The following is a 57671-nucleotide window of genomic DNA, read 5'->3' on the forward strand; positions in this document are numbered from 1 at the left end:
GGGAAATTTTTAAACCCATGCAAGGCTAGTGGGCACCTTTCATTATCTGGAAGATGCCTGGCACCTTTCATTTGGCACCTTTTATTTTTTCTCCTTTGGATCCAAAATCGACCGTAATTCCTGGATATCCTCTGCAGATAAGGAGTCTTCCTGGATAAACTGGACCAACATCGATTTCAGGGTCCCTCCATAAATTCGTTTAACGAAAGATTCTGCCTCCGCATGCTGACATTCATCCTGCGAATAGAGTGGAAAAAAGGTATAAACCCGCTGTTCTTTATTCACACCCACTACATTTTTTTTGACAAGACGATCCAAGAGAGTCCGGACGGTTTTGGGTTTCCAATCCGTCCGCTCCTGCAGGGTGGAAATCACATCATTGGCCGTAATTGGGGATTTCCCCCAAAGGACCGTCATAATTTCCCATTCAGATTCCGAGATATTGGGAATTTTCTTAGACACACAGTTGCACCTCCTTTTGATAAAGCTGTTTTCGTAAAGATGATTGTTAAAATCGTAAAGTCGATGCTATTTTGTACGTTATAGGAAGTTTACACGCTATTTTCTCAGTAGTAAGAGGGTACTTTGCAGTGAAAAAAAGGGGCATCCAACTAGATTTGGATCCCATAGCCTGTTAGCAAACTTCCTTAATAGATCCCCTTTTCCTCTAAAATAGATAAGGTTATTTCCGCCGCCATTCTTCCGGAGGCATTTTCTTTATTCTGTATATTGGTTGCAAAGAAAAACGTATTTTCATCCATCTCAACATATCCAATGAACCAACCGTTTATTTCATTGCCATTGACGGTGCCTGTCCCCGTTTTTCCAGATAAAATCCCATCACTTTTTTCCTCGAGTAGGATGGCCTCTTTAACGGTTTGGATGTTTTTCTCTTTAAATCCTAACTCATTGGTATACAAATCGGTTAACAATTGTACCTGTTCGATTGGAGAAATCTTTAAAGATGATTCTAGCCAAAATTGACTGATTCCCCCAGACAGATCGGAATTCCCATAATTGATTTCCCTCAGAAAAGAATGGATATCCCCAGCCTGGTTTCTTTTATCTAATTCCTGAAAATACCATGTCACTGAATTTTTCATCGCTGTCCTTACATTTTGTTCCGAATTCCAAGAATCGAAAGGATACAGTGTTCCATCCCATTTTATCGTGGAATTTTCCCTAGATATAAGATTCGACTCTAGTCCAAACAATGCACTATAAATCTTGTATGTAGAATTCGGGGACACTCTCAACGTGCTTTTATTTTTATTATAGATTTGGTATTGATCAGCTTGGAGATCATATAAGACAAAGCTTCCATCATATCCAGTAAAATGCTCATTTAAATCCAAATAAAGAGCATTCTCACCTTTAAAATCATAATGATGTTGATCATTGGCCATGGCTGAAATGAGTGGAACCTGACTAGCAACCAATACTCCTAAAAGGGTAAAAATCACTGTACTTTTCAGCTTCAGTCGTTTTGTTTCTTTTGTGTAAGAAGCAATACGTTTTATGCGACTTTTGAGTTGCTTTTTGGAGCCATTAAATTGATTGGCTAAAGGAACGTTTTTTTGTCGTGACATTTGATCGATAAAATGGATCATCGTCATTCCATATTCCTTATGACAATTCTCATCTAAGGAACTTAACACCGCATGATCACAAGCAATTTCACGATCAAGCCGCATTTTCCGAAAAGCAATCCAAACAAGTGGATTAAACCAGTAAATGATTTGAAAAATGACCATCAGGTAATTCACAGCTATATCTTTCGATTTATAGTGATGAAGTTCATGCAAGAAAATATAGTGGATTTCATCCATCGATAGCCATTCATCAAAATGAACTGGCAACACGACATAACTTTTAAAAAGGCCAAAGGTCATCGGAGAGTTAACAAGCCGTGATTCCCCCAAAACAATCGGTTTCGATAGATTCAATTGCTCTTTGCACTGTTCAAACATAACCTGTATCTCTGTATTTTCTACCGGCTTTGTTGTTCTTTTAATCTTCTTTACTTCAAGCCCTGCCTTTATCGCAAGAACCGTCCATCCGAACATCCCTGCGATCCATATGCAGGCTGTCACGATATTCACATATTCTAAATTAGAACGATCAACCGATATCGAATAATCCTGCATCCAATTCGAGTTTTGAACTTCCTCTGTAATCCTAAACGAAGAACCTGATTCGTTCCCTTGGTTGAAATCCCAAGCAATATAGGAATCTTCAAACGAAAAGAATTGAACGGGAATAAACGGCAGGATTAATGCGATCAACAATAAGAACCATAAATGATATTGCCCTTTTGCCGTTAATTGTTTATGGAAGATTCTCTTGGCCAGGATAATTCCGATAACGGTTAATGAAGACACCATAAAACAAATGATAATATATGTAACCATGTCTCTACCTTTCAACTTTATTCCCTTTTACCGCCTCGGGAAAGTAGAATCTAGAATTTAAACGATACTTTTTCATAAATAAAGCCCTCTCCCCTAAAATTACAAATGTAATATTCAAATCATATCACGCTAGTTTTTGTTTATCAAACTACCCTTTCCCAACTGAAACTATGATTCTTTGCTATTTTATTTCTTTTTTAAAAAGGGTTGACCCGTTTGGATTACAAATGTAGTATTGTATTACACGTGTAATCTATAATCTTAAAAGGTGGTGGTCTATTAAAATTCCGAGGCAGTAGGACCTATTCAGTTAGATGATTTAATAGAAAAGAGGTTATCATTTTGAAGAAATTAATGAATACTAGGTTCAAACTACATAAATTGAAAGGAACTTCCCTTCTAGCATTGTTCCTTTTAATCATGCTGGCCGGTTGTACGAATGCAGCCACTTCTCCTGCATCCCCGTCCAAACCTGAAACCGATAAGGAAGAAGAAACTTCTATAGAAGAGGCATTTACTCAGCTTGAGAACGAGTTTGATGCCCGACTCGGAGTTTATGCAATCGATACTGAAACTGAAAAAAGTATTGCGTATCGAGCAGATGAGCGATTCGCTTTCGCTTCCACTTACAAAGCGCTAGCTGCAGGGGCAATGCTCCAGCAGAAATCTCTGAATGATCTTGACGAAATCATCACTTATTCGAAAGATGACTTAGTCACCTATTCGCCGGTCACAGAGAAATACGTTGATACTGGGATGTCATTGAAAGGGATTGCCGAGGCCGCTATCATGTACAGCGACAATACAGCAGGAAACTTACTATTCAATGAACTGGGGGGCCCTGCAGGATTTGAAAAAATATTAAGAGAGCTGGGTGATAAGGTTACAGAGTCTGATCGTCTTGAACCTGAATTGAACTTAACGGTTCCGGGAGACACTCGTGACACTAGTACACCGAAAGCACTTGCAAAAAGTCTACAAGCATTCGTGGCTAGTGACTTGCTTTCTTCTGAAAAGCGCGAACTCATGACCAACTGGCTAGTTGGGAATACCACTGGAGATTCACTGATCCGTGCTGGCGTACCTGAAGGGTGGATCGTTGGGGATAAAAGTGGGGCAGCAAGTTATGGAACACGAAATGACATTGCCGTCGTTTGGCCACCTAACCGTGAGCCCATTTTCATCGCCATCCTCTCTGACCGCACTACAGAGGACGCAACTTATGACGATGCTTTGATTGCAAAGGCTGCAGAAATCGTCATAAACTCGCTAAAATAATAGACTGAGATGGAAAGATCAAACTGTTAGTTTGGATAGCCTTTCTTTCTTTTTAATTAGGTTATTATACTCAACCAACTATAAAAACCCAGCTATTATTAAAGAATAGCTGGGTTTTTCACCGTACAAGTTTTATAGAAGATACGCCGATTAACTTCTGTTGTTCTAGTAAGGCACCTACTCAAAAATCCGTCCAATGAGGAAAATGCTCTTACGTTCATTTAGTTTGCCCAAAAAGCTTATTCCCCTACCATACCGTCCCCATCACGATCGTCCATATAAGGGTATAACCAATGATCACTCGTAATTGGCATTTTATAACCTGCTTCTTTTGCTTCTTTAATCGTTACCTGTCCATTCCCGTTTGTATCAACACTAGAAATATCATCGTTTGAACTAGTTGAATTAGAAGGCTTACTTTCTGTTAACCCGAGCGATGCGTTTACTTCATCAGGGTTCACATTGTCAAAAGTATCAACGATCACGTTCCCCTTTACCTTGTAGGTATACTGATACCTTGAAGGAATCTGCGTGTCCGTATTCGGATAGGTAATAATGGCTTCAAAATTGGTAGCTCCACCTGCTTTGCGGATCACATCTTCCATATATGCTTGATCCCCATGTCGGTTGAGCGTACTTTCTTGAGGCGTAATATTATACGCATTTGATACCCCTCCGAGAGAATCAGCAATGATATGTCCTTCATCTAAAACAGGACTTTCGACACCAGGAACCTTCGCCTCATCAGAATAGTATCTTCCGGACGATGTTACAGGTTCATTCTTGTCATCTTGTAAAATGATTTCGTCAGCAACGACACGTACTAGTTGCCCGTGTTCATTTGTGAACGCCCAATATTCGCGATCTCCAAAGCCAATGTCCACGACGACGTTAGCTTCACGATACCCAGACAAGTCACCACCATCCACTTCAATCCGTTTGTATCCTGAGAACAAGTCATTATTTGCTTGGGTTGCTGTTTCCTCTACTACTGGTTCATCAACCTTGGTGACAGTATCTTCTTCATTATTCATACTTTCAACAGTAGTTACTTCTTGTGAATCTGTTTCTACATCTGTATTCGCAGTTTCTTCTACGTTGGCACAACCAACCGTAAGGAAGATCGTTAAAAGTAAGATTAAATAGTTCATGTTCTTTTTCATTTTATGGACACTCCTATTATCGTTTCTAACTGTTCTAATAATCTTAGAACTGAATATAGGTTAACACTATTAACCTAATGATAATAGTATATTACAAGATTCTCTTAATTACAGTAGATACTTTGTTCCTTATGCTATGCTCGTTACTATTTTTGTAGTAAAACAAGGAAGAAAATAGAAAAGCTCTAGCCGATTGTTTTAGACTAGAGCGTTTCCATATTTTTATAGGTGCATTTTTATAGGTGCCAGGCACCATCCAAATATCTGGAAGGTGCCTGGCACCCTTCTAGGTCACCCTTCTAACCTTCCGCCACACTAATCTTTTGCAATAAATTGTTACTTAAAAACATAAGCAAGATGGCAATTAAACTTCCGCTAAAGAATGGGATAACGCCCGGGAATTGGAGGAAAAGAAAGCATAGGGCCCCTGTTAAAACCACCATACTACATGTCACTAGCGGACTTACTGCCATTAAAATGAAGGCATTTTTAACAACTTCCTTAATTTTCATATTAAAGTGGACGAATACCGGAAAGATATATAAAAGGGTAAGGATATAGATCACGGTAATCATAACGTATGGAATATAGAGCCATTTAAATGCTGGGACGACTGCTGCCTCAATAACCGTGAAATTAAAATACAACACAAAACCTGCAAATGAAATGATTAAACCTAATAGATTACTTTTTAGAAAGTCCGCTTTATAGGTTTTCCAAAACAATGTAAAAACAGGAACGTCCGTCTCCTTCCTCACCCATTTGCGGACAACAGCAAACATGGCAACTGTTGCAGGAAAGAAACCAAATAAAACTAGACCGGTCAGTGTAAAAAATACCCATAAAAAATTTACATAAGCTAATCGCGTAACCCACTCAGTAAAACCATAAAAGCCCTTCATCAATCCGTTCATTCGATATTCCTCCTTGATGAGACAGTTCATTTATTGTAAAAAAACACCTTACTCTAATCCCTTAAGTGATATCGATGTTCCATTCCTACCTTTTGACTGTTATTCCCTTCAAATTGTTTTGCCAACTCTATATCCTTCTTCGTATTCTCTAAATAATAGGGATACCCAAAAGTCATCTTCACTCTTGCCATAAAATACGGTTTATTGTGAAGACTCCAGTAATATCCTAGACGTTCCCAGTGAGTGGATGCCTGTTTCAATAATGAGATTGCGAGAGTTTTATGTTGCAGATTCCCATTCAAACTGTACCGCTTTAATTCAAGGGCGGCCTGAAATTTACAAAGATAATAACGGCCCAATTCTACCCAGCTTTGCAAATCAAGAAGGGTACACTGAATATGACTAGCATTAAATTCGCCCAACGAGCTACTTAGCTTTGCACACACCACTTGCACTCGATCAGTAGATTGAGTTAAAAGATTGAGAATATCAATTGGAGTCTCTTGAAACTGATCCATACAATCTTTTAGCGTACCATCATCCTCTGCTGCAGCAAACTCGGCAATACTCATCACGCCAACTCCTGGCATCGCCTTTCCATCAACAAAGTCAAGTATCGTTTTAAACCCAGAAACTTGGGAAAGACAGCTTTCAGGATGCCATTGAAAGTCATAATCCAACCAGAAAAGCCGATTGACGGCTGGGATGATTTTAGAAGCATCCTGCAATCCTTCTAAAAATAGTCCAGAATGATCTTGTCCATAAACATCACTTAATAAAAGTTCCCAAACACGATCATCGGTTTCAGGATTGTAAGAGAGCCGTCCCCAGAGCTGGAACTGAAACAGGTGTTTTTCAAAATCATACTCCCATGTTTTATGACCATGATCGATATGCTGAAAATCTTTTCCCCAAAGATAACCATCTGCTCCCCAATAAAACCCTTTCACATGTGGTTTTATCATTCCTTTAACATAGGAACGAATATAATCAGGATCTCCCCACCGGAGTGTGAAGACATCATCATTTCTGACCGTATACAAAACTTGGGTAGTTTCAAGGTCTATGCCTTCCCATGCATTCCATTTCTCTTCAAAACGTGGATTAGGATGAGAATAGCAATGGGCATTGGAATATTTCCAACTAATAAAGAAATCCTCAGGATCAAATTGATGTTGAATCATATCCTTGATTTCTTTCCCTGCATTTTGCATATTAGTCCGATGGATAAAAGAAATTTTACGGCCCGATTCTTTAATTGCCTTTATATAGGTATCAGAAATCCATTGTTCCCTTTCATAGCCTGTACCGTCCATCCATTCACTAGCTGAGGTTCCGATCCCCTTTAGCTCCGGATAAGTGAGTAATACTTGTAAAATCATCTCCCGAAAGTAATCTTTGATTATTTCTGATTGTCCGCGAAAACGGTTCAGTGAAGTTCCTACGCGATGAATCAAGTGATCATACATGTTTCCAAAGTCTCCAACCGTTTCAGGTAATCCTAACCCTCTAGCGACTTCAGGCAACAGTCGAATATTCCAAGTAAACAAATAGACATCGATTCCTCTATTGGCAGCATACTGAAGCAACTCTTTAAAGAACTGAATATTCTTTTGGATTTGTTCATCACGAAATGGATTCGCATCTCGATATTTTTGTGAGACAACCATCAGATGGAATGGATGTTCCGACCATAAACTCAAACAGTTATAACGGTTTTTTGCCAGCATGTCGAGATAGGGTCTCCAAAAATTCATATCCATACAGGTTTTTTCATTTTTAAGGAAAGGGTCCCCTTCATCAAAAGCAGCATAAGGTAAATTAAACTTAATCCCTCTAAGAGGTAATGCTGGTTTTTGCTGAATTTCTTCCCCATCCTTTAAATCCTTTCCTAGTAAAATCCTTTCTGCCCACTCGAAACATCCGTACATCATTCCGCGCGAATGGACTCCTTCTATGATGATGAGTGCTCCGATTCGTTTAATGGAAAAACCATCATTCCCTAAATCACTCATTTCATCTACCTTCCGCACAAGAATCCCTTGAGAGGGATTTAAACAAACTCGGTGCTTTTCATACTGTTCCACATAAAAGATATTCTTTTTTTCGAGACTTTGTTTAAGGCTGTCCGCCCCATACCGGACCATAAGATCACTATGATCATACACAAGCTTCAAGTTTATTCCCCCTCTTACACACACGATGCACTCGATTTTATCGATGACTGTCTCTATATTGGCTAATCGTCATGTCTTCATATTTCAGAAATAATCGGGTAAGGTTTCTCTCTGAATACCCAACAGCCTCAGCAATTTCACTTGCACGGGCATCTGTCTGCAAGCATAAGCTTTTGGCTTTTTCCACTTTTCTCATTAAGACATAATCTTTAAAATTCATCCCCACTTCTTTTTTAAAAAGGCGACTCAAATAGGAAGGAGTTAAATTTACCATTTCCGCACATTGTGTAAGCGTAATATCTTTGGCAATATTTTTATTGATAAATTGACATACCTGTTTAACGGCCAATGTTCCAGACGAAGTTTCGGTTTCTTCGATTAAGGATTCGTATAATGGGAATAAGTACTGTATAAACCATGCATTAATTTCGTCGAGAGTTTTAAGAGACTTTAATTGACTGAAGATATCTTCCTCAAAGATATCCCTTATGCTTTGGCCTTGTTTCTCAAGGGAAAAAATTATCGAAGCAAGCAAAAGATAAAAGCATTGATACGTGCTGTTGTATGATTTAAATAAAGAGATCGATTTAGAAAACTCCTGGAGTGCCAGTTGTGCTTGAGCTAAATCTCCTACTTTTAACGATTCTATGATTCTCGCATCATGGTCTCTAGGATAAAAAAACATTCCTTTTTTCTTTGATTCCTCAAGCTCTTCAATAAACAGCACAGGATCTGCGTCCTTATAAATTCGATATTGGAGAGCAAGTAAGGACTCCTCAAAAGATTGATAGATATCCTTGATTTCTGGATAAATCCTTCCGATTCCAATACTAACATTGGTGAATAAACGTTTATAAAGGGAATCAGTGATGATAAGGGATGTATCATAGAGTTTCTCTTTCATTTCCTCAATAGGCAAGTCTTCCTTATAACGTAATATGACCGCAAGATGATCTTGAATTTTGTTGATATCAGCTGCTTCCAAGGAAGGGTCGTCTTGAAATAACTCATTTAGGATATTTTTGATTGCGATCAAACTAACCTGTTTACCATCATCTTCCACATGATCTTCTGGCATGAAATCAACACCAGTAATGGCCATGACCACATATGGACGTTGGATAGGAATGTTATATTCGTTACACTTTTTATAGAGAAAATGATCCTTAACGTATTTCCCTTCCAAAATCTGTTGAAGAAACCATTCTCTTAAAGTCGGTTCAATTTCTTCTTTGTATTTCCTCAGCTTCTGTTTTTCGTTACTAAGGTTCTGGATCGAATTCTGGATCATCGTAATCTCACTTTTGGGGTTTGTAGAAATGTCCGTTCCGCCTAGAGATTGACTGAAATCCAATAATTGTTTAATCGGATGATAAGCACGCTTTGCATTTATGATGGTAAAAAGAACCCCAATACATAAAATGACAAAGGCAGCTGAAACAATCATCCATCGAAACAAACTTAATTCTTTGATGATAACTGATTCGGGCACCAATGAAATATAGACACGCCCTAGTGTGGACTTTCCGTTATAAAGGTATAAAGTTTTTTCTTGGTTTTTATCCTTTTCATAAAAGACACCAGCATTTGTATGTTCATCAATAATTCGGTTGAGAGCGATTTCATGTTTGTCCATAATAGAAGAAAATGTTTGATCCTCTAAAAATAACCCATTGTTTTGATGGTCCAGAATAAAAGAGGTCTGATGATCATCATTAGGAAAATGATCAAAAAGCACCTTTTCTTTCACTAATATCACAAGTAATCCTTTTGGTTTCCCTGAATCAAGGATTGGCAGTTTTCGAGCAAAAGAGATATACCCCTTTTCGCTTGCAATTGGTAAATTCATCCATGTGGCATTCTGGTTTTCCTCAATAATTTTTTCAATGTCATTTTGATATTTAAAGGCATCATTTGAAATATAGCCATATTCATTCGATAAAACGAAGTTATCCTCAGTGTTATAATAATAGACTTCTTCAATCATATTATTGTTTAACTTTGAGAGTTTTAATTGTTGGAGCAGCTCAAGATGTGCAGATATATTTTCGCTAAACTGTGGGGCGGTAAAAGAATCCCGAATAACTGGATTGGAAGCTAGTTGATGGGATTCTAATTCAATCGATTCAAGAATCCTCTCAACTCGTTCCTTAAACAAAACTAACGAAGCTTCGGAATCACTTTTCATTTGGTCTGTTAAAGATGTAGTGGCGAAATAATAGTAGAGTCCGCCAATTAAGATGACCGAAATAAATGCAGACATACAGCCAATCCAAATTAACCGGTAAAAGTATCGTTTTGGGTTTCTTTCTTCCCTACTAAAATATTTTAAGATGTTGTTCAATCTTTTTTTCACCATATCTCACCACTTTACATGTTTTCCATTCCTTATGGTAAAATTCGACATTTTTATAAGAAACCCCTCCAAATTAACTGAATTTATTAAAAATTAACAATAGTAAGACTCTGGACAAAGGACAATACCACAGTCAGAAGGACTGTGGTATTGGATTCCTAATGTTTTCACACTTTAGGTGTATTTCCTGTACCTTCTATTCATTCCAGATTGCTTTGTAAGATTCGTCGAATTCCTTAAACGCTTGTTTGAATTCCTTTTTATTTCTTAAACCATCAATATATTCCTCAAATTCTTCTACTGACATATCCCCAACAATGGTTTTAACTGCATTGCTTACCCATTCATTTTGGTATCGTGGCCATAAATCTGTCCAAGTGTCGGATTTTACATAAGCGTAAGGATTCACTTTCCCTATTTCTTCAAAGTGAGCCGTTTCCTCTAAAATTCGGTCATTGTATTCTTTTGGTGCATTCTTATCCACGCTTTTCATCCACGTAGTATAGGCTAGAGGCAAAGGCTGCTGAACAGATGTGCCTATTTCAGTCTTGCCTACTTCCGTTGTTACTTTATTTCCTTCTTCATCAAGCGTATAGTGAACACCTTCTTGACCATAGAAGATAAAATCGAAAAACTCAGGCGTATTCGTTTGCTCAAAATAATCCAAGATTCGCTTCACTTTTTGTTCTGATAGCTTAGATGAAAGCATCAAGTTTCCATATACACCAGGCTCCAATTGGACTGCTGGTCCCTTAGGCCCCTTTAGATCAAGGACAATTACTTCTGCATCCGGTTGTGATTTTTTAATAGACTCTTGGAACATCCATGCTCTCCAAATATTTCTGGTATAAGAGGCTGCTCTTCCAGATTCAAACATTTCTTGAGTCTGAGTAGTGCTCATGGTAGCAAATTCTTTTGGCAAAATTCCGCGAGAGTACAGATCCCTAAAATACTTGACTGTTTCTACATATCCAGGATGAAGATTATAATGGATCATCCCACCATCTTCATCATATGCAGGATCCAACGCTCCAAAACCTGCAGCAAATGTCGTGTGAATTCCGTCTCCACCATAGGAATGGACATGACCGATGGTGTCATCTTTTCCATTTCCATCTGGATCTTGTTTGACCATGGCTTCTAAAACATCCGCATACTCCTCTAATGTCGTTGGAACAGGAAGCCCTAAGTTATCTAACCAGTCTTTACGGATCTTCACACCTTGGTCAATACTTGGACGGTTTCTCGGAATTCCATAGATCTTGTCATCAACTTTTGAAAATCTCCAGCCATTGGGACTAGAATGTTCTTTTAAGTTTGGATAATCACTAAAGTCACCTAAGAATTGGCCAACTTCCCAAAATGCGCCATTCTTAATGGCTTTCATTAAATTCGGACTGTTAATATCGGGTGCCCAGATTACATCAGGCAAGGCTCCAGATGATAAAACCAAATCGAATTTTGTATCAAAATCACCGGATGGTACCCATTCAATATCCAATTTCGTGTTTGTTCTTTCTTGGAACTCTGTCCAGAATGCATTATTCATATCTGGAATTTCTTCAAAGAGAGGTAAAATCATTTTTATTTCGAGTGGTTTTGAAGGATCTGCCACATCTTCGTCTGATTCCGAGCTTGTTTCTGAGTTATTGCTGCACCCAACTAATGCTCCCGTTATGATAAGTACGAAAACCATAAACAATGATAGCCACTTTTTATTCGATACTTTCACACCTTTACCCCCTTGATCTTTTTTTGGTTGATTAGCGAATGATACAGAGTGCTATTCCATCACCCCTTTCAGGTGATAAAACCTAAACTATTCTTTTACAGATCCTAGCATAACTCCCTTAGCAAAGTATTTCTGCAAGAAAGGATAGACTACTAGAATTGGAAGCATCGATAAGACAATCGAGGCCATCCGGATGGTTTCTTGCGGCAGGGTTGCTTGTTCTGGTGTGGCACCGGCTTGTCCAACTGCATCTGAGCCAGAATCAATGACAAGCGTCTTGATTAGCATTTGAAGCGTCCACTTAGAAGAATCCGTAAGATAAATTAAGGCATTAAAATACGTATTCCAATGAGCTACAGCAAAGAATAAGGTAAACGTCGCAATCGCTGGCATTGAAAGGGGAATAATAATCCGAAAGAACACCCCTATATCATTACACCCATCGATTCTAGCTGCTTCCTCCAGTTCAGGCGGAAGAGAATCCATGAAGCTTTTTACGACGATTAAACTCCAGGCATTGGTCAAACTAACTAAAATTAACGACCAATGTGAATTGATTAATCCAAGATTTTGGACTAGTAAAAAGTTGGGAACAATTCCCGGATTAAAGACAAGCGTAAAGATAACTGCATAGAAAATGATTTTTCGGCCAGGCAATGTTTTTCTTGTCAATCCATAGGCCATTGTAAACGTAACAACCAGATTCAAAATGGTACCAACAACTGTGATATAAATGGTATTTTTCAGTGCCATTAAAAAGCTATTTGTTGACAAAAGATACGCATAAGATGAGAGTGAAAACTTTTCAGGAATCAAATTAAATTGAAAAGGCACATAAACTTCTGGGTCAGTAAGCGATACACTTACGACATAAAGAAAAGGGACTAAACAAATCATCGAGATCAAAGCGATGGTGGAATAGATGATATAGTCCCCAAAGGTGAGCCGTTTTTTTGTCACAGAGCTCATCAGGCAACCTCCTATTTTTCAGCGTACATTTCTTCTACAAGATTAGGCTATGATTCTACTTACATAAGGCCTTCATTGCCAAATTTCTTGGTCAGCCAATTTGCCCCTAAAATCATGATGAGACCAATAATCCCTTTGAACATCCCTACTGCTACCCCGATACTTGTGTCTCCTCTAAGGATCCCTTGTGTATAGGCATATGTATCAAAGACATCGCCCACTTCCATGACCAACGGATTCAGCATTAAAATAATTTGCTCAAATCCAACATCCATCATGCTCCCTAAACGAAGGATTAACAGAATGATAATGACATGTCGAATCGCAGGCAATGTGATGTGCCAAATTTGTCTCCAACGATTGGCTCCATCCATTACGGCTGCTTCATACAAACTCGGGTTGACTCCTGCAATGGCGGCTAAAAAGATAATTGTGCCCCATCCGGCATCCTTCCAAATGCTTTGAAAGGTAACGATCACCCAAAATAAATTTTCATTTGATAAGAAAGGAAACGTATTTCCAAACCAAGCATTCAATAGTTTATTGATAGCCCCAACGTCTGTCGATAACATGAAGAACGTTAAACCTGCAACGACCACCCATGATAAGAAATGCGGCAGGTAAATGATCGATTGATTAACCCGTTTAAACACTTCATGACGGACTTCATTAAGCAAGAGTGCCAGAATAATCGGTACAGGAAAATAAAGAATCAAACTCAAAAAATTAATAACAAGGGTATTGCGTAACAAGGTATAAAAATAATCATAAGTAAATAGATCAATAAAATGTTTAAATCCAACCCACGGGCTTCCCATGATCCCTAAAAAAGGACTATAGTCTTTAAATGCAATGATCAGGCCCCACATGGGAGCATACTTAAAAATCAGGAAGAACAAAATACCAGGCAACATGAGTAGATAAAAATATCGATGTTTCACAATTTGTTTCCAAAGGGAATGCAACTTCGTTGGTTTTTTGCTTCTGATTGTGATTTCAGTATTTGTATCGAGTACCGTATTTTTCATTTAACCACCCCTTTTTTAATGGATTTGGGTAATATGATAATCTGCTTTTCTTAACCAATCTTGATTGATCTCAACGCCCCAGCCATTTCCTTTTGGAATCTCGACCATTCCATCTCTTACTTCTAATGCTGGATAATATAAGTCTTTTACCCATGGGTTGTCTTCGATACTAAACTCAAGATAGGGTCCCGCATTTTCAATGGCACCTAATAGATGTAAGGTAAAAACTGTTACCATCGACAAGTTGGCTGCATGTGGCGTGCAAGGGATTCCAGCTTCTGCCGCCATTTTTGCAACCCGCAGTGTCCTGGATACTCCACCAAGATAACAAATATCTGGCTGAACAATATCGACTGCCTTCATCCCAATCATCCGTTTCCATTGAGCTAAGCAATGATCTTGTTCTCCTCCGGCCACAGGGATTGTTAGTGCTTTTGCGACTTCAGCAGTCCACTCAATTTCAGGGTACGGACAAGGTTCTTCAAAGTGTGCAACATGATAGTTTTCAAGCATCTTGCCTACCTGTATCGCTTTATCAGGTGTATAGCCACTATTTGCATCGACCATCAATGCCGTATCATCCCCAATGGCACGACGGACTGTCGGCACAATCTCTTCCGTTCTTCCTGGCCAAACATCGACGTTTTTCCCAAAGTTATTGGCAATACGGATTTTAAAGGCTGTAAACCCTTTGGTCTTCATTAATTTCCTTAAACGGTCTGCTTCATCTTGAGGAGAAATATCTCTTTTCATACTAGAGCCATAGGCACGTATGTGCTCATGCTTTCCTCCCAAAAGCTCACAAACACTCTTTCCTTCCAGTTTCCCTTTCAGATCCCATAAGGCTGTATCAATCCCACCAGCAGCTCTACAAATATATGAACCTGGAAATTTATGCTCGGCTTCAATACAGAGGTCCACGATGCCATCGATGTCTAATGGGTGCAACCCAAGAACATGAGGAGCCATTTGTTGATGGAGGACTTTCGCCGTAATGTTCGCATGGTAGGGAGCAACTTGGCCATATCCTTCCTCACCAGAATCAGTCCGTATCCTAACGATGCAAATTTCTTTTGTCGAAAACGTTTCGATACTTTGTATCCTCATTTTTGCCTCCTTTCCGTTCACCCCTAATGTAACCGCTTACTTATTTCTTATTGTCACGTGCTTCCACCCGGCATTCAACCGTCAACTTTTGAAAATCACCAAAAAGTAAAAAGTTGTCCAAGGATGAAAAACGCTACTCTTTAAAAGAATGGTATTTTTAAAGGCTTGAATAGCTTTAGAGTGGCGAAGATCCCCAGTTGAATGTCATTAGTTGTCTGCCCTCAAATTTGGTAATCACCCATTGTTTTTTACTAAGGATGATTGTTTTATAGACATGAGGGAATTTCCCCTCATGTCTATAACGGTTCATTATTTTGCCAACCGGATGGAGAAGTAAGGCTGATTGCATAAATTCTCATCAAAACCTGGACAAAGTCTTCTTTGTTTTTCTTCGTTCTCAAATTCAAAAAAGTAAATCACTGGATACGGACTATCTGTATATGAAGCTGGAATCTCTGCCGAATATAGCTCAGCATCGCGTACCATTTTAATAGATTGATAACTTTCTGCTTGGTTGGCATGACGATAATTTAAATAAACCTGGTATTCAGAAGGAACATCTTGTAGGCTCAAACTGATTTGAACACTTTGGCCTTTTTCAAATGACTCCGGAGCTGTGTGATGATATTCAGGCAACTCCATCTGTTGAGGGAGTAGCCACTTCTTCGCTTTTTCAATTTCTTTGACTGATACATTATTTTTTGCGAGATGGATTTGGTTCTCCATATTACGAATATCTTTTTCAATCCCTAGTAATCGATCCGCCCAATGCCCGCGCATAAATGGAACATATCCAAATGTGATGTTCTCGCTATAGGCATCTTTCGTAGCTTGAATTACTTGCTCCCATGCATTTTTAGCCACGCGATAATATTTAAGTGCTTGTTCTAGCAAACTTGCATCTCCGACTCTTTCAAAAAACTCATAAGCGGTTCCAGCTCTAAATTTATTTGCGAAGAAAAGTCCCAAACCGATTTGTGCTTCAATATCCACTTGCCATCTCTGGAATGCTGGATCCTTCTGGTTGTCCACTTTCCCTTTGGCTTCCTGCAAATGATGCTGTGCTGCCAAAGCTAAATCTTCTAGAAGGGCAGCTGTTTGAACAGGAGAAATCTTGCCTTGTTTCTGATTCTGAACCATATCATCAGCAAATTCATCCACTCGATAAAATAAAGCCGGATCCAATGGACTTACTGCATTAAAAATGGCAGGTTCACGACCATCACAGTGATATTCTGGTTTGTTTTCTTGGTCAATAATAAAGATATTGCTATAGATTTCAGGCCAGTAATTATTGTTGGCTACAGATGGAGAATGGGCAACCGTTAACAATGGCAAAATCCGACTCGCATACTTCAATGATTGTTCGCATGACTCCGCTGCTTCTGAAAATTCACTTCTTAAAAATCGTTGCCATGACTCAGGACTTGCATCCGGGTTATATAATAATCGCCCCCACAGTCGATAACTGTACTGATATTTCTTCCAGTCTTCGGTTCCTAGACGCAAGGTAGGGTCTGCATACGGGTCTCTTCCTGTCGGGGTCTCAGTCGTTTTCCGTGATTTAAAGGAAAGCGGCTCCATGATTTCTACTCCTTTGGCACCTAAAAAGCTGCCTGATCGACCATACCCTGAAGCCATCTCCGGATCGCCCCATAAAAGGACTCGCTGTGTTCCTGGCCAGATGCGGAAGAAAAGATCATAGTTCCGATCTTCTTTTAAGAAATCTGCATAGCCGTATCGGGTGAACCGTCTAGAAGTTGTCGTAATAATCATTTTCCCTGCTTCTGGGGTCGGTTCGATTGGAAGTTCTGTCTCTCTGATGGCAGCTTGATGATACGGCAGTCCCATATGTTCTGCCCAGAATTTTGGGGAAATGGTAAATGGAACACCATTTTCCTCTGCAACTTGAAGGAGTTCATCATCAATCCCCTTAGGATGCAGATCAAGATTAATGGTACGCCCACATGTTGCGACACCTTCTAATACGACTTTCCAAAATAAATGGGCCGGTTCTGGGATTCCACTTTCGTAATGAACCCGTATGGTGACTCCATCGATTTCAGGAACAGACTGTAAGAGTGTTTTCAATGCATCACGGCAGTAGTCTGCATGATTTTCCTCATGTAGTCCCTTAATTTTATAACGAAGGTCAGGGCTTTCCTCCGGCTCATAGGCATGTGTCCATAGTCCAACTTGGAATTCCAACCCTCTTCGATTTGCTTCTTGCCCAATAAAGCGGAGCATCTGTAAATTTTTGTCTCTCTCTTCAGTAGACAAATCTTGAACATTTACTTGGTAACCTGGTACGGACACTAGGAAAGGGTAGGCAAAGCAAAAATAAAAATCTTTAATATCTGGATCATGACCAAGGTCATACCCCATCCCAAGAGCCAAACTGAAACGATTGAAACGTTGGTTCGCTAACTCTGTTAAGTACTCACCCCAAAAATCTTTATCATAAAACCATAATTTATCGGTTTTCTCATTTACAAACAATCGCTTGATACTTCGAACCGGATTGGATGGTGAATCTTCTATTGGTTCTAAGTTCAACAGTGCTTCGACTGGATCATCTGAATGCTTCACGATATCAGATACCTCAAGGAGTGCATACACCAATCCTCGAACATCAGCCCCTACTACCACCAGTGATTTTTCTGTATTGGATCTAATGACAAAGGATTCCGCTTGAACTGGTTGATTTTCTTGATGCAGATTCAAATCTGCAGTGTGAGGTCCTCCTACGATAATAGAAAGCCCTGTTCCGTTTTCGTCCGTATGATGATCAGTGATTTCAACACTTAGCCACTTCTCTTCTAATTTCTCTCTTAATTGCTCCAACGCCCAGTTAACCTGTGCTTGCAAGGCAACATGATCATCTTTCATTCGAATAAGTGTAATTTTTTTTCCTATATTCTTTGTCAAAGATAATTCCTCCTTGTTACTTTTACGGAAAATGTAATCGCCTTCCTTATTTATAACTTTGAGTGAAAAACAACCCTCATTCAATAGACAGCTTTTGTTTTATAGCAACAAAGCAAAAGTTGTCTTGTTGATGGGGTTCTAATTATCTTAGGATTCTTTTATTCAATAAGTTGCTACCATTGTTTAAACCTTACTTAATGGCGAGACGTTTTAATAATGTAAGGGTCATGAGATTTCCTGGGAAAGAGCAAATTTTGGCATTTTTCAACAAAATAATTGCTTCATTATGATTACTTAGCCTTTTAAAACTTCATACCTCCTACCTTAAAACAAGGACTGTCCCTTTATTTTGAAATCAGGCAACTTATGCGTGATATTCAAGCTTGTTAACCACAAAAAAAAACTCCCTAGAACCTTAAAGGTTTAGGGAGTCCTTGCTGCCTGAAAAAGGCTGCTTTTTCATTCTAATTTGATAGAGTTTTGGCCCTAGTTCATTTAATGTGATGGATGCTAGGATAATGAAGATTCCCACCCACTGAAGTGTGGTCACAGTTTCTGACAAAATCATGCTAGCAGATAGGATGGCAATTGGTAACTCGATAGAAGTTAAAATATTGGCGACTCCTCCTGAAACCAACGGGGCGCCCATTGCAAAAAATAATGGCGGAAGAACAGCTCCAAATAGGGAAACACCAATCGCTGTCGTGACCAAATTTGCTTGAAACGGTAAAATCGTTGGGATTTCACGGAAAAATACAAGTAGGACCATAATTAGGGATCCAGTCACCATCAGCGAGCTTCGAACCATTGGATCTACATTGACAGCGACCTTTCCACTGAAGAAAATAAAGCCGGCATACGTAAACGCAGATAGAATACCAAATACAAACCCAATCAAAGGCAAGTCCTGAGACGTTCCAGTTAAGATATTCGAAGCAAAAAACACGCCGATCAAAATAAGAAGAATTGAAACAACCGTAACGGGTGCCGGTTTTACCTTATTAAATACCCATTCTAAAAGAATCCCAATCCACACGAATTGAAACATTAAAATAATTGCCAAGGAAGCCGGCAGATATTGCATTGAACCATAATAAAAAATACTCGTTAATCCGATAAAACAACCGGTCATCATAATCTGCGGAATATTTTTCAGATGAACTCCATCAAAACTAGCCCGTTTTATAAGAGTAATGGACCATAATAGAATAAAAGAAATAACCATTTGAACAATATTGATTTGTCCAAGTGAATAACCATAACCAAAACCCAATTTAGCAAATACAGGCGTAAACCCAAAACAGGCAGCACCGATTAAGATAAAAATAATTCCTTTGTTAACATTCATACTTCTGACCTCCATGATGCTTAAAACATAACCAACTGATTTTAACATATTTATAAAGAAAAAGGGTGCCAGGCACCCTCCAATTATCTGGAAGGTGCCTGGCACCTATCTCTATCCGAGTTGATGATAGCGTTTCTCTGTGCCCTTTCATAGAACTTTTGGAAGATATAATTTAAAACGGCATTCGCTGTGATTAATGCGAAGAACTGGATGGAACTTACTTTTAATTTAAGAAAATTCGCCTTTCTTAATAAATGAATAATAGGAAACGCATAAAGGAAATCTGCAATGAGATTGATCACCGTATATCGAAAGGCTTTCCCCTTTGCTAAATGAAAAACCCAAAGATTTGAAAAGAAGTAGGGACCAAAAGTGAAAAGGAATGCTGTACTCGTCAATCTTTTTTTGCCACCACCGACTTTCATAAGTCCATGCTCTATAAAAAAGAAGATTTCTGCAAGTACAGTTAACGTTGAAAATAAAGTAACCGGTAAATATTTTACAAATGATTTTTTGGGAATAAAAAAAGCAGAAAGCAAGGGCAAAACAACAAAAATTACTCGAATAACATTTTGTGCCATATGGTATGTTCCATCCTTATCATTTTTTTCTAGTTTGGGATTGGAAAGAAATTCTTATACATATGGCAATGCTTCACCAGGAATGAACGAAAAAGGGTGCCAGGCACCATCCAATTGGCACCATCCAATTATCTGGAAGGTGCCTGGCACCTATTAAATAACCTACTCCTTCACCAACTCATATGTATTAAACTCTCCCTCAGGCGCGGTATTAAAATAACTGGTTCCATTCATGTCATATCGCACTGCATAGGTAATCCCCCCACCACCATCGCGAATGCCTTTGATTTGGACGGATCCAGTTGAAGGTACCATGAACTCTTTTGGCTGATGCTGAATCATAAAGGACTCCGAAATGGGCGTACCATCAATCAAAACTTGTACATAGTCGCCATCCTCTGCCGCATAATCCCATACCCAAATTTTCGTCTCATCGGCATCAGAGGAATGGGTGATCGTATAATCCTGCGCCCCAAGATTTTCATCCTCTTGAAGAAGTACGACCCCGGCAGAAATGGATGTTGACACCTGATTTTCAAGGGCATTTTTTGCCGACTCAGATGTATCCACTGTTGCCGTATCCGTAAAGAACATCGCCATCACACCAATGGCGATCGCAAGATACCCTAACCGCTTCATCCCTTTTAATTTTTTCCCGTGAAATACTTGACCCTTATCATTAGGTACTCCATCCTGCGCTTTCCATTGTTCGAGAATCTGTCCTCCATTTCCCTGCTGGACTTCATCATTTCCCAACTCATCTTCAGCCTGATTTTCCTCATAAGCATTCATTTGTGCAGCATGCTTTGATTTTTCTTTCGCACGTTCGATCCGTTTTCGCAAATCCTTTTGATTCTCCCTCATGCTTCCTCACCTTCTTCAAGAACAGGATTCCGATAAAAATAGAAACTCATCCCTAGCCGTCCAAGGACAACAAATACAACCATTAAGATAAAAAATAACGTATGCCTCGTATCACTTCCCGTTTGATAACCAACATTCAGGATGGAGATGGCAATATTTAAAATAATCATGCCTACAAAGAATATTTTCACAAAAGCATACAACCACGGAAAAACACCGTAGATTCTCCGAAGAGGTGGAACCAGTAATGAAAGGCCAATCACAAAGCCACTTAGCCCAATCATCGAAAGGGTTGTATTCGGCCCTGCAAACCCAGAAGTTCGAATGGCACTGACATCCGAAAAGAACATCAATGGGGTAAAAATGAGAATAAGCAGGACCAAGCTCATTGGAAAGATTAAATAAACAAACGCCAACGTACTGCCTAGTATTTTTCGCATCACTTTACACCTCTTCAATATCTTCCGCATGAATCGCCGTGAGGATTTCTTCCGTTAATTGCTTCACCTTACTTAAACGACTTGCTTGGTTATTCAATGATTTCTCATATAAATTGCGAACATAACGACCATTTCCGAAATGATCCATGGAGCTTACATGTTGGAATATCCCCATTAGCTTGTCCTTTGCTTCTTCCGTTAGGACAAAGCCTTTTTCTTCATAAAATTTCTCCGCGATCTCCATTAATTCATTCGGAGAATAATCCGGGAAATCAATGATATGAGGAAATCTTGACCGTAAGCCAGGATTCAAGTTTAAGAAGTGATCCATATCCTCACGATATCCAGCTAAAATGACGACCAGCCGATCACGATGATCATCCATTAGTTTGACAAGGGTATCGATGGCTTCCTTGCCAAAGTCATTCTGGCCACCTTGTGCGAGTGCATAGGCTTCATCGATGAAAAGGACCCCATCCATCGCTTTCATCATCACTTCTTTTGTCTTCATTGCCGTTTGGCCAACATAGCCAGCCACCAAACCAGCGCGATCAGTTTCCACCAATGTATTTGTTTGAATGACACCAAGATTATATAAAACATGGGCCACAATTCTTGCCATCATGGTCTTGCCCGTACCAGGGTTTCCTTGGAAAATCATGTGCATCGTCTGTGTTTCGTCCACTCTCAAGCCAAAGTTTTTCCGCTCTTGTTCCAAACGTAATCGAGCCTGCAAACTACGAATATAATTCTTCACTTCATCCAGACCAATGATGCTAGCTAACTCTGTTTCCAAATCAAAATTCTTCAAGATTCGTTCTGTTGGCTTGATATCCGTCGGTAAAATCACATTTAATTCTTCCACTGGCACATCATTCACTGCAATCCGTACGGATTGATTTCTGGTCACTTCTTCAATGAAATTTCGAACCATTCGACCATTACCAGAATCACCAATCGTTCCCCTATGTTTCTTAGTTATTTCCGCTAATAAAACAGACTCTGCTTCATGAGCAAGGAGAAACCCTTTATAAGAAATTTGTATTTTCGCGATTTCGAATAATTCAGTTGGTGAGTAATCTGGAAAATGAATGCGATGAGGGAAACGAGATTCAAGTCCAGTATTCACCTGTAAAAATTCATCCATTTCCTTTTCATACCCAGCTAAAATGACCACAATATCCTCGCGAAAATCTTCCATTAGCTTCACTAACGTATTGATCGCTTCCATTCCATAGCTTCCACCACTTGTCGCAAGTGCGTAGGCTTCGTCAATAAACAACACCCCACCGAGGGCTGAACGAAAGACTTCCTCGGTTTTCTTTGCTGTTTGTCCTGCATATTGCCCAGTCAAGCCCCCGCTATCCACTTCAACCAGGTGTCCCGATTTTAATAGCTCCATTTCCTTAAACATATTTGCGACAATTCTTGCAATCGTTGTTTTCCCCGTTCCAGGATTCCCGCTAAAGATCATATGCAAAGTTTGCGATGTATCCACCTTTAATCCTGCATTTCGCCGCTTTTCCTGTGCGATTAAGAAATGATATTGGTTACGAACAAAATCTTTCACATGCTCTAGTCCAATTATCGGTGCAAGATTTGCTTCCAAATCAAAGCTAGTTGTTTCATCAAATTTAAAGTCTTCATACGTCAATTCATTTATGTCTGCATCCTGCTCATGAATCAGCCGCTGTGATTGATTTAACATCGCCGCCTCAATGGTATTTCGCACAAGCCTGCCGTTTCCACTGTCGTTTTTCCCTTTAATTTGGCTCTTGTCATAAAATTGAATTAATGGTTTCTGACAAGATTCTGCGATGGTGTACCCTTTTTGTTTCGCAATCATGTGCGTCATTTCCCACATCTCTTCTGAAGTATAGTCTGGAAAATGGATGAAATTAGGAAAACGCGATTTTAAGCCTGGATTCGCTTGTAAAAACTTTTCCATTTCCTTGCTATACCCTGCAAGAATGACCACCAAGTCATCACGGTGATCTTCCATTCCTTTGACAAGCGTATCAATGGCTTCCACACCAAATGTGTCATGTTCATTTCGGTAAAGGGCATATGCTTCATCAATAAACAAGACACCACCGAGAGCGGATTTAATCACATCATTCGTCAGTCTAGCTGTTTGTCCAACATATTCCCCAACCAAATCAGCACGACTCACTTCCCTTAACTGACCTGTGGATAACACACCGATTGCCTTTAAATATTTCGCAACAATACGAGCAATCGTCGTTTTCCCTGTACCAGGATTTCCAGTAAACACCATATGCATGGAAATCCTCGCATTTTTCATCCCTCGGCTTTGACGAAGCTTTTGGACCTTGACATGATCTTCCAATTGCAAGACGTAGTCCTTCACTTGTTTTAACCCGATAATCCGGTCGAGTTCTTTCTTAATCTGCTCGATTCCTGTTTGGTTCGTATCACGGACATAATGATGTAAAGGGATGATTTCCTGATGAATCTGTGCCGTAATTCTGACATCGGTCAACATTAAATGGACCGGTATAGAATCATTTTGCGGATTTCTCAACTTATACTCCGCCAATGGTTTATAAATTTCTTGTTCCACAACAAGTCCTAATCCAGCTATACCGGTTGAATCTGAAAATTTTCCTGCAATATAGGAAATCACCCCATCCGACCATTCAAGCCCCATCAATAGTTGGCTTCTCCCTTTTTCTTGCAATTGTATGAGAGCCCGTTCTGCCAACTGCTTGATTTCTTCATCGGTATACGGTGCCATATGAACGAGATCCCCCATCGCCCCGATCATTTCCGAACCCGTTACATCTAGTAAGCTTTGCTCCGACTTCTCATATAGAAAAACAAAGTATTTTCCATTCGCATAGATTTCACTGATCGATTGTTGGAGTAATGCCCCTGTTGCCTCAACCAATTTATTTTTATCCATAATATAACGCGCCGGAAGTGCATAACTTCCAGATGTGGTTAGTTGTGCGATCGCATCTAGCACTCTCGATGGTGCTTTATCCATGTTTTCAAACAAAACGACATCTGATTTCGCATATAAACATTTATATAAGTCCGTTAAGAATAATTGAAATTCAGAGTCTGTTGTATAGGAGGACAGATCCATCATCGAGACCGTCTCGTGTTTCACTAAACTTTGTTGCTTGAGCAACTCAGCCATTAGCAGGATACTTTGCCGTCTGCCAGACCCAGGGTGACCAAATAAAACGAGTGCATTTTTCGGTTTATTTTTTGACATGCCCGTAACAAATGGTCGTTTAAATGCAAGGCAAAGTTCATCTAAATAACGCTTCTGCCCGATCATTTTTCTAGCCATTTCACTTCGAATCAATTGAAAAGCTCTTTCCAATCCTTCTCCCTTAAGTGCTGGCCGTTTTTCTTCTCTACTAGCTTGAGGTACGGTTGATTGATAGCGAACAGCTGGATTCCCTTCTGACCTGGTAGGCATTGGGATTGGTTTCGTCCCTTGATTTTGTCTTACATGCTGAGTTGGCCTAATCGCTGTTTTCGCAGTTACTCCTTCTTTATTGATCCAACCATTCTTTTTTATGCTGCGAATGACTTGCCACTCTGGGAATAAAAACTGAAGTATTTCTTTCACGTTCCAATTCATTGTCTGGATCACCTACCATTCCGTCATTCGTTCCACTGGTCGAAAGCCTTTTGTCTTTAAATGGTCGATATGATGCTGAAAATTCCCTATAGCTTCAGAAGGGTCAAGTCTGGCAAAGTTTAGTCTATCCAAAATGGCCCGTTTGAATGAAATCGAGAGAAGAACTTGGTTTTCCATATGACCGGTTGCTGTATTTAATCCATGTTCGGTCACATGGATCAAACATCTCTCCACTGGTAAGGAAGCAAACAAATGACGTGCTGCCCAAATCGCATAACTAGATACATAATCCTTCTTGATCTCATGATAGGTTGTTGCTCCCATTTTTCGTCTCGATACTTTTCCTGTTTTCGTTAAAGTAAGTTGTTCAGTTGGAATACCATCCCCATTGATTTGAAACTCCATCTCTACACGTTGTGCATCGTATATATGGAATTGATAGGGTAAATCCGCAAACTCGTTACTTTCTGCAACGACTTTTTTGTAAGCTTCCGACTGACCCTCTAATACGGCATCTGCCATGCTTTTTAATTCCTGCCACTCCCGGTAATCTTTTTCATCCTGTTGTTTGGCTTGTTCAATTGCGAGAGTAAACTGTTCTCTTTTACGTTCCGCTAATTTCGGGATAATTCGTTCAATCAAGTTGGGCGTATATTCCTCGTAGTGATAGATCGCTTCTTGCTGCAATGGCCCGATTTCCCCTAAGGTAAATGGGGCTGGCATGTTTTGGATTTCCTCCCAAAGAATAGGCTCTGGGGAAATCTTATGTAAGGATGTCATCATTTGAATATAGTGTTCATGATCTTCCACGAGGGCTTGATTCTCTGCCAGATGATTAGCGGAAGAGGAAGAACTGGCGCTTTGAACTCTTTTCTTTTTCTTCCCAGTCGATGTTTCTACATAGGATAGCCCTGTCCCAGGAATTCCAACTGACTTTGTTCGTCTACCAGATGAATGGATCGAATAACGCATCCCTCGTGGGCCAACACTAACCCCCACTCCCTTTTTACTAAAATTAAGCCGAACACCCTTTGCTATTTTGACACTCTTTCTAAACCGAAACCCCATTGGTCCCACCTCTTGCTCAGAAATAAATTCACTTGATAATAAAAAAAGCAGTAGCCCTTTATCTATAGGGTAACTGCTTTTTGGGAAATGATTCAGAAACTAGAAAACATCTGGACAGTTCCGGAGTCCCCAAATACACCTGAAATTAATAAGGATAAAAACTCCCTCACTCATTTGAAGCAATAAGGTGCCAAACATATTCCACATGTTGGAAGGTGCCTGGCACCTTTAAGTTGCACCTTTAAGTTTTAACAAAAATCCCTTCTCTTCTCATTGAGAAGAATTTTATATCCAGTTGCCCCTTGACACCGCAAGTGTATTAACCCTATAATACACCTATAACAAGTGTATGAACCACTTAATACATACACTTCAAAGGTAGCGAAGAGGATAGGAGTTGTATCCATGAATGTGAATTTTAATAATCGTGATCCGGTTTATCAGCAAATTGTTCGTTATTTTAAGGAACAGATTGCAATTGGTGAAATTAAGCCGGGCGAGGAGATCCCGTCTAGACGAGAGCTGGCAAATAGGATGAAAGTGAATCCTAACACGGCTCAACGGGCGTACAAGGAAATGGAGGAACAAGGTTTGATTTATACAGAGAAAAATCACCCAAGTAAAATCACAACAGATAACGAGATCTTAGGTCAGGTGAGAACCGAGCTACTAGTCGAAGCAGTTGATCAGTTTGTGACATCTGTTCGTTCCATAAATGTTCCAGTTGAGGAGCTCCTTGACATGGTAAAGGAAAAGTACACAGAGAACAGTGAGAAGGAGGTTTAAACATGATTGAGGTAAAAGAGATCGAAAAGCGATACGGTCGGAAGAAAATTTTAAAAGGCGTTTCTTTTACGGCGGAAAAGGGTGAAATCACTTGTTTAATTGGCATAAATGGCGTTGGGAAGACAACGATTTTAAAGGCAATCATGGCCCTTACCCCCTTACATAAAGGACAGATTTTAATCGACGGAAAGCCGATTGATAAGCATTCTTTTGAAAAAATCACCTTTATCCCAGATAGCCTAACGATGCTTCCACACATGACCATCAATGAGGCCATGGAGTTTATGAAAGACTTCTATACATGCTGGAATCAGAAGCGTGCAAACGAGTTGCTCGGTTTCTTTCGATTAGATCCAAGTAGTCGAATCTCTTCCCTATCAAAAGGAAATACCGCAAAGGTGAATCTGTTACTCGGGTTAGCACTTGATGTCGATTATGTCTTAATGGACGAGCCTTTCTCGGGAATCGATATGTTCAGCCGAGAGGAAATTGCCAATGTATTCACCAGCCATTTGATTGAAAATCGCGGCGTGATCATCACGACACATGAAATCGGAGATATTGAGCATTTGCTTGATAAGGTTGTTCTTTTAGATGACGGCCTGGTGACAAAGGAATTTAGCGCAGAAGCAGCACGTGAAAATGAAGGAAAGTCTGTCATTGACGTGATGAGAGAGGTGTATCAAAAATGAAAAAATACTTGCAGCTCGTGAACTTTGAATTTAATCGAATTGTGAAGCTTTTTACCGTTCTACTCGGGATCACATTTGTTGCCCAAATGATCGGCGTGGTTGTGCAATCCAGAAGTTATCTGAACTTGGCGAATGAAAAAATGTACAAAGAAATGATGCCGCAGGCGGAGTTCCTTGAAAGTTTCGGTCAAATGAGCTTTTTACAAATCGCAAAAAGCTCTTGGTTCTTCGGTCCCATCGCGTTGTGTGTTGCCGGAGTAGCGTTTTATATCTTTTTTATTTGGTATCGTGATTGGATTGGGAAAAACACGTTTATTTACCGACTATTAATGCTCCCAACATCAAGATTGAATATTTTCTTTGCAAAAATTACGACAATTCTCCTCATGACATTTGGTTTTGTCGCCGTTCAACTGATTATGATTCCAATTGAGATCATGGTATTAAAAGCCATGGTTCCGAATGAATTCAGATTAGATCTGGGTGTGATGGAAGTCGTCACAAGTATTCCTGAATTAACACTCATTTTTCCAAGTAGCATCATGGAATTTATCTTCAATTATGGATTAGGTTTGTTGGCGGTCTCTGTTCTCTTTACCGGGATCTTATTTGAAAGAAGTTACAAGTGGAAAGGAATCCTTGCAGGCCTTCTTTATGGTGCTCTCGCTGTAGTTGTGTTGCTTTTGCCACTCCTTTTACACGAGTTCGTTCTGAATAATTTCTTCTATCCAATTGAATTATTAGTCCTTGAAATCATCATGGGCTTACTTGTATTATCAGCATCTATTTGGGTGAGTGGATTTCTATTAAAGAAAAAGGTCACCGTATAAGGAGTGGGAAATATGAAAAAATACTGGAAGTTTATAAGCATCCTCGTTGTGATTTTGCTTAGTATTGGTACTTTCTATGTAAAATCTGCTACGTCAGAAGAAAATCATCCAGAGTTTGTGATCAAAACACAAAGCGGTGATGCAAAAGAGATTGAACCATTGATTTTGGATGGGTATTATTCAGATACGTCCACAATGAATTATAAAAGTACGAATGTAAAAATCAGTTCGGAAGGTTCTACATATGAACGTCGTAGCTTTCTCGACCAGATAATTGGACAGCCGCCAGCAGTGATTAAGGTATACCAGGAAAAGTATCGTTCCTTTATGCGTGGCAAAGGCACCAACGTGAACTCCTTTTCTGAGACCGATCAGGTTCTAGCTTACGCGGATGTCGATTATAAAACCGATTCGTTCCATTCTCATGATTTCACCTTTCCTATCTCGATTTTAAACAAAGAAGATGGCAGCGTGCAGTCCTTTACTGTGGAGATTCCAGATAGTGAAAACATGGACTATGCTTTTATGGAAGATGTACAGATGATTGAGGATGAGTTATACCTCATCACGAATAACATGATTCGAAGTTCAGAAAGCTCGTATGATGAAAAACATGTCTATACCATTGATTTGAACAATCAAACCATCACGAATGATGAGACCTTATCTCAGGTTCCAGAAGGGCAAGAAGGGAACCATGTCGTAGCAGAAATCATTCGAACAAGTCCAACAGAGGCAAATGACCACCTGATTCTTTTACAAAAGGAAATAAAAGTAATCCATGACCCTGAATCGTACAGAGAAGAAGTGGTGAAACAAGAGGTCATTTCCTATAATTTAGCAACAAAAGAGAAAGAAAGCATCCCTATGTCAGACTTGCCAATCGATAGCGAGCTTAGCTTCTTCGATGGCTCTAGCATTTATTTCATCGGAGTAGAGGAACAAGAAATCGTAGTCTCTCCGTATCATTTAGCAGACGGCAAAGCTGGTGAAGAGTACAGGCTCCAATTATCAGGTGACGCTGACCATGGATCTGCTCCAATGACAACGATAAAGGACGGGAAACTGTATCTATCTGGCATGCAAATAAATCCAAAATTAAACATGAATGCTACAGATGTCATCGTTGCAGACGTGAAAACTGGGGAAATCCTTTTTAAAGGACAAATTACTTTAGACGATTCTGAAGCAACGAACCAATACGAATTATACCTGCATGAAATGCTGGTAGAATAGGAGCGGACATAGGTCCCGTGCGGACATAGGTCCATTGTCCCGCTCCGCAGGTAAAAAACGGAGAGACCGTTCCCCATGCTTCCATGGAGAGAGATTGGTTCTTTTCTTCTAGCAAACAGTAATAAAAGGAGCGGGAAAACCATGCTAGCTATAGAGGAGGCTGTGGTGAACACAAACTCAGATCAAGCCATGAATCTAGCCATATTGGACCATGGAATGAACGAACAAAAATTGAATGAGCTCTATAAGGAATACCAAAAGAAGATGTATGGCCTCGCCTTTTCTTTTGTAAAAGATACCTATTTGGCGGAAGACCTTTCCCATGAAATCCTCGTCAAATGCTATCTATCTCGCAAAAAATTTAACGGCAATTGTTCTCTTTATTCGTGGATGTATCGAATTGCGGTCAATCATTGTATTGATTTTTTACGAAAGAAATCCCGTCAGCAAGATTTGCCTCATGACGATATCGGACAGATTCATGTTGATCTGGTCCCTACACCGGAATCTGAGGTTTTAACCATTTGTGAGAAGGAAGAACTCAGAAACAAATTAAGACTACTCCCTTCGATGTATGAGGAAGTCCTTACGCTCTACTACTTTAAGGACCAATCCTTGAAAGAAATCGAAAATCATACAAAATTAAATCTCTCGACAATAAAAACGAGGCTTTCACGGGCAAAGAAGATGTTGAGAGAGATGTATTAGCAAAGTCTTTAAGGTAAAAACAAACCCGATGAAGTGACACATGCCGTTAGTCCTTCATCGGGTTATTTTTATCCAATGCTTCTCTTCAGTGAGTAGATGCACACCTTACGAATGTTCAGGAGTGAATGTTTCATCCCATGTTTGTATGCCGTCATCTTCATCAAATTCGATGCTGACGTGCGTCACACCTTTCATTGCGAGAATTTCTCCTCTAATGCGATCTTTTATATCATCTGCTTGAGCTACGGTAAGAGAAGGATCGATTTCCAGTTTCATTTCAATATGAAAGTCTTCACCTTCTTTGATTGCAAAAAGAGTTTGAATGTCTTTAATCTCGGGGTTTTGGAAGATATATTTAGCAATTTCTGCTTCGAAAGCGTCATCTGCTTCACCAAGCGCACCTTTTGCATTATCTAAAAATACTCTTCCTACTACATAGAACATCATCAGCCCAATGATAATCGAAGCGATTCCCTCCGCAGCATGCCATCCTGCAAAATAGGAAAGCAAGATCCCAATAATGGCAATGATTCCACCGAATGTAGCGACTAAATCTTCCATAAAGACAAGTTTTGTTGCTGGCTTAGCCCGTTTTAAACTGCTGAAGCTTTTTCCCACAATCGCAAGCCCTTTTGCCTCCACATGGGTTTCATGGAGGACCTCCTTCATCGCTTTATAAAGAACAAACGCCTCCAATAGGACAGCTGCTGCCAAAACGGAAAGGTTGATCACTAGTCCTGTTGATTCGACAGGATGCAGAATATGATGATACCCTTCTTTAATCGTTTCATAACTCATGATTCCCACTATAATGACCGCTCCAAGTAAAACTAAATTAACAAGTCGCCCGAATCCATTGGGATAACGGTCTGTCGGCGCTTTTTTACTAAGCGCACTTCCGATGAAAACGAAAAATTGATTCGCTGCATCTCCCAGAGAATGCATGGTTTCAGCAAACATGGCAACATTTCCGGTAAAAAAGTAAGCACTCCCTTTTATGACTGCAATAATGGTATTAACAATCGCAGCAATTAGTGATGACTTATTCCCTTTTTTAAATATATTTTCCTTTTGCGGCATCGTTTCCTCCATTGTCTTTATAGATACTATTTTTGTTTATATAGTATTTAACCTTTTTACGTTAATTATGTTGGAGGAAGGTGCCTAATACTTTCCCGGCAAAGGAATTTAATTGCTCTGTGGTTTGTATGGACAGCCCAATCCCGGTAGTTCGCTTCGAACAATGCTCTTTGACCAATTATTCTCTTTTTCTATTAGTAGCAGAACAGGAATTTTCTTTGGATGACAATAATATATTCCCCAAAAGAACACACATTCTGTTTTAAAAATTACATATAAGGAGTTATCTACTTTTTAAGCTTTATTTATTAGTTGAAATTATTTCCAATTTTTTTAATCTATTTTACACATCTCCTTAATATATTTAAATTGGCAATTGTTCCAATAGGATTCCCCCATTATCTAGAAGGAGGAATAACAGTGAAAAGACTAAAGAAAGTCTTAAAAATATTGGGAATTGGAGGATTAGGTTTATTCATTTCAGTTAGTGGTGCCTCGACCTCTAACGCAGGGGATATTCCTATAAGTGTTGATGCATCTAAACCCGGTACCACGCGTATAATTTGGGATGATTTTTCAAATGGTTTTAAAAATGAAGCGTGGTTTTATTTTTCAGCAGGCAATTATATTGGAAATGATGGACATGTAACGACATCCAATAAAGGATTAGAAGTTGTATCAAAAGGAACGAATCCAGTGACTGGTGAACCTGCCTTTACAAAAACACTAGCACAAGAATCTGAAAATGGCGGTTTGCCAGGTGCAATCGACCATGTAAAATGGTTAGCTTATATGAATCACACTTCCACAAAAGGTATTCCTGGCTTTGATGCAGCGCCCAAAAAGGTATTATCATTTGAAAGTACACTTTCCGGAAGAACCTTTGGAACCCAATTTCATCCGTTTGGGGATGCTATTACGGATCCAAATGATATTCGATTGGCAAGCTTTGCAATGAATACGATGGACATGGAAACATTTATGGTTTTTGACTTTTTCATAACAAATAATCAAATATATGCATTTTATGAACGCCTTCCACTAGGTAGAGGGACTTTAGGGAATTATGCTGCATTTTCTTATAAAATACCTGTGGCTGAACGGAACCCTGAAGACTTTCATAAACTAAAAATATCGTATGATAAAGACAAAGGGATTGTTAAGTGGTTCGTGAAGAACAAAGAGGTTTTCCGTGTTGACAAAATAGGGTATCGGATTGACCGAAAGTATTTAATATTGGATCACGGGGGTAAAGAACAGCTCGTAAAACCTGATCAGTTAGTAGCTGGCTTAGGTCTATTTACTCTACTTGATGCCGCAGAAAACGGGAAGGGTTTAGTTAAATTGTCAAATGAAGAAAACTTCTATTTTGATCCAATAAAAGGGGAACCAAATCCTATTTCTTTCGTTGATCCTATCAGCCTTGAATCAAACAGATTATTTGGGCAGGGAGCAAAACTGCAAGTGAAAAATATTAATGTTGTTTATAGTGATTCAAAATAGAATTTCATCCCAATTCTCTATGGTACTCTTTCCTTTTAGCGTGGAAACCAAGCAGCTAAAATCATGACTACTATAAGTCCAAGAGCATAAGACTTTGAAAGCGGAGAATGAGCAGGATGGCGTATAAAGACTTAAGCGTATGGACATTCCCTACGCTTCTTCTATTTTAAACTGCTATGTACCTACGAAGGACAGGAAGGAAAAAGGTGTCAGGCACTATCCATGGTCTAAAAAATGTGAAATCAATCTGCTAAATGCAATCCCCTCCTACCGTCAAAGGAAACACCAGATTGGGATAAAAGAAGCAAAGCGTTTGACCTTAGAATTAGCTGAGGAAACAAACAAGAATTATCCTGAAATCTAAGGGAGGACGGAAATTGCTATTTATGAGCAATAGATAAAAGCCAGGCACATCTGAGTAAAAAGTGCCTGGCTTTTTGACTATTGTATTAGTACTCACATCGACGATACTGACAGGATTACAACGTTTTCCTATAACTCCAGTATTTCTGCCACGAGTTGGTGAGAGTAGAGTCGGGCGTTGTGATCATAGACCATTGTGCTCACCATGATCTCATTGGCCTTCGTCTCATCTAAGAAGGTTTGTAGTTTTTTCTTTACGTTGAGAGGACTTCCGATAATTGTGGAGCCCAATTGCTTTTCTAATACTGCCTTTTCATAAGGGCTCATGAGCTCATCCAAATTCTTTATTGGTGGCTGCAACTGTGATGGTGTGTTCCTCATCATATTGAGGAAATTTTGTTTGATGGAAGTGGCAAGGAATTCAGCTTCCTCATCCGTATCTGCAGCAATGATATTTACCGCTACCATTGCGTAAGGATCTTGATAATCCTCCGACGGCTGGAAGTTCTCGTAATACAATTTTAACGCTGGTAGTGTGTTTTCAGGTGAAAAATGACTAGCAAAAGCAAACGGCATTCCAAGTTGTGCCGATAATCGGGCACTAAAACCACTAGAACCTAACAACCAAATAGGGATATTTGCTCCTTCACCAGGGATTGCTCGTACAACTCCCGAACCTTCGAAATAGGCTTGCAGTTGTTCTAATTGTTCTGGGAATTCAACGCCATTGTTGTAATTTGCACCACGAAGTGCATGGGCAGTTCGTTGATCGGTTCCTGGCGCACGCCCTAACCCTAAATCAATTCGGCCAGGATACATCGCTTCGAGGGTTCCGAATTGCTCCGCGATTACCAGTGGGGAATGGTTTGGAAGCATGATTCCGCCGGATCCTACTCGGATAGTAGAAGTATGCGCCGCTATATGGCCGATGACTAAAGATGTTGCAGAGCTGGCGATGCCAGGCATATTGTGGTGCTCGGCTAACCAGTACCGTTTATAGCCTAATTTTTCCGTTAACTGTGCTAACTCAATCGAATGTTGGAAGGATTGGCTAGGCGTCCCCCCTTGCACGATAGGTGCAAGGTCAAGGACGGAAAATGGGATTTCGTTGATGGATTTTGTCGGTCTAGTTATTGCCATAAAATAAACACTTCTTTCTTTTATTTTACTAGTTGTATGGAGTTTGGCTGTGGTTGACTAGAATCGTATTTATGCGAACCTATGCAAAGGATAATGATAACTATTTGTTTTTATCATAACAGGAAGAATGGCTGATTTACATTGAAATGACTTAGTAGAAGGCGTTCGTTCGCATCTCCATAGTGACGAACTTATGAACCTGCGCATGTGCTTTACGCATTCGGCGAACATCTTTAAGATAATTATCCTGTTTGAAAATGCTATAAAACAGAACTGTGAACCTCAGGCTTTGTGGAAAAGAAATCCTCGTATGAACAATATGGACATAGAATATAATTCCAACTATCTCATCAAACTAATCAGGATAAATCTCTTTATTTATATCCCCCACTTATATTAGATTCCTAAAAAAGTCTTACAAGGAGGCAACATGAAGGTATCTGACTTGATGGTAACATGTTTGGAAAATGAAGGTGTAGAATTCATATTTGGGATTGTCGGGACAGAGACGCTTGATCTCGCGGATTCGTTATCAAAATCTACAAAAATTCAATTTGTAAATGTACGACATGAACAAGGTGCCGCCTTTATGGCTGATGTTTATGGAAGGCTATCCAACAAAGTGGGCGTTTGTTTATCCACCCTTGGACCCGGTGCAACAAACCTTTTGACTGGAATGGCTAGTGCACAACTCGATCATTCACCTGTACTGGCATTAATTGGACAAGCCGATGTAGGACGAAATCATAAGGAATCTCATCAATATATAGATCTAAGTAAATTATTTGAACCAGTCACAAAATTATGTACACAGATTAAGGAGTCGCAGACTCTCCCTACGAATATTCGGAAATCGTTCCGGCTGGCAATGATGGAAAAGCCGGGTGCGGTAGCCGTCATACTGCCAGAGAATTTTTTATCCGAAATGATAACAAACATGCCTTTGCCAGTCATGCCTTTACCTAAGAGTATTCCTGATATGGATTCAGTTAAGTCTACCATTAGACTGTTAACGAACTGTACAAAACCATTTATTATCCTGGGAAATGGAGTAATCAGACAACATGCGGTACCTGAGGTTCAAACCTTTATTGATACCCTCCAAGCCCCTGTAACTCATAGCTTTATGGCAAAAGGGATTTTGGAAAAAGAACACCCATGTAATTTTTTCACATTTGGTTTTAATGAGAAGGATGAAGTAATAAAGGGAATTGAGCAGGCTGATTTAATCATTTCAATTGGATTTGACTTCGTTGAAAAACTGCCAAAGGATTGGAATAAAAGGAAAATTCCCGTTTTACATATTGATGCACTACCAGCAGAAACAAATGAATTTTATCCCGCCCGGTATGAACTAGTTGGGAACATAAAGGAGACACTCCAATTACTTAATGAATCCGAGTTACCGATAAAGTCCTGGGAACCTTCCGGAAATCTAAAAGAAAGATTGCTTGATGTCCATAAAATAAAGAAGAATGAACAAAAATCAGCTAGTCGGCCATTTACCATTGAAAATATGTTGCACTGTATAGAGGACTATACCCCAGAAAATAGCATTGTAGTTTCAGACGTCGGAGCACATAAAGTTTCAATTGCCCGAACGTATCAGCCCAAAAACCCAAATCGGGTAATCATCTCGAATGGTTTGGCTTCAATGGGAATTGCCATTCCAGGTTCTATAGGAGCTAAACTTGCCTGTCCAAATGACCCGGTCATATGTATTACTGGTGATGGAGGGGCGTTGATGAATTTTGCTGAAATCGAGACGGCCAAAAGGCTAGGCCTATCTTTCATTATCATTGTATTGAATGATTCAATGTTAAAACTTGAAGTGCAACAAATGGATCAGTTATTTGGAGAAAGCTACGGCGTAACCTTTGAGAATCCCGATTTTATCCAATTAGCAGAAGGATTCGGAATTGAGGGAAAGCAAGCAAGAAACCTGGATGAATTTCAGAGTGCCCTGCAGGAATCCTTACCAACCTTAGAAAATATCGTCTTAATTGAGGTTTTCTTACAGAGTTGAACACAAAAACAAAAAGGTGCCAGGCACCATCCAATTATCTGGAAGGTGCCTGGCACCTAGCTTTTTCTCTTAGTTATTTCCTATACAGTTGTTACTATGAAAACATTCTTCCAAATTGTCTCATATAGCCCCTGCTTGTTATTCTACGACTACCTTCCCTACCATTCCTTGCTGGGCATGGTACCTGCATATTAAGTCATATGTACCAGGCTGTTTCGGTGCTACGGTAATGGTTTTTTCTTTCCCTGGCTCGACCTCAACGTCAATTCCGAGCTTCTCCACTGTGAAGGTGTGCTCTTTCCTACCTGTGTTTTTCAGTAACAACGTAGTGGTTGTTCCATTCTGAATCGTGATGGCTTTTGGATTAAAGTAATCATCGCCCAGCTCGACCTCAATCGGTTTCGCCGTCTCCACAGGCTCAGTGACAGTATTGGATTCAGCAAAAACGTTAAGGGTGCCTTGTGTTGACACAATCAAAAGCATGGCAAACAAAGCAGCCAATCCTGTGACCCACTTTTTTATAGACATTTGCAATCCCACCTTTCTATTAACTATTTTTTTCTTATTCATGATAAATGATCAATTTAAATGAGTCATTTTTTCTTTTTATGTCCATCTCTGTTAGATAGACTCTCAGTAGTATACTCATCCTAACAACGGAACCTAGGGAGGTAACCAGCGAAAGTTAACTGTAATGTATTAACGTGTAAGCAGGGAATCAGATAGAGTTACCCACCTAAAGCAATTATGATTAGTACCTTGGCGATAACAAAAAAACGCTGAATAACAGCGTTTTTTCAATCTATTCGATTCCGATGGTCTGGGTCCAATCGAAATGCTAGAAGGAAAGGGTAGTAGAATAAGGAGCCTATTCCTATTTTCCTTGGTTATTTTCCCCAGTTCAAAGACCTCTGCTGAACAGTCAAGGTATCGATTAAAACAGCTTCATGTTTTGTATGTTCGCTTAGAGCGAATATGTTAATAAAATGAATGATAACAGACTGCACTCTGCTTTTATTTGCCGCATGCGGTACAGATGCACCAGAAGAAAATGCCGCACTAATGAATCAGAATGGGAGAAAGAAGATGTTCTCCCTCCAACCATCTTTTATCCTCCCCTCTTAAAATACCCCGCAACAACCGGAAAATCATCAAACTCCTTCTTCATCTCCCGAAACGAAATCACCCCATTCCCTCTCGCAAGCTCGAAATCTAGTGGATATTCATGACAATTCAATGGGGCATCCCGAAAGGTTTTGGTGAAAAATTCAATGGCCTCTTCCTCACCGTAAGCATAGATAAACACAAACTCCTTCGCATTTCGTTTCAGTGAGTAGACTCCCAGCTTCCGAATCCCAAGGTGATTGGTTTGAATCAGTTCTGCTACCTTCTGGTGATCGGCTTTTTCTAAGTCTAATTGATCGGTAGGGTCATTCATTAAAATTTTCCGCTCTGCTAATAGATGGTAGAGATAATGGGCTAACGAACATTGTTCTAAGCGAATGGATTCCAGATAAAGTTCTCCCACAAGCATAAGCACACCTCGAATGAAATTTTGTCAGTCGTTCTCTTCGTACTGATCAGGTTATGCAAGCGCAAAACTCTGGTCCTTTTGGTCCTCAATCTTCCCTGTATGCTCGTTATACTTCACCTTTATCACCCCAACCGCACCATTTCGATTTTTCGAGATAATGATTTCAAGGAAATGATTCTCAGACTCTTTGTCATAATACTTATCTCGATACAAAAACAAAATCACATCCGCATCTTGTTCGACGCTGCCCGATTCCCGAATATCAGACATCATCGGGCGTTTATTGGCTCTAGTCTCGACCGATCGATTCAGCTGCGCCAAACAAACGACAGGGCAATCAAACTCCTTCGCCATCGTTTTCAGCGCTTTGGAGATTTCCGTTACCTGCAAATGCACATTCCCATTGTAAAATTGACCCGAATGAATCAGTGTCAGGTAATCGATAAAAAGAATCGGTTTCTTCCCATGATACTGATGCATCAGTTTTCTCGTTTTCGCCCTCATTTCAGCCACACTTTGGCCAGCCCCATCAAAGATTTGAATATGGGTTTCCGTGAGATTTCCAAGCACATCCGCCCATTTATTCTTTTGACCTGGAGTCAGCATTTTATTCGGATCGCGCATTTTTGCCCGGTTATAGCCTCCAGTCGAAGCAATCAAACGGGAGGTAATCAGTTTCTTAGGCATCTCCAAGGAAAACACGAGCGGGAGGTACCCTGCCCAACCGGCCATTTTGGCAAAATGCAGCATCACATCGGTTTTCCCCATCGAAGGCCTTGCCGCAAGAATCGTCACTTCCCCGTCCTGAAATCCACCTGTCACTTCGTCGAGCTTTTTAATGCCCGTTGTCGCACTTTTCAAGGCAGCTTGCTCTTCCCAAGGGGCCTCATAGACATCTGCCAACGTCTGCTGAATGGACGCGTGATCCTCCATTTTCCCTTGGTTGATTTTATCCAATTCGGAAATAACCTTAGCAATCTCCCAATCATTCATCGCCGCAACATTCAAGATATTGCGCTTCTCCCGCTCCTTCCACAAATCAAGCAGGAGCTTCTCCGTTCCGTCAAACTTCTCGACGTCCGCAAACGATAACAACTCAGAAAGATACGACATTCCCCCGAATGACTCAAGGTCTGGCAAGGTGGTTAAGTGAATCAAGTCAATATGCTTGCCCTTTTGCGCGAACTCCACCATTCTTCGCATTAATTCTTTATGCCGTACATTTTCCAGATATTCAGGTTGAATCACCGTATCCTTAAGTAAATACTCCGCCTTCATCAAGCTTCCTAAAAACGTTTTTTCAGCGATGCTCATCATTCTTCCCCCGCTGTTAGATCAAAGACAAACTCACCTGGGATTGCTCTTCCGCTAGGAACCGATTGCGTAGATGGCCTTGATGGTTGCACAGGCTTTTGGTTCTCCTGATAAAATTCAATTTCCTCCACCGTCAGCACAGATTCATTTTCCCAGTTTTTTAGAATCCCAACCACATAGTTCAACCTTCGCTTGTTGTTGGCACAGGCAATCTCCATCGCTTTTAAAATCACCGCTTTTGGCTGTAAAAAGCGAGAATCATCCAACCAAGATAACAGCTGCTGTTTGCCGTTCATGTTCGAAAACCCAAATCCATTCTGATCCCAAAACTCAATAATCTCTTGAACGTCAGCACTCTTTTCATCAACCTGATTGAGATTCACCTTACCTGGATTCTTCTCTATATTTGGATTAAAGACTTGTTGTTGTTTTTCTTTTTCTTTTTCATTTTCTTTTTCTTTTTGCCCACGTATCGTAGGACGAGTCGGCAACGTATCGTCATTCACTACTTCACCAGTCGTTCTAGTTGGATGATTTTCCTCTTCGACTCGATGATTCTCGTCAGTCATTTCTTCTCTTTTATAAAACGATTCATATAAATCGTGAATTTCCTGTTTATGTATCGACTCCGCAACAAACTGGATCAGCGAAAGATCCTCAACCTCTCTTAATTCAGAAAGAATACAATCGATAATCGGTTTCCCACCTTTATGGAGATTATCCTTCCCCCAGTTTTTAATACCGAGTTCCCTAGTTTCCGGATTGTAGCGAATCAACTTGTGATGCTGAATAAAACGCTCCATCAACGAATGAACACTCTCAATCGAGTAGCCCAAATCAAACGCCATTTGTCTTTTGGTAATTTTATAGATACCAATTTGTGTCGTATAGGGATTCGTAAGCAAATATAGATAAAAATATTTATCCTCAGGAGTCATTGCTTCTGATAAAATTGGATTCCTCCAAAACTCTGTTTGCACCATACGGTATTTTGCCATTGTTAACCACTATCCTTTCCACCATGAAAATTTGCTTTCAATGTTGATATAGGGATTAATGGCGAAAACCGGACAGGCTAGTTTTTATGAAGTTGTGAATGTTTTGTGACAAGGGGCGATAAACTTATCCTTAATATGCCGTACCTGTAAATATAGGTTCCGCACTCCAAAGAAGCAGACTATATTAAAAAAACTAAAAACCTCACGAGCAAAGTTATCGTGCGGAAAAATATAGATTGGATAAATTTATACGTTATAGTATTTTTTGTTATTGGTTTAGACTTTAAATATTCCTATGAAACATAGACAAATCCGTGGTGTCACAGGTACTGGTCCCAAATGTAAGCCAGAAACGGGCTAAACCGAAGAAGTTTAAAAAAACACTAACATTTCTTAACCACCGTAAGTTAGTTTATTTTGTGTTTTCTTGATATTACAAAGGAGGAAAACATACACAGTTAACGAAATAGATAGGTGTATATGTTTTTTCTTTTGTATAAAAACTTTTAGGAGTGATTCTAATGGAATCAACTTTATATAGCTTTGCTGATAGGCTAAGATCAAAAGGTATTCATAATGGAAAGGAAATACTAAAACAAGGACTAGAAGAAGGGCTACCTCTTACATATGGTGATTTATACTGTATGAGAAAAAAATTAGATATAACATATGAACTATCTCCAAGAATAATATCCGAATTTATAAAAGAATACATTGGAGAAAGTAATAACCTCCATTTATTAGACCCATGGTGCCGTTTCGGTGAAATTATAAACTCATTATCTAAAAATACTATTAAATCAATCGGAATTTCTCCAACTGTTGACGATATAAAAGTTGCAGCAAAATTAAATAGTCAATATACAGTGGAATGGTTTAATGGTAACCCTTTAGAAGTTATAAGGAATTTTGAAGAGGATATTGATATTATAGCTAGTTGTCTGCCATTCAATTTCAATAAAGTTAAAAGAAAAGTAGGGGATATCGAAGTATACGATTTTGAATCCAACATATTATTGTTAGAATCCTCGTCCTTGCTAACTGAGCAAGGAATAGGATTTTTTGTAGTGCCATCGAGTTTTTTCTTCTCCACAACTAAGAACTCCGTTAGAGCCTTACTAGAAAAGTTCGGATTATACATAGATGCTGCGTTTTACATGCCACCTGGTACATTTGAAAATACCTCAATTGAAACATTTTTAATAGCAGTAAGTAAAAAGAAAGAGGAAACCATATTTGTAGCAGAATTATCTAATAAGGATAATATTAAAACAATAATAAAGAATTGGAGAAAAAGGACTGCTGGTAAAATCTTATCTTTAGGTTTTTTAAAAAGCAATAAAGAATTTGTTTCTTACGTAAAGATAGAAAAAGAATTAGAAGTTCACCGTTTAACAAATAAGACAAATTTATCTGCTGCACCTTTTAAATCTTTTGCATTAGAGGTCAACACCAAAAAAAACGGAGAATTTGAAGAAAAGCTAAACTCAATATATATCCCACTAATTGGACTTTCTAATGTCTTTTCAAGAAAAGTAGATTTAATGTTGAAAGAACAAAATTACCTACAAATAGTATTGAATTCTGATCTAGTTTCTGCAGATTATCTTGCAAATTGGTTTAATACTGAACTAGGAAAATTGATTAGAGAAAGTATCATGACCGGAACAACTATAAAACGTATAAACAAAACTAGTTTAATGTCCGTAGACATTTATATACCAAGTTATGAGACACAAATTGAAATTATTAGTCTTCAATCTAACATTTCTAATTTAAAATCAGAATTAACTAGCATTGAATCACAACTTTGGACTAAACCTGAAACATACAGATTACTAAAAAATAGGTTAAGACAAATAAATCGTAATGATAGTCTTGAGGAATGGTTTGAGCAGTTGCCCTTCCCACTGGCGTCTATTCTTTGGAAATATTACGCAACTAAAGAAACAAAGGAGAAAAAGGAATACCTTCTTTACTTTTTTGAAGCTTTCGCTCAATTCCAGGCTGTCTTAATGTTAAGTGCTTTTCAAAATGATAAAGAACTAGTAAATGGGGTTAGTATAGATCCGGAAAAAATAACCAGAAGTACATTTGGAACCTGGGTAGTAATTGGAGAACAACTAGCAAAATTGACCCGAACTATAATGTCTGGGGAGAATAAAGAACGATGTTTAAGGATGTTTAGGAATAAGAAAAGAGATTTAATCGAAGTAATAACAAGTAAAAAGGTATATCAAATTTTAAAAACAACAAATGGTTATAGAAATGATTGGAGAGGACATGGTGGTGTTGAAGGTGTAAAAGACTCTAGACTAAGATTAAAATCACTGGAAGCTGAATTGATTAAATTAAGAGAACTTTTGGGGGATGCCTTTGAAGGATATAAACTAATTAAACCAGGAATGGGCTATTTCGAATCTGGATTACATCATAATAGAGGGTCATTGTTAGTCGGTAGCAGGTCAACCTTTAAGGAAGAACTTATAACAACAGTAAGTGGAATGGATATTAATCATTTATATTTATTTGAGGAAGGGAATTATGAACCATTACAACTTCTTCCGTTTATAAAATTAATGCCAAGTCCAAGAACAGAAGAGAATGCTTGTTATTTTTACAATAAAATTGAGAACGACCGAGTGAAAATGATTTCTTATTACTTTGATAGAGAGTCTGAAGTAACAATTGAAGATGATAATATTAGTAGTATTATTAACGGTTTCAGAATTAGTGAATAAAATTAGGCACCAAGTTACTTTGAAAAGGGATGGCTATATCTCCCTTTTCATAGTTCCCATGCCTGTTACATATAAAAAAGACATCCTTTTGGACGTCTTTAGAAGTCTGGGTTTGTAATCTCACCAGGGTTAACTAGGTTCTTATCTTTTTCATCTTTATTTTGGAAAAAGATAATAAAGGATGTTAGAATAAACAGTAAACTAAAAGCTAGAAATACAAAAAGAAGAAATAGCCAAAGTGAATTAATCAAGTTCATTATGATAAATGCTACCTTCCCATTTTCCAGGAGAACCTGATAAACAATCGTAGTAATAACTAAAATAAAACCGGTTAATAAGGAAGATGCGGATACCATTATAAACTCTGATCTATAGTTGTTATCGTTCATTACTTCCCTTACTATTTTTGTGTTAAATATTGAAGCTAACACACTTAAACAAGCTCCATAAAAACCTAAACAAATACTTGAGAGCAACAATATACCCTCTAATGCCTTGTCAAATCCTGTGAATTTAAAAATAGGTAAATAAAAATATCCCGTGACACTTATGGTAATAGAGAGAACGAAAGTTATTATAATAAACCAATAACTAAAGCGCACTTTAAATCATCCTTAATATAAGATTTTTAAATCCTCCATCTTCCCTGTCATAAAGTTCAACCATATATTCGAATACTCTTATAGTATTTAGCTGACGATCATCTCTTAGGTCAACAGTTTTAGAAGCCTCCAATTTATGATTTATTAGATCGATTGGTTCCACGGGAGATTCCTCGTATTCCCTAGCTCTAATTCTTAACCTTTCAACTTCAGGATCGTCAACAAAGTCTTCGAGTAACTGTAGTGTAAAATCTTGATCAATTTCACCATCTCTTACAGGGCGAGAATTGAATGTTATTTCAATTGACGCTACACCTGGATTTCTTTCAAATAATCGTTCAATTAGTCCGTTGGCTTTTGTACCAACGACCTTTGTCGTTATTTTTCTATATGCTGACTGCTGAAAAGCTCTTCTTCTTGCAGTGGTATCAGTTATCATTGCAATGGAAAAGTTGTCAGCAACGCCTGCTTCCATAATGAGTGATTCAATAAATGCACCAATTGCACTAGGACCTAAAGAATCCCTGTTTCTCTGTATCATTAATATATGATGTTGAGGGTCATAAAGAACTGTCGCTTCATGACCGATATATTCATCATTATCTAAATTCAACATCTCTGAATCTCCGTGAAGAGTAGTCCTATTAGGCAACGAATAGTTCAATCTCTCGAAGGTTAGATGAAAATACTGAGTATTATAATCAATGCTTATCTGCGAAAGCCTTGCTGGTTCTCCGTTATAAGTATAAACCCTCTTATACTCTACTAAACCTGTATCCCTTGCATCCTGATACTGAGTTCTAATATGGTCAAATATTGGTGCTAAGTTTAACCTTATTGTCCTTCCAGCTTCATTTTGAGTTACACTTTGAAAAAAATTAAAGCCTATTCTTTTTAATCTTGACATATTCCAATACCCCCCATTTAATTATTAGATTAATGGGGGATTTATTACAACCCTTACCATTCGTCAAAATACGACACCCACCCCTTCTTTTAAAGCTCTTCTCAAGTGAAAGTAAAAAGAGCCAAGGAATACTCTCCTCGACTCTTAAAACAATCAAACATATACCTTTTTACTTTTTTTCTATGTCAGGTCACCTCAAAAACGCTAATAAGTTAACCATATTTTTGCTTAATTTCAGCAATCCACTCTAGAAGTTTGGCAGTTGCCTTCATATAATGCCTTTACAAATTGCCATCCGATTGATGGGTTGCCTTGTTAAAATCAATACTTCTAATCAGTTCATTAATGTAAGGAATTCGGAGTGTTTCACTGTCCACCGGTTGTATGCTGTACGTGAGGTAATTTTAGAACTGATTAAAATAAGAATATGATGTGCATCGGAGGGGGAGAAGGAGCGTGGCTTTACGCATTTTTTTAATACTTTTACTCTTAGTATAAAGAATTCACTGTGGCTAATAATCTAAATGTCATGGCATTGGGTGCATTTCTTTATTTTATATTTTGTTGGCGCGATAGAGTTTAAAAATATGTATTTATGTGGGACAGACGAACCGTCCCCATGTTTCTAATAACCGCACGTGTGAAAATTCACAGTGCGGTCAATTGTATAAGATTAAATTTAGTCTTTAGGATCTCCACTAATTTTAAAAAATGGAAAATAAATTCAATTTATGAATCTCATACATAATGATAAAAACAATTAGTACTAAAATAGTCACAACAACATAACCAGGTGGGGTTATATGAACCCAGTAAATCAAGTAAAATTTAGGTTATTGACAGTGAATATCCCCATTTTTTTACGACTTAGTAAGGAAGGTGCTTACAATTAAACTTCATCCGGCTATTAAACATTTATCCGAAACACAGCTAGAAGAATTGATGGCAGAATATTATGATGGAGATTACACAGTTACGATCCTAATGAAAAAATTCAAGATAAAGGCACATTCAAGTCAGCTTGTTTCCTTTTTCCCTCCTTTGGTTTTAGAGGAAGAAAGTGAATATTGTAAGAAACCATTGTTAAAAAATCGTCCTTCTCGTACTGGATACTCTAGCTTACAACCTTTCTGCCCAGTTTGTAATCATGTAGTTGGTCAATCGTATTGCCGGTGTCAAAATTGCCAAAAAGAATATGTCGACCAAAAACTACACCAAGCCGAAAAGGAAAGTATTCAGACGGAAGAAAAAAGGCTAGCTATAAAAAAGGCCTATGATCCCAACCTATTTCAAAAGGTAGAAGAACAAAACTTAACATTGTTTCAGCGAATATCACTAGCTGCCCTGCTCAGGCTTGGTTTGGATGAAGAAGGGAAGGTAATTCATCCACCTATCGGATATTTGAAAAAGTTAACCCCAGAACCAGATTTAAGTGGTGCACTCTTATTAGCGTTAACCAAGACCAATATCATCATCCCTGATATTCATTCTAGTATTGATGCATTTGAGGATGGAGATCAATTTCCTACTAGTTTTCGGATTTTTTATGTTTCATACTATTTAAACTTGGCTCCCGAAGACGGGGATACTGCCGCTATGTTCAAACGACTTATGATGCCCGATCCAACTCTATATAACGAGAAAAAAGACATTTGCTTTGGAATATGGAAAGAAATCGCAATGAGTGAAGTCCTAGAATACCTAAATTATAGTATTGAAAAGATTGGTTTTGAATTAAATCCTGGAAAAAAAACTATGGCTATAATAACCTCACTTTTGGAAGATTATTCAGTTTCTCAACTGTATTCGATCATATACCGCTCAATTGCTAATACAGCCAAATATTATCAAGAAAATAAAATTACACGTAAACATGCTGGTAATATGGTGGTTACACACATCCAACGATATGGAGAAAGAGCCAAAGCTGAAGGTTGGGAGATAAAAGGATTCAGCTGCAACTATAACCTCCCCCAAACAGTAATTAGTGAAATTTTCTTTAACAGGATATTAAACATTGGGTCTCTTGGTTTTGAGATGCCACCTACAAAAGATAGGAAAAAGTGATAATATGTAAAAAAAAGGCGCCCGGTACCATTCAAATTTTGGATGGTGCCTGCGCCTTTATCACTTACCTATAAAACCTTCAATTCAGATGGCAACATGGTTCAATATACAAAAACCGCAAGAGTGAAAATTACGCAATATGCGGAATATCGGTATAATTCTATGGGACGGGGGTTTGCCCTATTTAAACTCCAAAAGCAAAGTTTTGAGGGATACCGGTGGTCGGGGTTTGAAAATGTGTTATAGTTACTAATTTAATAGCACTTTGTGTTAGTTGTGTGTGAAATTTGTGTAAAATATTTGAAATGTGGGAAAACATTTAAATAGGTCTGTTTGTATTTTGTATAAAATCACCGTACTAATTATTGCAAAACTATTTCTCAAATCCCAATAAATTAATGTTCCCACTAGAGTGAAATTGCTTCTTTTACTAAAGACATAGCATTCTCAGCCTTACTAAAGTAGTCTGAGTGCCAACCTTTATTATCTTTTAATAGAGTTATGTTCCCTTTTAAAAACATATGTCTTGAACTCTCAAAAGGGACTACTAAATCATGTAAGCAATTTTTAAAAATTATCTTGTCAAATATATTAGATACTATTGTTTTAAACCATTTGTCTGATTCACCTGTATGATAACCTGCTAATAAAACAGCGCCCTTTATATTAAATGGCATTTCATTTAATGAATTTAGGAATACTGAATTAGGTATCATATCCCTGAGACCAAGATCTTCATTAAATCTTACGTAATATGATAATAAATCTCTTAGTATATAAATCGTCGATGGATTGGGATTCATCATGAGCCCAGCTACTATAATGGCCATTCTAGGAAACGTTAATATACGATGGCCAAATTTCGCAAATGGTGTCCCGTTATGCGGTGTACCTGCAGTAATGAAATTTCTTAGAGTATGATTTGCAATTTTAGATAATTGGTTTACAATCATACTTCTTACAACCAATCCGCCTTCGCTATGCGCAAAAATATCTAATTTAATATTTGAATACAATAAATTAGTAATAGTTAGAACTTCGGTTAATTGTTCTCCATTTTCTTCGATACTGACTTTATTTGGAGAATAACTATATCCGTATATCTTATTGTATTTTTTACTCTGTCTTAAAGCTTTTTTTAGTTCTATAAAGTTATCTTCTGTCCTTGACATAAATCCATGAACAATTAATGCAACATTTTCATCATTGAATTTCTGTCTTTGATCAATTGGTATTGAGTATTCATTATTTTCATCAAATATTTCATAAAGTCTAGGATTATATTTATTGAATATACTTTTTATTGTCTTTGAAAAATTCGCAATAAATAAGAAATATCTATCACTGACTGACTTTTTTTTAGTGCTATTCATTAATTTTAACGTAGTAACGTTATTCTCCACCTCAAGGGGTACTAGTTTTGAATAACTAAAAGGTGGATATTTTGACCGATTAATAATTTTTTCAAGTTCTATCTCATTTTCGAGAAAATCAGATTCATAAAAAGTAAAGATAAAGTCAACATCTTTTGGAACATTGATATAAATTGTCTCTTTATCCCTAGTTAGTTCTCGCATTCTTTTATTAAAATCTAATCCGCTAGTTCTATTTTGTAATTCATTCTCCGTTAAAAGGTAAAAAGGAAGTTCCTCTGTTTCTAATATCTCTCTAGAAATGTTAAAGAATGTATTAACAGTTTGAGAGACATTATTATCATAAGACTTGTAGAAATGATTGTCTTTAAATTCAAGATTATCTAACTTAACATGAAAATCATTATTATTTGTTTTCCTTTTAGCTTTACCCTCTCTATAAAAGGCAAATCTCATAACTACCTCCTAAATTATCAATAGAATAGTATTATATCTCACTGGTATTTAATGACACTCGAATTTCCATAAATAGTTAGCATTATTATATTTGTCTAGTCATTTTCATTTTCTTCAACGAACCAAATTGGCCATAAATTTTTGCATCATCAATGTTTCGACTACTACTTTTGATTTGCTTAACTAATATTTCGTCTAAGTTATAGTATTTTCCTTCATAACCGCCTCTTGCATACAGAACTATTGTGTTAATTCAATAGTAATAACTCCATTTTTTATTATTCGACAAAAAATGCAAATTTCCTCTAAAAGATTTCAGTGGCTTATTCCTAATGAAGTAATGTATTACTGCAAAATGGGGTCAGGCAATTGCATCAATATGTCTTTTCAATTTGTGATTTGTTAATATTTTCGATACGGTGCATGGTGACTCCTGGAAGTTTGTAAGTGATTTTATGCAAGTATATTTTTTCGTGAAACATTTTTGTACAACAAGGTTTTTCGAGTATTACCTGCCACACTAAAACTAGGTACAAAAATCACCCAGAGTGATCGAGTAACTTTGGGTGATCTGGTTAATAGATTATAGCAGTCTTAATGTGCTTTCTAATGAAATTTCTTCACTTACTACATTGTTTTCTATAACATATACATGCACATATTGTTCAATACCGATATAATCGTCGTAATGAATGTTCCGTAAAAGATCTTTTAAAGAATTTGTTACGATAATAAAACGTGTTTCTTCCTTTGTGCCTTCAGTGGTAAAATCAACAAGGGGGACATAGAGACAGGAAACTTGTCCTACAATGTTAAATACAAACTTATCGGCAAATTACCCTGTTCCTGCGTCCCTTTTATAAATTGTAAACAAGAACGCTCTATCTATTTATACTTCCTTTTAATTTTCGGGACAATCTCCGGTAGTACTTTCATGAGCTCCATATTATGTTCCAAAAGGTTACTAGTTTTCGGGTTTTCAATCGAACCATAATCAACATTACTTGTTAATTCATCGATATAAGGAATATCCTTTGGATTCGCTGTTGAATAAGCTTCTACCGATTTTTCAAAAATTATTTCATTAAGTCCCCACTCTCGGGAAACTTTATAAATTTCATTTATTAATTTGTTACGCTTCCATTCTTCATATGCTTCATCAAAGTTCACATCACTCGCTACATTCCCAGGTTCTAATTCCTCTTCAACAAACTGCTTAAGTAGCTCTGCTTGATCAAAATCACCCATATTACTTAATTCTTCAATATGTTGATAAATAATACGTAATGTTTCTGCATCCACTGTTTGTTTTCCATTTGTCGAAGTGGCTTTATCCCCGATTAATTGAATAATATAGTACGCATCAATTTTTTGTGTACCAGCTAATTTCGCTTCACCTAAAGGTAATATTGGTAAATCTTCTGGATCATCGTCCCGATTATCATCTCTAGTTACGTTACGATAGGCACCGACATAACGCATCCATTCATGTTCTGTTATACCAAATGCTTCATCTACCCAGGCAAATTCATAATATTGCTGAATCGTATTTAATTGACCGTTTGCCTTTTTAAATGCTTTTACAAAGGTTTCCTTTGCCTCTTTATCTTTTTCCAAGGCTTGCCATGCCGTTGGATCTTGTAATATCTGTATCACTTCTTGTGAGTATTTTACAAATTCATCTACTGCTACAGGATAGGGCTCTACAATTGCTTTACTACTCTTTCCGCCACTTCCATATAAAATTAATGCATCATTAACTGTTTCTTCCGTTATTCTTGGGTACTGGAAGTTGACAATCGTACCAAATTCTTTTTCTTTCCCATAAATTCGGTTTGTGCGTGAATAGGCTTGAATTAATCCTTGTAGTGCAAGTGATCGATCTACATATAACGTGTTAATAAATTTAGAATCATAACCTGTTAGTAACTGATCTGCAACAATAACAAGGTCAATGTTTTTCGGATTCCGACCACTTCCACCGCGTGTTGCACGTTCAACAACGTCTTCATAATATGCATCTTCTCCCCGTCGTTTATCACCGTAAGCATATTCAATTCCAGTGAAAGCTGAATAATCTTTGAACATGGTTTTAATTAATTCTGGGTCGGTAGGTTCTTTATCCGCATCTGTTCCAAAACTAAATGTCATTGCTACGTTAATGGCAATGTCATCTCGTTCAGCTAATTGCTTTTTAAACTCTTCATAATAAGCTATTACTCGATGTTTAAATGCGACTGTTAAAATGGCATTGAAAACCTTATGTTGTGACTGACCTTCCCAGTTGTTTAATATTTCCTCAACTACTCTCGGAATATGTGTCTCATCATGATAAAACAATATTTTACGTTTTTTTGCATCTTTTTCAACTTCTAACTCAGAAAGTTCATATACTTGTCGTTCCAGTTTTCTTTTTGGTGTGTCTGGTTGTTCCGCTAGTTTATATTCCACAATTTGCTCGCGTAATGTATCGTAACTTTCAAACTCTCCGGTATTTATGTAGTCAACATGAAATCCTAATACGTTTTTATCTGCAATTGCTTCATCTATCGTATATTGATGCAATAGTGGTCCAAACAGCTTTTCTGTTGTATCGATGAGTTCACTCTTCTCATTGATCATTCCTTTAATCTTATTCTCGTCAAATAAGGGGGTACCAGTAAAACCATAAAACAAACCATTTTTCTGGAAGTAATTTTTAATGGTTACCATCATGTCACCCATTGTCGTTCGGTGAGCTTCATCAATAATAAAGACGATTTTCTTTTTTGCTAAACTTTCATCCTTCGCTTCAACTAAATCTTTCACAAGATTATTTAATTTAAACGTTGTCGTCACAACGATACCTGTACTAGCAGATGATAATAGTTTACGTAATTTAAATGTGTGTGCTGTATCATCAACGGTTACTGATTCATATTGTGCATATGCTTTGAAATTATCACTCGTACGACTGTCAAGTTCCTTCCGATCCACTAAGAAAACAACGTTATCAAATCCTGCTCTAGTCGATAAAAATAAAGCCGTTTTAAAACTCGTGATTGTCTTACCAGAACCTGTAGTATGCCAAACAAATCCCCCATGAGGTATTTTATCATCATTATCCCACCCAAGTGCAGCACCTTCGACAGCTTGCAGGGCATGTACTTGATAAGAGCGTAATAACATATGTTTACGATTTTCCACTTCTTTTGCTTCATCAATGACTAAATAATCCCCAACCATTTGGTGTGCCATCGGAATCATTAGGAAGTGACCAATGACATCTTCCCAATGATTAATCGGTCGATTATATTTGTCTGCCCAATGAAAAACAAAACTTGGATTAAACGCTTGAATTGACTTTGGTGTTGCAAAGTAACGTGTAGCTACTTCAGATGTCATCACCATCATTTGTGAAAATGCCATGAAATTATTAACATATTCACCATCAGCATAATACCGTTTAAACTGATTAAATGCTTCTTCTAACGATTTGTCTGTACGCTTTTGTTCAATATTAATGAGTGGTAGACCATTAATGAGTAAAACAATATCAAAACGATTTCCGTTCGGTGTTTCTACTTCTCTTGCGATATTATAACTTGAATCTCCACCACGTACTTGCGCTTTTTTAAAGATGGTCAATGTAATTTGTTCGCGTGTAATGTCTGGATGAGAATCTCGATAAATGCCATCAATTTTCCCAGTTGATTGTTCCATTGCTAATAACTTTGCCGCTTCATAACTGTTATCAATTTGCGATACTTTTGCCATCACTTGGGCAAATTCATTTTCTGTTAAAGGAACACTTTCCAAGACATCCGCATTCATTCGGTTCAGTTCCCCACGCCAATGATTGATTAAATCTTGTACAGTAACTTTTTGTTTATTTCCATTAAGAAAATCTGGTGCTTTCCATTTGTATTGTTGTAGTTTAGCAACGAACTTATCTTGAAAAGCTTTCTCAGCTGCATTCTTGCGTCCATTACTCATCTAATAGCCCCCTCTCTATACAAACATTTCTTCTAAATAAGCCTCTTTCATTTCCTTTAGCTTTTCTAGCATACATTTTTCAATTGTAATTTGTTTTTCAAGGTTCGTTAATAATTTTCCTATTTTCTCGATTTCGCACCAATTTATTTCTCCTTGGTCATCCATTGGTACTAAAATACTAGAATTCATTACTACAGGACCACTAAATTTGAAAGACCAATTATAATTATTAGTTAACTTCTTAATAGACTCTAATATAAATGTAGAATGATAAACATTATATTTTTCATTGTATAACACTCGCATGATATTTGAAGTAAAAAAAGAACTTTTTTGTAAAAATATTGCTTCTGGATTGTCTATTGAAAAGGTTATACTTCCTGCTGGAAATAGCTTCATCTTATTACCGTGGTAGTCTAAACTATGTTGATCTATATGCATTAAAATGCCATTGTTTGTTGTTTTTGCAATAACATACGGAACTTCTCCTTCTTGTAACATAGTCTTTGGCAAGCGATTCCCACTTTCAATCGACGAATATAAAGAACCTAATTTGCATACTTTCCACTGTGTAGAACAATCCTTAAATTTTCTTTTTGGAACATTTTCTCCTTCTTGCGGGAACATTTCAGTTAAATAAGCAGACTTTAATGCTTTTACTTTAGTGATTTTCCGCTCTTGATTTGCAATTCTTTTATCTAAAACTTTAAAAAACTCACCTATTTTTTGTTGTTCCTGACTACTGTTAGTTTTTATTATCATGGTTTTATTTAAAATATCAGTATTGATTGAAGGCATTGTTTGACCTACAGCTCGAGAAACTACATCTTGCTTTACCCTTTTCGTTTCTAATAAATAATGAAGATATACACTAGATAATTGTTCTTGAGGCCTTACACGTAACACTCGTCCTGAGAACAACCAACCTTCTTGTACATTTGTTGTTAGCGCATTAATATCTACTGAACCCACCCTAGAAAAAACAATGTCTCCACTTTGTAATTCATACGCATTTAACCTTAAATAATCTTGGTATGAAACTTGTGGAATACCTTCTTTTTCACTAGGGAGATATCCTTCTTTAAAGTGTTCTGTAGTTATAATTGGAATACCATCTTCTACATAATCCTTAGCATGTAAACTACTTCCAAAAGGACCTGTCCTAATATCCGTTAACTCCCCTAAATGCTCAGTTTGCAAAGAATTTATGTTTTCAAATCCCTTAAACCTTCTTTTTGGTACTAATCTTTTTCCTTCCACTATTGTGTCACCACCAATTCTTCAAGCATTGCTTCAAATTGCGCTTCTAGTGATCTACTCTCTTCTTCAATGGTTTCTAACGTACCAGCATATCTTTCCTTTAACTCTTTCAATGTATCCAGTTCATCTTTAAGAGGTACTTCTACAAGTTTTGTGATGATTCGTGTTAATTGACCAAACCATTTTTTATACATAAGTTGATCGATTTCTTCATTCGTTAAGTTTTCAATTCTTTCTTCAACTTGTTCAGTTAATGCTTTTTCATTATCTCTAATTGCTTTGTTTAAAGATGATCTTTCATCCAATAGTTTTCTAACCTTGTCTAATAAAACATATTCATCCGTATCTTTTGCAACTTTCTTTAATTCTGCTTTTACCGCTGATAAAGTAAAGTCATCTTCTCTAGAATTTAATGCATCTCCCAATGCTTCAGCTTCTTCACTTTCTTCTATTTTTGCTACTTCAACGAGTTCATTAATTTCATCATTAATAGCTGCTAAAGCTTCTTTTTGTGTTTCCACATCACGTAGTTCTTCTGTATAGAGCTCCTCTAATATAAGTTCATTCGGTACAATTGCTCCAACCCAACCATCTTGTTCGGTTCGCTTCGTTTTACCAGAACCTTTTGTAACCATATTCGCTTCACGTGTTTTTCCTACTGTATAAAAGTCACTAATAGCAATTTTCTCTATATCTTGGGATAGTATATTTCCCCATAACTCCGCAATAATTTGATAACCATCATACGTATTAACGTGATTAAATTGTTTTAATAGCTTTTTAATTTCCGATAACATTTCTTCTTTTAATGGTTCAATATCATTCACATCAGCTACTGTTTTTAACTTTTCCCAATATGTATCCATATAAGACTCTGTTACTTCTTTTAATGCTTTGATTTTATTTTGTACGTTTTCATGTGTTAACACTTCTTCTGTTAAATCTTTAACTGATTGTGTTAATTCCACATAGCCTGGACGTATCTCAGTAAGCGCATTATATAAAACATCTTTCGTCATCTCATGTAACACTGTTAGTGTATCAATTTGGCTTAATGGGATGCCACCATATAAATGTGCATCTACATCATGGGCAATATCTTCTTCTACCGCTTCAATATAACGTGGGATATTTAAATTATATTCATTTTCTATGATGTCTTTTCTAGCTGCTTTATAACAATACCCCGATTCACTCGTGCGTTCGATATATGTATCGACAATTTTAGCGATATCTTTCTCTTGTAATACGTGTTGCTTTCCTTCTTTTACAAACGATTTGGATGCATCAATCATGAGTACAGGCTCATCTAGCTCTCGGTTCTTTTTCAGAATTATTACCGTTACAGGGATTCCTGTATTTGTAAATAATTTATCTGGCAACCCAATGACTGTATCAATATAGTTTTTATCTAATAATCGTTTACGGATTTCCCCTTCAGCACCACCACGGAATAACACACCATGTGGAAGTACAATTGCCATCGTACCTTCTTGACCTAAATGGAATAAACCGTGTAATAAAAATGCATAATCACCTTTAGAATCTGGTGGTAAAACTCCTGCAACTTCAAATCGTGGGTCGGTTACTTTTAAGTCTTCTTGATTCCAATTTTTAACTGAGTATGGTGGGTTCATCACGACCGCATCAAACTGAACACCCTCATTGGGACGTTCGGGATCTTCAGGCCAATCTTGTCCTAATGTATCGCCATTTTTCACAGTCATTTTTTCCGGTCGAACACCATGTAATAATAGATTCATTCGTGTTAAGTTATAGGTAGCTGTATTCTTTTCTTGTCCATAGTAATGGAGATCTTTTCGGTTATCTTCTTTTAAATGTCGACTAACCGTTAAAAGTAATGATCCCGATCCAACAGTAGGGTCATAAATCGATTTTACCTTCGTAGTTTTAGCAACAATTTGTGCCATGACTTCACTGACTTGACGTGGTGTATAGAACTCTCCAGCTTTTTTACCCGATTCCATCGCAAACTGGCCAATTAAATACTCGTAAGCATCTCCTAACACATCGCCTTTTTGGAGTGCAACCATATTTAAGTCAGCAAATAATTCAATTAATTTACGGATATTTTTACTTCGAGCGTTCAAGTTACTTCCTAACGCAGTGTCTGTTAGATCAATCGTAGAACTAGAAAAAAGGCCTTTAAAGTCATCGATACCTCCAGTTGTAGCTACCGTACGTTCAAAACTTTGTAAGCTCTCTGTTACCTTCTCTAATTCAAATGTGCCTTCACGAATATCTTTCAACCATGTCTGGTATAAGTGTTTAGGTAAAACATAATATCCAAGGACTTTTTGAATCATATTGATGAGATTGTCCCCATAACTTGCATAAGACTCTTCATAAGCTTGGACAATTTCTTCCTCATTCCCTTTAGCACCACTTGTTTTGACAAATGTTTCAAGTGTTTTATCACTAAGGAATTTATAGAACATTAAACCTAACATATAATCTTTATAACGGCTGGCATCCATTGATCCCCTAAGATCATTAGCACCATCCCATAATCTTCTTTTAATATCATCTGATGTAATCATTTCTTTTCCTCCCTGTTTGTACATACATCCTTATTTAAGTGTTTAAGTGTCTAATATATCATTAATGAGAATCTGCCATGAAAATAAAGTCTCTTCTCCTCATTTTAGTCTTTACTTCAAGAAATGGGAAATACCTTGTTCCCAGAAATCTGCTTCGAAAATACAAACGATTTATCGAAGTAGCTAATTTCCCATATATTCCATTTTAAAAATTACACCATGCACATGCAAAGATACTTATGCATCTGGGTGAAATCCAAAAATCGTCAGTGAACGATTGGGATATGCACAAGTAGATATTATTTTAGTATCTACTAAGATCCGGTGCCTGGCACTACCCGAATAATCTCGTTTCACACTAATGTTTCACAAGCAAAACTACTAGAAGCGTAGGGAAATAATCCCTACGCTTCCTCACGAGCCCTAGCTTCTTCTATTTATCTAAGTAGAAGCTCAGTCACTTCCCCACGTCATTATAATCCATTGTATGACAACAAGTATCTAAACAAGGGTGGACTGATGCTACTACAGTTTTACTAAGATTCTGTGCCTGAGCACTAGCCGAAATTCTTGTAGTTTAGCATCAAAATCATCATCAGCAGTTACTTTAAAAATATCTAACGGCTGAAAACTGTCATCCTTTATCGGATCAAACAGAAGAGAAATTTGTTCCTCAAAGGAATCTTTGTTTGCCATTGTGACAAATCACTGTGACTTATCAATTCTTTTAAATTAAACCTTTTTTCTTTAACTCTTCAATCATCTTTAATTCTTCGGCGGTTGGAATTGGAGATTGTACTTCTTGCACTGGAAAGTCAGGTTGATTTAATCCCCAATCATTAAGTAAAACTAACAACTCGTCAGAAATCCGAATATCTCTTTCTCGAATTTCATTTAGCCCCCAATCATTATGTTGCTCAGCAAGGTCAAGTAATAGCTGGACTTTTGATTTCTTGTAACTGTCTTGTTTCTTTTTAAAGTATCCATTACTTGCAATAATGTTCAACTTTTTCTCAAACGGAATCTTATTACCTATATGTTCCACTAACTCTTTTACTTCTTCATCGGAATTGCTTGGAAAATAACTTGATTGCCATTTCTGAGGAAGAATATGCTCTATTTCCCACTTCTCTGGAAGGAGTTCCTCTTGGCTTTGATAAGCAAGAATCTTCAATATCATACGAACAGTATTACGGTGAGCCGTCTTAATCTTCCCTTTTAATTCCTGTTCATCTACTGTAGCAAAATCAAATATTGGCATAGGCGATCTAATAATTTCAGAGTTTAAGTTCAAGATTCCTCGCTTTACAGCATTAATAGTTGGTGTAACGATATACCGCGCCGCCAAAACTGCCAGTAGTTTTTTAAGAAACTTCAAGAAAAGGTCTTCAAAATCTTGCGAATCATGATATTTAAGATAGTAAATGACTACTGGGTACTTCCAAAATTCATTTGGATACGAAGATAACCCATCAAGTACTTTTTTAATTTCAATATTCTTCGACCAGTCTTCACCTTCGATTTCCACACGATTAT

The 57671-nt window shown here is 37.9% G+C and carries 40 protein-coding genes (1 of these 40 running past the window's edge); 10 read left to right on the forward strand and 30 right to left on the reverse strand.

Translation table 11 applies throughout. The annotated features are described in order from the left end of the window. Nucleotides 1-81: 81 nt before the first annotated feature. Together blaI and H0185_RS18440 are read right to left on the reverse strand one after the other, a co-directional pair. Nucleotides 82-462 (reverse strand): penicillinase repressor BlaI, encoded by a 381-nt coding sequence (blaI, locus tag H0185_RS18435; protein WP_221874961.1) that lies wholly within the window; start codon nt 460-462, stop codon nt 82-84. Between the two features lie 185 nt (nt 463-647). Continuing rightward, nucleotides 648-2411 carry a BlaR1 family beta-lactam sensor/signal transducer gene (locus tag H0185_RS18440; RefSeq protein WP_221874962.1) on the reverse strand — a complete coding sequence of 588 codons (1764 nt, stop codon included), beginning with the start codon at nt 2409-2411 and terminating at the stop codon, nt 648-650. A gap of 342 nt (nt 2412-2753) precedes the next feature. Here H0185_RS18440 and bla point away from each other — a divergent pair, with 342 nt between their 5' ends. After that, nucleotides 2754-3689 carry a class A beta-lactamase gene (gene bla / locus H0185_RS18445; protein WP_246629281.1) on the forward strand — a complete coding sequence of 312 codons (936 nt, stop codon included), beginning with the start codon at nt 2754-2756 and terminating at the stop codon, nt 3687-3689. Between the two features lie 239 nt (nt 3690-3928). Here bla and H0185_RS18450 read toward each other — a convergent pair whose 3' ends face one another. The 15 genes from H0185_RS18450 to H0185_RS18520 form a co-directional block, all read right to left on the reverse strand. Next, nucleotides 3929-4852, reverse strand: a complete 924-nt coding sequence (locus H0185_RS18450; RefSeq protein ID WP_221874963.1) for a DNA/RNA non-specific endonuclease — start codon at nt 4850-4852, stop codon at nt 3929-3931. Between the two features lie 299 nt (nt 4853-5151). After that, entirely contained in the window at nt 5152-5766 is a 615-nt protein-coding gene (locus H0185_RS18455) for a YesL family protein (protein ID WP_221874964.1), read from the reverse strand. Nucleotides 5767-5819: 53 nt separating this feature from the next. Next, entirely contained in the window at nt 5820-7943 is a 2124-nt protein-coding gene (locus H0185_RS18460) for a hypothetical protein (RefSeq protein WP_221874965.1), read from the reverse strand. A gap of 37 nt (nt 7944-7980) precedes the next feature. Further along, nucleotides 7981-10302: a helix-turn-helix domain-containing protein gene (locus H0185_RS18465; protein ID WP_221874966.1), complete on the reverse strand. Its 2322-nt coding sequence runs from the start codon at nt 10300-10302 to the stop codon at nt 7981-7983. Nucleotides 10303-10495: 193 nt separating this feature from the next. Further along, nucleotides 10496-12031, reverse strand: coding sequence for an extracellular solute-binding protein (locus tag H0185_RS18470; protein ID WP_221874967.1), 1536 nt, complete (start codon nt 12029-12031; stop codon nt 10496-10498). Nucleotides 12032-12118: 87 nt separating this feature from the next. Then, entirely contained in the window at nt 12119-13000 is an 882-nt protein-coding gene (locus H0185_RS18475; protein WP_221874968.1) for a carbohydrate ABC transporter permease, read from the reverse strand. A 59-nt stretch (nt 13001-13059) separates the two neighbouring features. Next, complete coding sequence (locus tag H0185_RS18480) at nt 13060-14028, reverse strand: ABC transporter permease (RefSeq protein WP_221874969.1); 969 nt, start codon at nt 14026-14028, stop codon at nt 13060-13062. 15 nt (nt 14029-14043) lie between these two features. Further along, nucleotides 14044-15135, reverse strand: coding sequence for a mandelate racemase/muconate lactonizing enzyme family protein (locus H0185_RS18485; protein ID WP_221874970.1), 1092 nt, complete (start codon nt 15133-15135; stop codon nt 14044-14046). A gap of 309 nt (nt 15136-15444) precedes the next feature. Beyond that, complete coding sequence (locus H0185_RS18490) at nt 15445-18063, reverse strand: hypothetical protein (RefSeq protein ID WP_221874971.1); 2619 nt, start codon at nt 18061-18063, stop codon at nt 15445-15447. Nucleotides 18064-18478: 415 nt separating this feature from the next. Beyond that, complete coding sequence (locus tag H0185_RS18495; RefSeq protein ID WP_221874972.1) at nt 18479-19411, reverse strand: EamA family transporter; 933 nt, start codon at nt 19409-19411, stop codon at nt 18479-18481. An 83-nt stretch (nt 19412-19494) separates the two neighbouring features. Continuing rightward, nucleotides 19495-19992, reverse strand: coding sequence for a hypothetical protein (locus tag H0185_RS18500; protein WP_221874973.1), 498 nt, complete (start codon nt 19990-19992; stop codon nt 19495-19497). A 162-nt stretch (nt 19993-20154) separates the two neighbouring features. Next, nucleotides 20155-20856 carry a hypothetical protein gene (locus tag H0185_RS18505; RefSeq protein WP_221874974.1) on the reverse strand — a complete coding sequence of 234 codons (702 nt, stop codon included), beginning with the start codon at nt 20854-20856 and terminating at the stop codon, nt 20155-20157. Next, complete coding sequence (locus H0185_RS18510; protein WP_221874975.1) at nt 20853-21296, reverse strand: hypothetical protein; 444 nt, start codon at nt 21294-21296, stop codon at nt 20853-20855. Before H0185_RS18510 ends, H0185_RS18505 begins: the two co-directional genes overlap by 4 nt. 4 nt (nt 21297-21300) lie before the next feature. Next, nucleotides 21301-24915, reverse strand: coding sequence for an AAA family ATPase (locus H0185_RS18515; RefSeq protein WP_221874976.1), 3615 nt, complete (start codon nt 24913-24915; stop codon nt 21301-21303). A gap of 12 nt (nt 24916-24927) precedes the next feature. After that, a complete protein-coding gene (locus H0185_RS18520) occupies nt 24928-25983 on the reverse strand; it encodes a DUF4236 domain-containing protein (RefSeq protein ID WP_221874977.1) in 1056 nt (351 codons plus the stop codon). A gap of 405 nt (nt 25984-26388) precedes the next feature. On the opposite strand from H0185_RS18520, the gene H0185_RS18525 reads away from it, so the two are divergent. From H0185_RS18525 to H0185_RS18545, 5 genes are all read left to right on the forward strand, one after another. Beyond that, nucleotides 26389-26769, forward strand: a complete 381-nt coding sequence (locus tag H0185_RS18525; RefSeq protein ID WP_221874978.1) for a GntR family transcriptional regulator — start codon at nt 26389-26391, stop codon at nt 26767-26769. Nucleotides 26770-26771: 2 nt separating this feature from the next. Continuing rightward, the gene (locus H0185_RS18530; RefSeq protein ID WP_221874979.1) at nt 26772-27461 is read left to right on the forward strand and encodes an ATP-binding cassette domain-containing protein; all 690 of its coding nucleotides are present in this window, start codon (nt 26772-26774) and stop codon (nt 27459-27461) included. Next, a complete protein-coding gene (locus H0185_RS18535; protein WP_221874980.1) occupies nt 27458-28291 on the forward strand; it encodes a hypothetical protein in 834 nt (277 codons plus the stop codon). Before H0185_RS18530 ends, H0185_RS18535 begins: the two co-directional genes overlap by 4 nt. A gap of 12 nt (nt 28292-28303) precedes the next feature. Further along, on the forward strand, nt 28304-29527 hold the full coding sequence (locus H0185_RS18540) for a hypothetical protein (RefSeq protein ID WP_221874981.1): 1224 nt from the start codon (nt 28304-28306) through the stop codon (nt 29525-29527). A gap of 141 nt (nt 29528-29668) precedes the next feature. Continuing rightward, entirely contained in the window at nt 29669-30235 is a 567-nt protein-coding gene (locus H0185_RS18545) for a sigma-70 family RNA polymerase sigma factor (protein ID WP_221874982.1), read from the forward strand. A 105-nt stretch (nt 30236-30340) separates the two neighbouring features. Here the strand turns inward: H0185_RS18545 and H0185_RS18550 are convergent, their stop codons facing one another. Beyond that, nucleotides 30341-31315, reverse strand: a complete 975-nt coding sequence (locus H0185_RS18550; RefSeq protein ID WP_221874983.1) for a cation diffusion facilitator family transporter — start codon at nt 31313-31315, stop codon at nt 30341-30343. Between the two features lie 420 nt (nt 31316-31735). On the opposite strand from H0185_RS18550, the gene H0185_RS18555 reads away from it, so the two are divergent. Beyond that, entirely contained in the window at nt 31736-32818 is a 1083-nt protein-coding gene (locus H0185_RS18555) for a DUF6081 family protein (RefSeq protein ID WP_221874984.1), read from the forward strand. A gap of 492 nt (nt 32819-33310) precedes the next feature. On the opposite strand, the gene H0185_RS18560 is transcribed toward H0185_RS18555, so the two are convergent. Further along, entirely contained in the window at nt 33311-34321 is a 1011-nt protein-coding gene (locus H0185_RS18560; protein WP_221874985.1) for an LLM class flavin-dependent oxidoreductase, read from the reverse strand. A gap of 430 nt (nt 34322-34751) precedes the next feature. Here H0185_RS18560 and H0185_RS18565 point away from each other — a divergent pair, with 430 nt between their 5' ends. Next, nucleotides 34752-36347: an acetolactate synthase large subunit gene (locus H0185_RS18565; RefSeq protein WP_221874986.1), complete on the forward strand. Its 1596-nt coding sequence runs from the start codon at nt 34752-34754 to the stop codon at nt 36345-36347. A gap of 138 nt (nt 36348-36485) precedes the next feature. Here H0185_RS18565 and H0185_RS18570 read toward each other — a convergent pair whose 3' ends face one another. The 4 genes from H0185_RS18570 to H0185_RS18585 all read right to left on the reverse strand — a co-directional run bounded on the left by H0185_RS18570 (nt 36486) and on the right by H0185_RS18585 (nt 40193). Continuing rightward, a complete protein-coding gene (locus H0185_RS18570) occupies nt 36486-36875 on the reverse strand; it encodes a cupredoxin domain-containing protein (protein ID WP_221874987.1) in 390 nt (129 codons plus the stop codon). 580 nt (nt 36876-37455) lie between these two features. Then, nucleotides 37456-37881, reverse strand: a complete 426-nt coding sequence (locus tag H0185_RS18575) for a hypothetical protein (protein ID WP_221874988.1) — start codon at nt 37879-37881, stop codon at nt 37456-37458. 51 nt (nt 37882-37932) lie between these two features. After that, nucleotides 37933-39198, reverse strand: coding sequence for a replicative DNA helicase (locus H0185_RS18580; protein WP_246629282.1), 1266 nt, complete (start codon nt 39196-39198; stop codon nt 37933-37935). Continuing rightward, entirely contained in the window at nt 39195-40193 is a 999-nt protein-coding gene (locus tag H0185_RS18585; RefSeq protein WP_246629283.1) for a DnaD domain protein, read from the reverse strand. Before H0185_RS18585 ends, H0185_RS18580 begins: the two co-directional genes overlap by 4 nt. Before the next feature lie 521 nt (nt 40194-40714). Here H0185_RS18585 and H0185_RS18590 point away from each other — a divergent pair. After that, nucleotides 40715-42934, forward strand: a complete 2220-nt coding sequence (locus H0185_RS18590) for a restriction endonuclease subunit S domain-containing protein (RefSeq protein ID WP_221874989.1) — start codon at nt 40715-40717, stop codon at nt 42932-42934. 98 nt (nt 42935-43032) lie between these two features. On the opposite strand, the gene H0185_RS18595 is transcribed toward H0185_RS18590, so the two are convergent. Then, nucleotides 43033-43536: a hypothetical protein gene (locus H0185_RS18595; RefSeq protein WP_221874990.1), complete on the reverse strand. Its 504-nt coding sequence runs from the start codon at nt 43534-43536 to the stop codon at nt 43033-43035. 1 nt (nt 43537) lies between these two features. Beyond that, on the reverse strand, nt 43538-44443 hold the full coding sequence (locus tag H0185_RS18600; protein ID WP_221874991.1) for a DUF6731 family protein: 906 nt from the start codon (nt 44441-44443) through the stop codon (nt 43538-43540). Nucleotides 44444-45322: 879 nt separating this feature from the next. On the opposite strand from H0185_RS18600, the gene H0185_RS18605 reads away from it, so the two are divergent. Further along, the gene (locus H0185_RS18605) at nt 45323-46510 is read left to right on the forward strand and encodes a hypothetical protein (RefSeq protein ID WP_221874992.1); all 1188 of its coding nucleotides are present in this window, start codon (nt 45323-45325) and stop codon (nt 46508-46510) included. Nucleotides 46511-46917: 407 nt separating this feature from the next. On the opposite strand, the gene H0185_RS18610 is transcribed toward H0185_RS18605, so the two are convergent. The 5 genes from H0185_RS18610 to H0185_RS18630 form a co-directional block, all read right to left on the reverse strand. Further along, entirely contained in the window at nt 46918-48339 is a 1422-nt protein-coding gene (locus H0185_RS18610; protein ID WP_221874993.1) for an esterase/lipase family protein, read from the reverse strand. A gap of 885 nt (nt 48340-49224) precedes the next feature. Continuing rightward, entirely contained in the window at nt 49225-52314 is a 3090-nt protein-coding gene (locus tag H0185_RS18615; RefSeq protein WP_221874994.1) for a type I restriction endonuclease subunit R, read from the reverse strand. A gap of 15 nt (nt 52315-52329) precedes the next feature. After that, nucleotides 52330-53574, reverse strand: a complete 1245-nt coding sequence (locus H0185_RS18620; RefSeq protein ID WP_221874995.1) for a restriction endonuclease subunit S — start codon at nt 53572-53574, stop codon at nt 52330-52332. Continuing rightward, complete coding sequence (locus H0185_RS18625; RefSeq protein ID WP_221874996.1) at nt 53574-56135, reverse strand: type I restriction-modification system subunit M; 2562 nt, start codon at nt 56133-56135, stop codon at nt 53574-53576. The genes H0185_RS18620 and H0185_RS18625 overlap by 1 nt, the downstream gene beginning before the upstream one ends. Nucleotides 56136-56862: 727 nt before the next feature. Next, nucleotides 56863-57671, reverse strand: partial view of a DUF262 domain-containing protein gene (locus H0185_RS18630; RefSeq protein WP_221874997.1) — the 3' portion only. Its footprint extends 961 nt past the window's final position; only the last 809 of its 1770 coding nucleotides appear in the window; the start codon falls outside the window, past its right edge — the gene reads right to left on this strand; the stop codon is at nt 56863-56865.

It is taken from the genome of Mesobacillus maritimus (genome assembly GCF_019749255.1).
In the GTDB taxonomy this organism is placed as follows: domain Bacteria; phylum Bacillota; class Bacilli; order Bacillales; family Cytobacillaceae; genus Mesobacillus_B; species Mesobacillus_B maritimus_A.

Coding starts and splice junctions, on each gene's coding strand:
- H0185_RS18455 (WP_221874964.1), bottom strand. CDS start 5,766: ATGAACGGATTGATGAAGGGCTTTTATGGTTTTACTGAGTGGGTTACG.
- H0185_RS18575 (WP_221874988.1), bottom strand. CDS start 37,881: ATGCTTGTGGGAGAACTTTATCTGGAATCCATTCGCTTAGAACAATGT.
- H0185_RS18580 (WP_246629282.1), bottom strand. CDS start 39,198: ATGATGAGCATCGCTGAAAAAACGTTTTTAGGAAGCTTGATGAAGGCG.
- H0185_RS18565 (WP_221874986.1), top strand. CDS start 34,752: ATGAAGGTATCTGACTTGATGGTAACATGTTTGGAAAATGAAGGTGTA.
- H0185_RS18545 (WP_221874982.1), top strand. CDS start 29,669: ATGCTAGCTATAGAGGAGGCTGTGGTGAACACAAACTCAGATCAAGCC.
- H0185_RS18480 (WP_221874969.1), bottom strand. CDS start 14,028: ATGAAAAATACGGTACTCGATACAAATACTGAAATCACAATCAGAAGC.
- H0185_RS18440 (WP_221874962.1), bottom strand. CDS start 2,411: ATGGTTACATATATTATCATTTGTTTTATGGTGTCTTCATTAACCGTT.
- H0185_RS18600 (WP_221874991.1), bottom strand. CDS start 44,443: ATGTCAAGATTAAAAAGAATAGGCTTTAATTTTTTTCAAAGTGTAACT.
- H0185_RS18475 (WP_221874968.1), bottom strand. CDS start 13,000: ATGAGCTCTGTGACAAAAAAACGGCTCACCTTTGGGGACTATATCATC.
- H0185_RS18510 (WP_221874975.1), bottom strand. CDS start 21,296: ATGCGAAAAATACTAGGCAGTACGTTGGCGTTTGTTTATTTAATCTTT.
- H0185_RS18520 (WP_221874977.1), bottom strand. CDS start 25,983: ATGGGGTTTCGGTTTAGAAAGAGTGTCAAAATAGCAAAGGGTGTTCGG.
- H0185_RS18495 (WP_221874972.1), bottom strand. CDS start 19,411: ATGAATGTTAACAAAGGAATTATTTTTATCTTAATCGGTGCTGCCTGT.
- H0185_RS18590 (WP_221874989.1), top strand. CDS start 40,715: ATGGAATCAACTTTATATAGCTTTGCTGATAGGCTAAGATCAAAAGGT.
- H0185_RS18530 (WP_221874979.1), top strand. CDS start 26,772: ATGATTGAGGTAAAAGAGATCGAAAAGCGATACGGTCGGAAGAAAATT.
- H0185_RS18540 (WP_221874981.1), top strand. CDS start 28,304: ATGAAAAAATACTGGAAGTTTATAAGCATCCTCGTTGTGATTTTGCTT.
- H0185_RS18615 (WP_221874994.1), bottom strand. CDS start 52,314: ATGAGTAATGGACGCAAGAATGCAGCTGAGAAAGCTTTTCAAGATAAG.
- H0185_RS18465 (WP_221874966.1), bottom strand. CDS start 10,302: ATGGTGAAAAAAAGATTGAACAACATCTTAAAATATTTTAGTAGGGAA.
- H0185_RS18525 (WP_221874978.1), top strand. CDS start 26,389: ATGAATGTGAATTTTAATAATCGTGATCCGGTTTATCAGCAAATTGTT.
- H0185_RS18450 (WP_221874963.1), bottom strand. CDS start 4,852: ATGAAAAAGAACATGAACTATTTAATCTTACTTTTAACGATCTTCCTT.
- H0185_RS18550 (WP_221874983.1), bottom strand. CDS start 31,315: ATGCCGCAAAAGGAAAATATATTTAAAAAAGGGAATAAGTCATCACTA.
- H0185_RS18570 (WP_221874987.1), bottom strand. CDS start 36,875: ATGTCTATAAAAAAGTGGGTCACAGGATTGGCTGCTTTGTTTGCCATG.
- H0185_RS18500 (WP_221874973.1), bottom strand. CDS start 19,992: ATGGCACAAAATGTTATTCGAGTAATTTTTGTTGTTTTGCCCTTGCTT.
- H0185_RS18625 (WP_221874996.1), bottom strand. CDS start 56,135: ATGATTACATCAGATGATATTAAAAGAAGATTATGGGATGGTGCTAAT.
- H0185_RS18515 (WP_221874976.1), bottom strand. CDS start 24,915: ATGAATTGGAACGTGAAAGAAATACTTCAGTTTTTATTCCCAGAGTGG.
- H0185_RS18535 (WP_221874980.1), top strand. CDS start 27,458: ATGAAAAAATACTTGCAGCTCGTGAACTTTGAATTTAATCGAATTGTG.
- H0185_RS18560 (WP_221874985.1), bottom strand. CDS start 34,321: ATGGCAATAACTAGACCGACAAAATCCATCAACGAAATCCCATTTTCC.
- H0185_RS18485 (WP_221874970.1), bottom strand. CDS start 15,135: ATGAGGATACAAAGTATCGAAACGTTTTCGACAAAAGAAATTTGCATC.
- H0185_RS18610 (WP_221874993.1), bottom strand. CDS start 48,339: ATGAGATTTGCCTTTTATAGAGAGGGTAAAGCTAAAAGGAAAACAAAT.
- H0185_RS18585 (WP_246629283.1), bottom strand. CDS start 40,193: ATGGCAAAATACCGTATGGTGCAAACAGAGTTTTGGAGGAATCCAATT.
- H0185_RS18505 (WP_221874974.1), bottom strand. CDS start 20,856: ATGAGGGAGAATCAAAAGGATTTGCGAAAACGGATCGAACGTGCGAAA.